Origin of the sequence: Stenotrophomonas sp. PA-6-5C, from assembly GCF_021605635.1 — a bacterium.
Taxonomy (GTDB): Bacteria; Pseudomonadota; Gammaproteobacteria; order Xanthomonadales; family Xanthomonadaceae; genus Stenotrophomonas; species Stenotrophomonas lactitubi.
Map to the genome: position 1 here is coordinate 1 of NZ_WKEE01000015.1, position 55,531 is coordinate 55,531.

The following is a 55,531-nucleotide window of genomic DNA, read 5'->3' on the forward strand; positions in this document are numbered from 1 at the left end:
GCCCAATCGATGAATCGCTTTGAGCGGCCACCCGCGAGGGGCTGCGCCGTTGGCTGGAAACCTACGCGTGTACCGGCCGATGCCCGCGCACCGCCATCACCAGACCGATGCCGGCCAGCAACGACACCGCCGAGGTGCCGCCGTAGCTGATCAGCGGCATCGGAATGCCCACCACCGGCAGCAAGCCGGAAATCATCCCGCCGTTGACCAGTACGTACACGAAGAACGCCAAGCCGAGGCTGCCGGCCAACAACCGCGCGTGCGTGTCGCGTGCCTGCACCGCGATCGACAGGCAGCGCCCGACCACGAACAGATACAAGGCAAACACCGTCACCACGCCGATCCAGCCGAACTCTTCGGCCAACACCGAGAACGCGAAATCGGTGGTGTACTCGGGCAGGAAATCCAACGTCGCCTGCGTGCCGTGGCCCCAGCCACGTCCCTGCATGCCACCGGAGCCGATGGCGATGCGCGATTGCAGGATGTTCCAACCGGTGCCCAAGGGATCGGCGGCCGGATCCAGGAAGGTCAGTACACGGTTCTTCTGGTACTGCCGCAGCAGCCCGAACCATGCCAGCGGCGCAGCCACCGACACCGCACTCAAGCCGGCCACCACCCAGCGCCACTGCAGGCCAGCCAACAGCAACGCAAACACGCCGCTGGCGGTCACCAGCGTGGCGGTACCGAGATTGGGCTGCATCAGGATCAGCACCGCTGGCACCCCGATCAGCACCGCTGCCGTCAACACCGTGCGCGGCGATGGCGGCAACGGCTGACGGTGCAGATACCAGGCCATCATCAACGGCAGGCTGAGCTTGAGCAGTTCCGAAGGTTGCAGATAGAACACGCCGAGGTTGAGCCAGCGCTGCCCGTATTTACCGGTACCGATCACATACACCGCCATCAACGGCAGCATCGACAACGCATAGATGGCAGGCGTCCACGCGCGCAGGCGCAGCAGCGAGACCCGCGACAACAGCCACATCGCCACCAGGCCACCGGCGAAGCGCATCGCCTGCCCATGCACCGGCCCGTTCACGCTGTGCAGCACCGCCAGGCCCGCGCCCATCAGGATCAACAACGCGACCAGCAACGGCAGGTCGATCGTGCGGACCGCCTCACGGCAGCCGCCAAGCATTCGTTTCCATTTCACCCGTGGCACGGTAGCAACCGGCGCTTTCGTGAAGCTGTCAGCGCTGTTTGTCGCTATCGACACCGCGCGTGGCGGATGCCTTTGGCCTGCGGATTTTCCGGGTTTCAAACAATTCTGATTGGAGCCGCAGGGCCCCCGTGCACATCATGTAGTGCCACCGACAACGGGTGGCACGGGACTCCAATCCCGAAGGACAGACAGTTGTTTACGCTTGCCGGCCGGCGTCGCCCTTTCCTTGTTGGGTGGCGTCGGCTGGCAATCCGTCCGTGCGTCTTTGGCGGGCGGTGCGTGGAGGGCCTCGTGCCCGCCGGAACTGTCTGTCCCCGGTATTGGAGCCACGCATCGTCCGCCACCCTCGCATGCACGCGGGGTGGCCCTTGCCTACCGCACAAGGATGCCGCCATGTCCGCTTCCACCTACCCATACCTGTTCGCGACCTTGGGCGAGGCCGCCCACCAGCTGCCGGACGACATCGCCCGCGCACTGGAAACCACGCTCACCGCCACGCAGGCCGCCAACAGTCCAGGCAGCCCTACCCTGCTGGACTGCCTGCAGCGCATCCGCCAGGTTGAAGCGGCAGATGGTCAGCCGTGGCCACACAAGGGGCGAACGCAGGCGCAGTGCATGGCGATGGCACGCATCGACCGCGCCAATGCCGGGCTGACCTTCCTGCTGGAACTGCTGCACGCCACCGAACGCGTGCGCGTGGACGGCGACGACACGCAGCAACTGGGCGATGACGCCCGCGAAGGTCTGCTGCTGGCCTGCCGAGGCCTGTCGGAATATGTGGATGTGCAGTTGCAGGCCGCGTAAAGCGCACGCGCCTGTAGAGCTGAGCCCACGCGCGCATGCCGGCCCTGAGCCGAGCATGGCTCGGCACTACAAAGAGCGAAGCGACCCGCTTCTGCTCTGCTTTTTTCTCTTTGCGTGGGTGGCCACCGCAGGAAACTGTCGAAGCCGGGCGGGGTGGGCTGCGCAGGGGCGTGAGCCGCATGGATGCGGCGACCGAGCTTACATGGACGTACTTGCAGCGCCCCCTGCGCAGTCCACCCCGCCCGGCCAACCACGGCTGTTGCTTTCAGCAACCACCCACGAGGGGCTGCGCCGATGGCTGGAAACTACCCATACCCGCCATGCACCGGATTGTGACGACGCACCGCCATCACCAACCCGAACCCGGCCAGCAGCGACACCGCCGACGTACCGCCGTAGCTGATCAACGGCATCGGCACGCCCACCACCGGCAGCAGGCCCGAGATCATCCCGCCGTTCACCAGCACATAGACGAAGAACGCCAGACCCGTGGCACCGGCCAGCAACCGCGAGTACGAATCGCGCGACTGGCTGGCGATCCACAGGCAGCGCCCGATCACCACCAGATACAGCACCAGCACCAGCGCCACGCCGATCCAGCCGAACTCCTCGCTCAGCACCGAGAACGCAAAGTCGGTGGTCTGCTCGGGAATGAAATTCAGGTGCGACTGCGAGCCTTCGCCCCAGCCCTTGCCATCGAATCCGCCTGAACCAATGGCGATCTTCGACTGGATGATGTTCCAGCCCGCACCCAGCGCGTCCATTTCCGGGTCCAGGAACATCATGATGCGGTCCTTCTGGTACGGCCGCAGCAACCAGAACCAGGCGACGGGTGCCACCGCGGCCACACCGCCCACGCCCAGCCCCACCCACCACCACGGCAGGCCGGCCAGCAGCAGCACGAACACACCACTGGCGGCGATCAGCACGCCGGTGCCGAAGTCCGGCTGCAGCATCACCAGCCCGGTCGGCACGCCGATGATCACCATCGCCACCAGCACCGTGTTGAAGCGCGGCGGCAGCGGCATCTTGTGCAGGTACCAGGCCACCATCATCGGCAGGCTGACCTTGAGCAGCTCGGCCGGCTGCAGGTAGAAGAACTTCAGGTCCAGCCACTGCCGGCCGTACTTGCCCGTGCCCAGCACGAACACCGCCAGCAACGGAATCATCGAGATGGCATAGATCAGCGGCGTCGCCGAGCGGATGCGCAGGATCGGCACCCGCGAGATGCCCCACATCGCCGCCAGGCCCACGGCAAAACGCACGCCCTGCGCCATCACCAGGCCATCGCCGCCAGCACTCTTCAACGTTGCCAGACCGATCACCATCAGCGCGCCCAGGGCCAGGCACAGCACCCAGTCGAGGCTGCTGAAGAACCGCTGCAGCATTTCGCCGGCCCACCGCAGGAACGCGCTCATCGGCTGGCCTCCGCCGCGACAGTCGGGCGAGGACCGGCAGGCATGGCCGCAGCAGACGGTGAACCCGGAACCGGGGCTGGCGTCGGTGGCGGTGCAGGCATGCCGATCAGCACCGGGTGCTCGCCCAGCTCGGCGGCAGCGGCGTCACCGGCCGGGCGCGCGTTCACGTCCTCGTTGTCGAAGGCGGTGATGCCGATGGCGGTGGTGCCGCGTTCGCTGTCCAGCGACTGCATGCCTTCAGGCATCTTGCCCAGCAGCCAGGCATCGAAGATCTTGCGCGCGATCGGTGCCGCTGCTGCGCCACCGTAACCGCCGCCTTCCACGGCGATGGCCAGCGCGATCACCGGCTGTTCGGCCGGCGCGAAGCCGACGAACAGCGCACGGTGGCGCAGGTGCATCGGCAGGCTTCTGGGATTGACCGCAGCCGTGCCCTTGCGGCTGACGACCTGCGCGGTACCGGTCTTGCCCGCCATCGTGTACGGCGCGCCGGCCGCCATGCGTGCGGCGCTGCCGCCGGGAAGCATGGTGGCCATCATGCCTTCGCGCACCGCCTGAAGATTGTTCGGGTTGGGGCTGACCGGCTTGCTCGGGCCGGGCTCCGCCGCCACCCAGTCGCTGTCGAAACCCGCACGCTGCTGCATCACCAGATGCGGCGTGCGCAGCTGGCCATTGGCCAGGCCGCTGACACCGCGGGCCAGCTGCAGCGGGGTGACCTTCCAGTCGCCCTGGCCGATGCTGATGTTCACCGTGTCGCCGGGATACCAGGCTTCCTTGCGGCTCTTCCGCTTGTAGGCCGGCGACGGCAGGATGCCGGAGATCTCGCCGGTCAGATCGATGCCGGTCGGCTGGCCGAAGCCGTAGTACTCCATGTAATGGTCGAACCGCTCGATGCCCAGGTCCAATGCCAGCCGGTAGTAATACGTATTGACCGACTGCGCGATGGACTTGCGCAGATCGGTCCAGCCGTGACCGCCACGGTGCGAGTCACCCCAGCCACGCGAGGTGCCGGGCAGGTAGAACATGCCGGTCGACAGCACCTTGTCCTCCGGGCGGCGAACGCCCGAATCGAGGCCGGCCAGGCCGATCAGCGGCTTCAGGGTCGAACCGGGAGCGACGCCGCCGAGTACCAGTCGATTGAACTGCGGGCGCGACGGGTTGTCGTTCAGCGCCTTGAAATCAGCATGCGAGATACCGTTGACGAACAGGTTCGGGTCGTAGGACGGCAGGCTGACCATTGCCAGCACTTCACCGGTTCGCGGGTCCATCGCCACGGCCGAGCCTTCCTGCTCACCGAAGGCGGCCACCATCGCCCGCTGCAGGTCGGCGTCGATCGACAGCCGCAGGTCGGCGCCGGATTGCGCGGCAACACGGCCGATGGTGCGGATCGCGCGGCCCTGCACGTTGGTCTCGACCTGCTCGTAGCCGACCTTGCCGCGCAGCTCCTGCTCGTAATAACGCTCCAGGCCGGACTTGCCGATGTGGGTCAGCGCGGCATTGCCTTCGCCGAGGATCTCCAGATCCTTGTCGTCCACGCGGCCGACGTAGCCGATGATGTGCGCGAACAGGTCGCCATAGGGATAGCGACGGGTCAGGTACGGTTCCAGCTCGACGCCGGGAAAGCGCCAGCGGTCCACGGCGAAGCGCGCCATTTCCTCATCGCTCATGCGCAGCTTCAGCGTGACCGGCAGGAACTTGCGGCGCGCCTTGCGCGACTTGTTGAACGCTTCCAGTTCTTCCGGGCTGATCTGGATGATCTTCGCCAGCCCTTCCAGGGTGGCATCCATGTCCTTGACCTTGTCCGGGGTCACATCCAGGCGGAACGCCGGCACGTTCTCGGCCAGCAGCCGGCCGTTGCGGTCATAGATCATGCCGCGCCCGGGCACCACCGGCCGCGGCTTGATGCGGTTGGCTTCGGAGCGGGTGGCGTAGATGTCGTGGTCCAGCACCTGCAGCTTGAAGTACCAGCCGCCCAGGCCCAGCAGGCAGACCAGCACGCCGAAGAAACCCAGCGCCGCGCGACGCCGGAACTGTTCGGCTTCGGCGTGCGGATTCTTGACCTGGCGGCGCGGCAGCATGGCTCAGCGCCCGCGCTTGCCGAAGCGCACCGCATCCAGCAGCACGAACACCAGCGGCCACAGGCCCATGCCGAGCAGCGGTGCCCACCAGTACGACCACGGCAGCGTCGGTTCGCCCACCAGGATGTGGACCAGCGCGCTGACGATGCGGTCGTTGAACAGCAGGCCGCCGATGGCCAGCATCTGCTGCGACATCGGGAAGAAGCGGATGCGCGCGCGGAAGCGCTGCAGGATGAAGGCCAGCATCACCAGCCGCAGCGCCTGTTCGCCCAGCACGCCGCCATACAGCAGGTCGGCGACGACGCCGCTGGCGAAGGCGATGCCGAGACCGACGCGCTCGGGCGCTTCGATCACCCAGTAGGCCAGCACCAGAGCCAGCCAATACGGACGCAGCGGCTGCAGCAGCGCCGGCAACGGCAGCAGGCCCAGCAGCAGGGCTACCACCACGCTGGCCGGCAGCACCCAGCGGTTGTCGCGAAGGCGGCTCATCGTTGCGCCTCCGGCTGCGGCTGAGTTTGCTGCGGTTGCCGGCCAGCGGCCGGCACTACCGTGGAGCTGGCTGGGGGAGAGCCCCCCTCTTGTTGAGGGGGGCGCGCCAAAGGCGCGGGGGTAAGGGAAGATGCGCGGGCCGGTTGCGCCGAAGGTGCAGTCGGCTCAAGGGGGCGCGCCGAAGGCGCCGGGTCAAGGGAGGATGCGGGGGCTGCCGACCTCGTCGCAGACGAGGACGGTTGCCGGCCAGCGGTCGGCACTACCGGGGTGGGCTGCGTCGTCGAAGGCGCCGTCGGCGCGGCGCCGGTCGGCAGCGCCGGGGCATCGGCCGGGCCACCGGGAGCGGCCTGTTCCATCTGCAGGCGCAGGTTCGGCGGAATACGGATCGCTGCGCCGGGGCGCAGCAGAAGCACGTCGCGGCCGCGATCAAGCTGCGCGGCCGGTTTCAGTTCGCCCACCAGGAAGGCATGGGTATCGTCCGGACGCAGCGCGGTGATGGTGCCGACCGGGAATCCCGCCGGGAAGCGGCCGCCAAGGCCGGAGGTGACGATCTCATCGCCCACTTCCACGCCGGCGCTGAGCGGAATGTCGCGCAGTTCCAGCTTGTCGCCGCGGCCGTAGACGATCAGGCGCACGCCATTGCGGGCCACGGTCACCGGCACCGCGTGGTCGGGATCGGTCAGCAACAGCACGGTGGAGCTGCCCGCGGTCACGCTGATCACCTGGCCCATCAGGCCGCCGGAATCGATCACCGCCTGGCCGACGTGCACGCCTTCGCGGCTGCCGGCGTCCAGCACCAGGCGCTGTTTGACCGGGTCCAGGTCGATATCCAGGATCGGCGCCAGCTGCACGTCCAGGCCACTGCGCTCGGCCACGTTCAGCAGTTCGCGCAGCTGCGCGTTGTCCAGCGCGGCGGTCTGCAGGCGGGTCAGGCGGGCGTTGGCCAGCAGCAGCTGGTTGCGCAGTTCGCGGTTCTCGGTCACCAGCTGGCCGTGGCTTGCGGCGGTATCCCGCACCTGCCCGCCGAGCTTGCCGGGCAGGCCGGCCAGGGCCCACACCGGCTGCACCAGGCTGTTGGCCTGCTCGCGCAGACGCGCCAGCCAGCCGGCCTGGTCGTCGAGGACGATCAAGGTGATTGCCAGTGCGAGATAGGCCAGCAGCCGCAGCGGGCTGGCGGCATCACCGGATCGGGAAGCGACGGGAGGTCCGGCGTAGGGCGGCACGGCAGCGATTCAACTGGCAGAAGGCGGAAGGGAAACACGCGGGCGCCCCGCCGGTGCCGACCCGCCGATGTGGCGGGCCGCACCCCGGAGGGGCGCTGCGGGCGCAGGCAGCCGGGACGGCTTATTCCGGCGCAAAGAACTCGTTGCCGTGCATGTCGACCAGTTCCAGCGCACGACCGCCACCGCGGGCCACGCAGGTCAGCGGGTCGTCAGCCACCTGCACGTGCAGACCGGTTTCCTCGGAAATCAGGCGGTCCATGTCGCGCAGCAGGGCGCCGCCACCGGTCAGCACGATGCCGCGCTCGGCGACGTCGGCGCACAGTTCCGGCGGGGTCTGTTCCAGTGCCAGCTTGACCGCACTGACAATGCCCGACAGCGGCTCGTGCAGCGCTTCAAGCACTTCGTTGGAGCTGATCTTGATCATCTTCGGCACGCCCTCGGCGAGGTTGCGGCCGGAGATTTCCATCTCGATCGCTTCCGCCTGCGGGTAGGCGCAGCCCAGTTCGACCTTGATGCGCTCGGCGGTGGCTTCACCGATCAGCATGCCGTGGTTGCGGCGCACGTAGTTGGTGATCGATTCGTCGAAGCGGTCACCGCCGATGCGCACCGAAGCGGAATAGACGATGCCGTTGAGCGAGATCACCGCCACTTCGGTGGTGCCGCCGCCGATGTCGATGACCATCGAGCCACGGGCCTCGGTGACCGGCATGCCGGCGCCGATCGCGGCCGCCATCGGCTCTTCGATCAGGAACACGTCACGGGCACCGGCCTCCTCGGCCGATTCCTTGATGGCGCGGCGCTCGACCTGGGTCGAGCCGGCCGGCACGCAGACCAGCACGCGCGGGCTCGGGCGCAGGAAGCGCGACTTGTGCACCTTCTTGATGAAGTGCTTGAGCATCGCCTCGGTGTAGGTGAAGTCGGCGATGACGCCGTCCTTCATCGGGCGGATGGTGGTGATGTGGCCCGGGGTACGGCCGAGCATCTGCTTGGCCTCGGCGCCAACGGCTGCCACCGACCGGGTACCACCAATGGCGCGATCCTGGCGCACTGCGACCACGGACGGTTCGTTCAGCACGATTCCCTGCCCACGCACATAGATGAGGGTGTTGGCCGTGCCCAGGTCGATGGACAGGTCATTGGAGAACATGCCGCGCAGTTTCTTGAACATCTGGGAGTTGATCCTGAGGGGTGTCGCGCCCAACGCGGGATGGCGAAAAAATGGGCAGAAATCGAGGTCGACAAGCCTAGCAACCTGCCTGCCGCCGAGCAAGGAGAAATCCAGCTGAACCCGCGCCTTCACAGGCTTTCGGCCTGATCGGGCATCACCCGGTTCTGGCCCTGAGCGGCACCAGCGGGTAACCTTTGCGCCGTCGGGCGCCCAAGGGCGCCGTTTGCTTGCCTGCCGAAGTGGGCCGGCCCATCCCAAAATTCACCGCATAGGCTTACATCGATGTCCGCTCTGATCTGTGGTTCTCTTGCCTTCGACACCATCATGGTGTTCCCGGACCAGTTCAAGAATCACATCCTGCCGGACAAGGTGCACATCCTGAACGTGTCGTTCCTGGTGCCGCGCATGCGCCGCGAGTTCGGCGGCTGCGCCGGCAACATCGCCTACAACCTGCACCTGCTGGGTGGCGATCCGATCCCGATGGGCACGGTGGGTTCGGACTTCGGCCCGTACCGCGAGCACTTCGATGCCCTGGGCATCGACCTCACCCGCGTGCGCGTGATCGATGAGCTGTTCACCCCGCAGGCGTTCATCACCACCGACCACGACAACAACCAGATCACCGCCTTCCACCCGGGCGCGATGATGCGTTCCTACGAAAACCACGTGCGCGACGTGCCGGGCGTCAGCCTCGGCCTGGTCGGCCCGGACGGCCGCGAAGGCATGATCCAGAACGCGCTGGAATTCCACGAAGACGGCGTGCCGTTCATCTTCGACCCGGGCCAGGCGATGCCGCTGTTCAACGGCCCGGAACTGCGCGAGTTCATCGAGCAGGCCGATTACGTGGTGGTCAACGACTATGAGTCGAACCTGCTGCAGGAACGCACCGGCTGGAACGAAAAAGAGATCGTCAGCCGGGTCAAGGCCTACATCACCACTCGCGGCCCGAAGGGCGCGGTGATCCACACCCCGGAAAAGAGCTACGACATCCCGCCGGCGCACGAGCGCCGCGTGGTCGATCCGACCGGCTGTGGCGACGCCTTCCGCGCCGGCCTGATCTACGGCATCCAGAAGGGCTTCGACTGGCTGACCATCGGCCGCATGGGCAACCTGATGGGCGCGCTGAAGGTCGAGCACCCGGGCACCCAGAACCAGCGCTTCACCTTCGATGAGTTCAACGAGCAGTTCAAGCAGCAGTTTGGTTACGCGCTGAGCGTGTAACCGAACTGCCCGTGCACCCGCTCGGTGAGTGTCGACCTTGGTCGACACGCTGCGCCCTGGTAGGTGTCGACCTTGGTCGACACTGCCGGCCAGCGGCCGGCACCGCTCTGGTAGCGCCGGGCCACGCCCGGCGGCTTTCCGACCAGACATCTTCAACTCCGCATGCAGCCCGCGCTGCGCGCTCGCCGGGCATGGCCCGGCGCTACCCCCAGCTCAGGGCTTGGCCTTCTCCGGCAAGCGGTACAGCTCTTTTTCGTAGGCCAGCGTGCCCCACATCGCGTAGGCATGTGCGCGCCGTGCCAGTTCCGGCCGCAGTACCTGCGGCTGCAGCTGGTCGCTGGCCGGGTCGTAGCGGAAGCCCTGCGCGGGCTTGTCCGGCTGCAGGATGGCCACATCGTTGCCCTCCATCCACGCCAGATTGCGGTCGTACTGCATCAGCGCGCGCCCCGGCTGCAGCCGCTGCAGGTCGGTCAGGTCCTGCCCCACCGTCGGGGTCGGATCGGCAATGCCCAGCAGTGACAGCAGCGTCGGCGGCAGATCGATCTGGCTGACGATGCGGGTATCGCGGCGCGCCTCGATGCCACCGCCGAGGATCAACCCGGGAATATGGAAATTGCCGATCGGCACCATGTTCTTGCCGAACACCCGCGAATCATGGTCAGCCACCACCAGGAACACGGTGTCCTCCCAGTACGGTGAGGCCATCGCCTTGCGGAAGAACTCGCCCAGCGCGTAGTCGGCGTATTTGGCGGCGTTGTCGCGGGTCTGTTTCGGCTGCTCGTACAGGTCGATGCGGCCGTCCGGGAACTCGAACGGATCGTGGTTGCTGGAGGTGAACACCAGGCCGAAGAACGGCTTGCCCTGTGCTTTCAGCTGCCGGAACTGCTGGTCGGCCTGGCCGAACAGGTCTTCATCCGACGCGCCCCAGGAACCGACAAATGCCGGCTTGCGGTAATCCTTGCGATCCACGATGCGGTTGAAGCCATTGGCGAGGAAAAACTCGCGCATGTTGTCGAAGTGGCTTTCGCCGCCGTAATAGAAGCCGGTGTCGTAGCCATGCCGCCCCAGCACATCGGCCAGGGTGAAAAAGCGCTGGCGGCTGGCGGGCAGCTTGACCACCGATTCGGCCGGCGTCGGCGGGAATCCGGTCAGTACCGCCTCGATGCCGCGTACCGAACGCGTGCCGGTCGCATACAGACGCTCGAACGCCCAGCCCTGTGTGCTCAGGCGGTCGTAATTGGGCGACAACGGCCGCCCGCCGAGACTGCCGATGAACTGCGCGCCCAGGCTTTCTTCCAGCACGATCACCAGATTGCGCGGCTTGCCCTGGTACTGCGGCGGACGCAGCGCCAGGCTCGGCAATGCGTCGGAGACATACGCCGATGCCGGCAGGCCGCTGCTGGCGCGCAGTTCGCTGACCACCTCGGCCAGCGGCAGGTCACCGTAGACGCGCGAGGTTTCGCTGCGGGTCGCCAGTTGCCGCGCGGCATAGCCGACGGTGTACAGCGAATTCAGCGGCAAGGCATTGATGGTCGGGTCGGTCGAGAACGCCACCAGTGCCGGATTCAAGGGCCGATGACCCAGGCTGGAACGCACGCCCAGCGCCGCCAGCAGCAGCACCAGGAACGCCAACGGCAGCCGCCACAGCCATCCCGCTTCGACTGCGACCATCGGGCTGTTGCCGACCCAGCGCCGTGACCCCCGAAGCAATGACCAGAACAACACGACCACCACGGCAACTTCGATCACCACGGCCAGCAGATGGCCGCGCAGCAGCGTCATCCCGACTTCTTCGGGATAGATCAGATATTCCAGGAACAGGCGATTGGGACGCAGGCCGTATTCGGCCATGAAGCTCGGCGTGGCCAGCTCCATGAACACCAGCAGCACGCTGGCCAGGATCAGCCACCACCGCAGCAGATGGCGCCAGGCGCAGCCCACGCGTCCTTCCAGCGGCAACAGCAGCGCCAGCACCGCCGGGATGCCGTACAGCAGGCACAGGGTCGACACATCCACCCGCAGCCCCTGCAGGAACACCGTGGCCCAGCCGTCAGCAGCACTGACCCGCGCGGCGTGCCACAGCGCCAACCCCAGTCGCGACAACGACAGGGCGACCAGGCCAAACAGGAAGAAGGCGGCAATCGGACACAGACGCCGGTACAGCGACACCCACACAGCTCGGAGCATGAAAGGAATCCAGAAACGGAGCAAAGGACACCCACGCCCCATCCTTGGCAGCGGGCCACACCGGACAACGTGTTACCCGACACAACCGCCAGCGCGGCAAGACCACCCGCCGGCACCTTCAACGCCTACTGCGGCTTCGATCAGGCCGCGGCAGTGAGCGGCGACGGTTCCCCAACCGCCTCCGCTTCACCCCCTGCCGGGCATTCGCAGAACGTCCAGCCGGCCTCGCACAATACACTGTGATGACAGTCGAGAGTTGACCGCCGTGGCGGGGCCCAGATTCCCGCCACAGCGCGTACAGGGCGCCGCGCTAGCCTCGCCAGCGCTCCAGCACCGCCGCGCAATCGGCCAGGTGCCAACAGGCCATGCCGGGCCACGGGTTGTCCGGGGCATTGACCAGCAGCGTGCGACTGCCGGCCGCGCGGCCGCATTCCAGATCGAAGCGGTAGTCGCCCACCATCACTACCTGCGACGGTTCCACCTGCCAGCGCCGCAGGAAGTACTGCAGCCCGGCAGGTGAGGGCTTCGGCTCGGCCTCGTCGCGACCGATGATGTCGTCTTCTGCAAATACGTCACCCAGTCCGATCGCCTGCAGGGTGACCTGCGCCAGGCTGCGCACGTTGCGGGTCAGGATGCCCAGACGGCAGCCGGTGCCCTGCAGCGCGCGCACCAGCGCCACCGCCCCCGTCGCCGGCTGGGAAGCCGCGGCCAACGCACGCTCGTGCGCCAGCAGCCAGGCATGCTTGGCGCTGGCTTCCGCAGCTGGCAACCCGGCCAGGTGGGTGAGGATGTCATCCTCCTGCGGAATCGCCAGTTCGCGCTTGATCCGCGCGAAATCATGCACCGCCACGGTCAGCGTGCCGTCCATGTCGAACACCCAGTGGCGGATCGTCGACAGCGCCGGCGCCGCCACCTGTGCATCCATGGTCAATGCCACCACGCCGGCATGCGGCTGGCATCCACGCCACCGGTCTCGAAAACGGCCGTGCGCGTGCCACCGGCCTTGACCGGAAATTCGATGCTGATCGACTTGCCCTTGGCTGCCAGCTTCCACAGCGCCTTCTGGTCGGTGATGAACATGGCGATCGCCTCGTCGGTCTTTGGCCGCCATGCCGCCATGGAGATCGGTTTGCCATCGTCCACCGTGACCTTCACCGTGCACTGCGGGCAGCGGAAATCGCCGGCCTGCAGCACCAGGTAGGCATGACGCTTCCATTCGGGATGATCGCGGAACACCAGCTGCACTGGCTTGGCGCCGCTGCCATCCACATCCACCCGTTCCTTGCTGAAGATCTGTGCCGACACCTGGTTGCCCTTGCTGCCGACCGGAATCTGGTTGTACTGCCACAGCCCCTGCATGCGGCGCAGGTCGCGCGCGGCGTCGCCCTTGGCCTTGACCTCGTCGAAGCCGGCGGCGATGCGCTCGGCGGCGGCGGTGTCCTTGTACTGATCCAGCAGCGAGGCGCCATGCAGGCGCGCGCGCTCCCAGTCCTGCGCGGCCACGGCCGTGTCGTACTGCTTGGCCACGTCTTCGGCCTTGGCTTCCTTCTGCGCCTGTACGGCGGCAGCGGCGGCCTCCTGCGCCTTGCGTTCTTCCTCGGGGTTGCTGCAGGCGGCCAGGGCCAGGGTGCAGGCGGTGAGCAGGATCAGTCGTTTCATGGCGGAGTCCTTTACGGGTGCATGCCGATTCTATCGGCAGCGAAAAGCGGATACAGCAACGGCGGGTTTCCCCGCCGTTGCCGATGAAGCAGTGCCTGGTTGCCGGCCAGCGGCCGACACTCCCGTTTACTTTGCTTCAGCCTTGGCCAGCATGTCCTGCACCGAGGCGGTGGTGATCGGGTGGTAGCCCGGCTTGGCCTTCTCGAACGCCCGCTTGGCCAGCTCCAGACCCTTCGGGGTCTTCACCAGTTCGGCGTAGATCGGCAGGATCAGCTTGCGACGACCGACACGCTCGATGAACGCAGCCGCCGCTTCATTGGCCTGCTCGTAACCGCTGCGGATGGTCAGCGGGTACCAGCGCATGGCGATCTCGCCATTCGGGGTGCCGGTGAAGTGGAAGGCCTTGTCCAGCGTGGCCAGCTTGTCCAGCGGCTGGGTGGCGCCCAGGCCGTCGATGAAGCGGACCCACTCCTGGGTGCTCCACTCGGCGATCACCTGGCTGCTCGGCACGGTGCCGGCGCTGGCAAAAGCGATACGCGCGGTATCCACGCTGCTGAAGTTGCGCGACTGCGCCTTGGCCGCGAACGACGGAATGCCCGGCTCGTCCAGCCACGCCTTCAGTTCGGCCTCGGTGACCGCCGACGGATTCTTCGGCAGCAGGTTCTTCTTCAGGTACTCGACGAACTGGTCGGTATTCGCGCTCTGGAAGGCGTGGTCATCGAACCAGCCGCGCAGGAACGGATCGAAGGTTTCGCGGCCGAAGCGCTGTTCCAGGAATTCCAGGAACCACGAACCCTTGACGTAGGCCACCTGGCTCAGGGCTTCGTCCGGGTCACGCTCGTTCAGCGGCGGCAGCGCCAGCGCCTGGTCGGCCGGGCTCATGTCCTTCACTTCGGCCAGCAGATCGGTCTGGTCGATCTGCTTTTCCATCTCGGCCATCTCCTTGCCGTACAGGGCTTCGGTGATGCGGCCCTGGACGTAGGTGGTGAAGCCTTCGTTGAGCCAGATGTCCTTCCAGCTGGCGTTGGTCACCAGGTTGCCCGACCAGCTGTGCGCCAGTTCATGGGCGACCAGCGAGACCAGCGACTTGTCGCCGACGATCACGGTCGGGGTGGCGAAGGTCAGGCGCGGGTTTTCCATGCCGCCGAACGGGAACGACGGCGGCAGCACCAGCATGTCGTAGCGGCCCCAGCGGTATTCGCCGTACAGCTTTTCGGCAGCACCGATCATCTTCTCGGTGTCTTCGAATTCCTTGGCCGCCTTGTTGACCATGGTCGGCTCGGCCCAGACGCCGGAACGGCCGGAGATCGGCTCGAACACCAGGTCGCCGGCCGCGATGGCCAGCAGGTAGGACGGAATCGGCTGCGGCATCTTGAAGGTGTAGTCACCGTCACGCGCGGCCTTGGGATCGTTGTCGGCGCTCATCAGCACCATCACGTCCGGGCGCGAGACCACGTGCGCGCTGTAGGTGAAGCGCACGCTCGGGGTGTCCTGCAGCGGCACCCAGGAACGGGCGTGGATCGCCTGCGACTGGCTGAACATGAAGGGCAGCTTCTTGCCCTCGGTCATCGACGGCGCCAGCCACTGCAGGCCCGACGCGGTCGGTGCGGTGTGGTAGGTCACCTCGACCTTGCCCGGCTGGTCCGGGGTTTCGATGGTCAGCTTGCTGCCGAACACCTTGTCCACCGGGGCCAGCACGAACTGCAGCGGGCTGCGCGCGCCGTCGGCGGCGATCGCTTCGACCTTGGCGATGCTCAGCTCGCGGGTGTCCAGCACCAGCTGCTTGGCATCCTTCTGCTTCCATTCCAGGGTGTAGGTGGCGGTGCCGCCGATCTGCTTCTGGTCGAAGTCCAGCTTCAGATCCAGCGCGATGTCCTTGACGACGACCTTGTCCGGCTCGGCGTACGAGCTTTCATCGTGGCTGCGGTTTTCGGCGTTCACGGGGGCGGCGGGAGCCTTCTGGGCAGTCGGGGCGGCGGCGGGGGCGGCCGCCTCCTGGGAGCAGCCGGCGGCCAGGGCCACGGCCAGCGGAAGGAGCATCAGCGGATTGCGCATGAATCGGGACCGTTACGGGGATCAAACCCCAATGGTACCTCCCTCCGGCCCTGCAGGCGTTGCGCGGTGCGGGGTAATGGCCAGCCCCGCGATGGCCCGGTAGATGCCAACCTTGGTTGGCACGGATTTGTCAGCGCCCGGTGCGGGCGTGTGCCAACCAAGGTTGGCATCTACCAGAACAGGTAGCGCCGGGCCATGCCCGGCGGCCCCCAACGCTTTACAGCTTGTAGCCGGAGTGGATCGAAACGATGCCGCCGGTCAGGTTCTTGTAGTGGCAGCGCTCGAAGCCCGCCTGACCCATCATCGCCTTCAGCTCTTCCTGCGGCGGATGCTTGCGGATGCTCTCGGCCAGGTACTGGTAGCTGTCCGAATCGTTGGCGAACAGCTTGCCCAGCTTCGGCAGGATCTTGAACGAGTGGAAGTCGTAGATCGGCTTGAACCAGTCCGCAGTGACTTCGGAGAACTCCAGCACGCGGGCCTGGCCACCCACCTTCAGCACGCGGTACATCTCGCGCAGGCCCGCGTCCTTGTCGGTCACGTTGCGCAGACCAAAGGCGATGGTCACCAGATCGAAGCTGTTGTCCGGGAACGGCAGGGCTTCGGCGTTGCACTGCACGTAGTCCAGGCCGAGCACCAGGCCGCGGTTGGTCAGGCGGTCACGGCCGACCGACAGCATGCCGGCGTTGATGTCGCCCAGCACCACTGAACCTTCGGCGCCAACCCGCTCCTTCAGCAGCGCGGCGATATCGCCGGTGCCACCGGCCAGGTCGAGCACGCGGTCACCCGGCTTCACCTGCGCGGTGGCTACGTAGTAGCGCTTCCATGCCCGGTGCACGCCCATGCTCATCAGGTCGTTCATCAGGTCGTAGTTGCGCGCGACCGACGTGAACACCTGACCGACCAGCTTCTGCTTGTCCTTGGCGTCAACGTCGCGGAACCCGAAATGGGTGGTACCGGATTTGTAGGGGGATTCGCTCATGCCCCGATTATCGCACCGCCGGGCCCCTGCGGGGAACGCTGGCCGTATCATGGCGCCCCACGACCTACCGGAGCCCCGCATGATCACCACGCCCGACTACCAGGCCCTGCTGCAGACCGCCATTGCCGAAGCCCGCCAGGGGCTGGCCGAAGGTGGCGTGCCGATCGGCGCGGCGCTGTACCACAACGACGGCCGCCTGCTCGGCTGCGGCCACAACCGCCGCGTGCAGGAAGGCGATCCGTCCGTGCATGGCGAGACCGATGCCTTCCGCAAGGCCGGCCGCCAGCGCCGCTACCAGGACACCATCATGGTCACGACCCTGGCTCCGTGCTGGTACTGCTCGGGCCTGGTGCGGCAGTTCAACATCGGCACGGTGGTGGTGGGCGAGTCGCGCACCTTCCAGGGCGGCATCGACTGGCTGCGCGAGAACGGCGTCAACGTGATCGACCTGGACAGCCAGGAATGCGTCGACCTGCTGGGCGGTTTCATTGCGCAACATCCGGAAATCTGGAACGAAGACATCGGCGAATGAGCATCCGGCACGGCTGATGAGCCCGCCTTGATGAACGCTTCAGTGCCGGCACAGCCTTGTGCCGGCAGCGTCTGCACGCTTCAACGTGAACTGCTGCGCAGTCAGCTGCGTGTAGTCAACACGCGCCACTAACATCCTGCTTCGCAGCCACGTCTAGGGTGGAATGCAACCGGGGCCCCCGCCCCGGCTTGGAGACGACCATGCAAGCGCATGCCGTACGTCCTCCCAGCGACCCGGCCCTGGCCGTGATCTGGGACCGACTGCAGCAGCAATACGCACTGCACAAGCGCAGTGCCCCGTTCTGGAGCGCCTACCAGGACATGCAGCAGGATCTGCTGCTCGACCATCCCCGCGACCTGGTGCACCTGTGCAATGCGATGGCCGCCATGGCCGAACGCCTGGGTGCGGTTGAACATGCACAACTGCTGCGCCATCGCCACGCTGGCTGCACATCGCGCTGACGCGGCATGCACCACCGTCCGGGCCAGACTGTAACGGGCCCCACTCCCTTTCACCTTCAACCGATTGGATCGTCATGCACGCTGAAGTTCCCGCCATTCCCCCGGTCATCAATGTCGATGCGGAGCTGGATTACTGGCGCCGCCAGCACGCCGATGGCGCACTCGCGCACACCTCGTTCGGCACCTATGTGCCGTGGATCAAGTTCGCCTGTGATTCGCTGATCACCCAACCACGCGCAAGCAATGCGCAGCGCGATGAGCTGTTCCAGACCCAGTACGCCCTGCAGATCATGCCGCGCATGACCGAAGCGCAGGCCCGCGAATTCGTCGAACGCTGCTGGCAGCACGTCTACCTGGCCAGCCCGGTGCGCAGCCAGGAAGCACCGCGCCTGCTCGCCTGAGCCCACGCTCGACTGCACGGCACCTGCACGGCCACGTGCCGATGATCGTCATCATTCCAGTGGAACGATGACGATGAGCGCAAGGAACCTGTTCAATACGATCGCCAAGAAGGCCGCGGCCGCCACCGGCTCGCCGTGGACCTTCCTGGCTGCGGTGTCGATCGTCGTGCTGTGGGGCATCAGCGGCCCGATATTCAAGTTCAACGATACCTGGCAGCTGGTGATCAACACCGGCACCACGATCATCACCTTCCTGATGGTGTTCCTGATCCAGCACACGCAGAACTCGGACACCGCGGCGATGCAGATCAAGCTGGATGAACTGATCCGCGCCACTGCCGAGGCCAACAACGAGCTGCTGGACCTGGAAGAGCTGGACGAAGAGCGTCTGGAAGAGATCCGCGCCGAGTACGAGAGGATGGCGCGCGAAGCCGGCGACGCGCTGACGCGGGTACGCGCCTGCCGCACCGAGCGGCGGGACGACGAAGCGGTGTGACGGTGACGCTTGGCCTGACTGACCCACGCCAATCTTGACCTGCTCCGGTAGGTGCCAACCTTGGTTGGCACGGATGCGTCAGCGCAGTCGGCTGGCCCTGTGCCAACCAAGGTTGGCACCTACCAGAGGCGCGGCAGGTTGGCACCTACCAGAGGCGCGGCTTACCCGCGCTCGTGCCAGCCGCCGCCCAGCACCTTGTACAGCGTGATGCGGTTGGACTGCTGCGCCAGCTGCGTCTGCAGCTGGGTCTGCTGCGCGTTGTAGGCGGTACGACGTGCATCCAGCAGGGTGACGAAGCTGTCCAGGCCGGCGTCATAGCGTGCCTGCGACAAGCGGTTGGCCTGCTCGGCCGCTTCCACCAGGCGCTGCTGCGAGGCGGCCTGCTCATCCAGGCTGACATTCAATGCCAGCGCATCGGCGGTTTCGCGGAAACCGCTCTGGATCGACTTTTCGTACTGCGCCAGCGCGATATCGCGATCGGCGTTGGCCACCGCCAGGTTCGCGCGCAGCTTGCCGCCCTGGAAGATCGGCAAGGTGATCTTCGGCAGGAAGCTCCACACCCGCGTGCCGCTGTCGAACAGGCCCGACAGTTCACCCGAACCACTGCCGATGCTGCCGGTCAGCGAGATGCTGGGGAAGAAGGCGGCGCGTGCGGCACCGATGTTGGCATTGGCGGCCAGCAGCTGATGTTCCGCCGCCATGATGTCCGGGCGCTGCAGCAGCACGTCGCTGGGCAGGCCGGCCGGCGGTGGTGCCAGCGCAAGTACCTGTGGCGCGATGCTGTCCGGCAGCAGCGCCGGATCCAACTGGCCACCGGCCAGCAGCGCCAGCGCGTTGCGGTCCTGGGCCAGCTGCCCACGCAGACGCGCGGCATCGGTGCGTGCGGTCTCGACCAGGGTGCGGGTCTGGGTCAGTTCCAGCGCCGAACTGCCACCACGCTCATGGCGTGCTTCGGCCAGGCGCAGCGAATCCTCATAGGTCTTCACCGTTGCTTCGGCGATCGCCAAGCGCTGCTGATCGGCGCCGTAGGTCAACCACGCGGTAGCGGTCTCGGCCACCAGGCTCAGCTGCGCGTTGCGGCGGTTGGCGGCTACGGCGAAGTACTGCTGCAGCGCCGCTTCGCTCAGGTTGCGCACGCGGCCGAACAGGTCCAGTTCGAACTCGGCCACGCCGACGCCCGCGCTGAACTGCTCGGTCACCGGTACGTCGCCACCGCGTCGGTCCATCTGCCCGGTCACGGCCACGCCCGGTACGCGGTCAGCGCGCTGCACGCGGTACTGGCCGCGCGCCTTCTCGACGTTGAGCACGGCCACGCGCAGGTCGCGGTTGTTGTCCAGCGCTTGGCCGATCACCTGCTGCAGGCGCTCATCGGTGAAGAAATCGCGCCAGCCGACCGCGGCCGCATCGGCCACTTCGCCCTGCGCGGCTTCCGCCGGCCACTGCGACGGAATGGCCGGGGCCACTGCGGTGTTCTTCGGCGCCAGGGTGCCGCACGCGCTGAGCGCCAGCGCGGTGGCGAGGGATACTGCAAGAGAAGAGAATTTCATAGCGACACCTTGGGGGTCACGGTGGTAGCGCCGTGCATGGCCCGGCGCTACCGGTTGTCATCACTCGGTGGCGTTGCGCTTCTTGAACACGCGCTGCACCACGACGAAGAACAGCGGTACGAAGAACACGCCGAGTACGGTGCCAACCACCATGCCGCCGAGCACGCCGGTGCCGATCGCCTGCTTGGCGCCGGAGCCGGCACCGCTGGAGATCGCCAGCGGCAACACGCCCATGCCGAAGGCCAGCGAGGTCATGATGATCGGGCGCAGACGGTCGCGCACGGCGTGCATCGTCGCTTCGATCAGCCCTGCGCCCTTCTCCAGATGCTCCTTGGCAAACTCGACGATCAGGATCGCGTTCTTGCTGGTCAGGCCCACCGTGGTCAGCATCGCCACCTGGAAATAGATGTCGCGCTCCATGCCACGGAAGGTATTGGCCAGCACCGCACCGAGGATGCCCAGCGGCGCCACCAGCAGCACCGAGGTCGGCACGCTCCAGCTTTCGTACAACGCGGCAAGGCACAGGAACACGATCATCAGCGACAGCGTGTACAGCAGCGGCGTCTGCGAGCCCGCCTGGCGTTCCTGGTAGGACATCGCCGTCCACTCGACGCCGAAGCCCGCCGGCAACTGCTTGGCCAGCTGTTCAATCTCGGCCATGGCATCACCGGACGCCACGCCCGGGGCCGGTTCGCCCTGGATTTCGGTGGCCGACACGCCGTTGTAGCGTTCCAGGCGCGGCGAACCGTAATCCCAATGCTTGCTGGCGAAGGCGCTGAACGGAACCATCTCGCCCTTGTCGTTCTTCACCGACCAGAGATCGAAGTCCTCCGGCACCATGCGGAACGGCTGGTCAGCCTGCACGAACACGCGCTTGACGCGGCCGCGATCGATGAAGTCATCGATGTACGAGCTGCCCCACGCGGTGGCCAGGGTGGTGTTGATCTGGTCGATCGACAGGCCCAGCGAGCTGGCCTTGGCCACATCGATATCGATGCGGAACTGCGGAGTGTCTTCCTGGCCGTTCGGACGCACGTTGGCCAGCTTCTTGCTGCCGGCCGCCAGGCCGAGCAGCTGGTTGCGGGCCGCCAGCAATGCCTCATGGCCCTGGCCGCTGTTGTCCTTCAGGAAGAAGGTGTAGCCCGAAGCCGTACCCAGCTCCGGAATGGCCGGCGGCGGGAAGGCAAAGATGAAGGCATCCTTGATCTGCCCCAGTGCAGCCATCGCACGTCCGGTGATCGGCATCACGCCATTGTCGGCGTCACGATCCTTCCAGTCCTTCAACTTGACGAAGGCCATGCCCGCGTTCTGGCCCATGCCGGCGAAGCTGAAGCCCTGCACCGAGAACACCGATTCGACGGCACCCTTCTCGTTTTCCATGAAGTGCTTTTCGAGCGCGGCGATCGATTCCAGCGTGCGCTCCTGGGTTGCACCCACCGGCGCCTGCACCAGCGCCATCAGCACGCCCTGGTCTTCATTGGGCAGGAACGAGCTGGGCAGGCGCACGAACAGCACGCCCATCAGCAGGAACAGCGCGGCCACGATGCCCATGAACCGCCACGGGCGATGCAGGATGCCGCGCACGCCGCGCTGGTAGCTTTCACTGGTACGGTCGAAGCCACGGTTGAAGCCGTTGAAGAAGCGACCGGCGAAACCGCGGTGGGCGACATGGTGCTCGCCCTTCTTCAGCGGCTTGAGCATGGTCGCGCACAGCGCCGGGGTCAGCACGATGGCCACCAGCACCGACAACGCCATCGCCGACACGATCGTCGCCGAGAACTGCCGGTAGATCACGCCGGTGGAGCCGCTCATGAAGGCCATCGGCACGAACACCGCCGACAGCACCAGGCCGATGCCCACCAGCGCACCGGTGATCTGGCTCATCGACTTGCGGGTGGCTTCCAGCGGCGACAGGCCCTCTTCGGACATGATGCGCTCGACGTTCTCCACCACCACGATGGCATCGTCCACCAGCAGGCCGATCGCCAGCACCATCGCGAACATGGTCAGCATGTTCACCGAGAAGCCCAGCACCGACAGCACACCGAAGGTACCCAGCAGCACCACCGGTACGGCGATGGTCGGGATCAGGGTGGCGCGGAAGTTCTGCAGGAACAGGTACATCACCACGAACACCAGCACGATCGCTTCGAGCAGGGTCTGCACCACGCCCTTGATCGACACGCGCACGAACGGGGTGGTGTCGTACGGGATCTCGGCCTTCAGGCCGGCCGGGAAGAAGCCTTCCAGTTCCTTCAGGGTTTCATCGACACCGGCAGCGGTATCCAGCGCGTTGGCGCCGGTGGCCAGGGTGACCGCCAGGCCGCTGGCCGGCTGACCGTTGTAGCGGGTGACGAAGTCGTACGACTCGGCACCCAGCTCGACGCGGGCAACATCGCCCAGACGCAGTTCGGCACCGTCCTGCGCGCCGCGCACGATGATGTTGCGGAACTGTTCCGGGGTCTGCAGGCGCGACTGCGCGTTGATGGTGGCGTTGAGCTGCTGGCCCTTCACCGACGGCGCACCACCCAGCTGGCCGATGGCCACCTGCGCGTTCTGTGCCTTCACCGCAGCGACCACTTCCGGCACCGACATGCCGTAGGTGTGCAGCTTGTTCGGGTCCAGCCAGATGCGCATGGCGTACTTGCCACCGAACACCTGGATGTTGCCCACGCCCGGCACGCGGCTGAGACGATCCACGACATTGGAACCGACGTAGTCGGCGATGTCGTTGGCATCCATGCTGCCGTCTTCGGACACGAACGCGATGACGTTCAGGAAGCCTGAACTGGACTTGGCCACGTTGATGCCCTGCCGCTGCACTTCCTGCGGCAGCAGTGGCATCGCCAGCTGCAGCTTGTTCTGCACCTGCACCTGGGCGATGTCGGGGTTGGTACCGCTCTCGAAGGTCAGGGTGATGGTGGCCTGGCCGTTGGACGAGCTGTTGGAGGAGAAGTAGATCAGGCCATCAAGGCCCTTCATGTTCTGCTCGATGATCTGCGTCACCGAGTCTTCGACCACCTTGGCCGAAGCACCCGGGTAGCTGGCGCTGATTTCCACCGCCGGCGGTGCGACGTTGGGGTACATCGAGATCGGCAGCTTGAACAGGGCCAGGCCGCCGGCGAGCATGATGATGATCGCGATGACCCACGCGAAGATGGGTCGATCGATGAAGAAACGTGCCATGGGGTTCTCCGCTTACTTCGCGCCTGCGGCCGTAGCTGCAGGTTGGGCGGCGGCCGGCTTGGCCGGGGCGACGCCCTGTTCGGTGGCATTCACGGGCATGCCCGGGCCGATTTTCTGCAGGCCTTCGACGATGACCTTGTCGCCGGCCTTCAGGCCGTCCTCGACCAGCCACTTGTCGCCGACGGTGCGGCTGACCTTGACCGGGCGCACTTCGACCTTGTTGTCCTTGCCGACCACCATCGCGCTGGTATCGCCCTTCGGATCGCGGGCGATGCCCTGCATCGGCACCAGCACCGCATCGCTGCGCACGCCGCCGCCGATCACCGCGCGCACGTACATGCCCGGCATCAGCAGGCCGTCGGGGTTGTCGACCTTGACCCGCAGCGCGAAGCTGCCGGTGGCCGGATCGACACTGACTTCGGAGAACTCCAGCGTGCCCTTGTGTTCGAAGGTGCTGCCGTCTTCCATCAGGATGCTGACCGGCGTCTGCTGGTTGTCCTGCAGGCGGCCGGCGGCCAGTTCGCGGCGCAGCTGCAGCAGCTCGGCCGACGACTGGGTGAGGTCGACGTAGATCGGGTCCAGCTGCTGCACGGTCGCCAGTGCAGTGGCCTGGCCGGCGCTGACCAGCGCGCCCTGGGTGACGCTGGACTTGCCGATGCGGCCGCTGATCGGCGCGGTGATGCGCGCATAACCGAGGGTCACGTTGGCGGCATCCAGTGATGCCTTGGCGGCGCCGACATCGGCCTCGGCCTGCTTCTGCGCGGCCACGGCGTTTTCCAGATCCTGCTGGCTGACCGCGTCGACCTTGGCCAGCTCGGTGATGCGCTTGGCGCTCAGCCGCGCCGCATTGGCGGTGGCTTCAGCGCGGGCCAGCTGTGCACGTGCACTGTTGGCCTGGGCGCGATAGCTGGCGTCCTCAATCTGGTACAGCGGCTCGCCGGCCTTGACCATCCCACCCTCGGTGAACAGCCGCTTGGCGACGATGCCGTTGACCTGCGGGCGCACTTCGGCCACCAGGAAGGCATTGGTGCGGCCCGGCAGCTCACGGGTCAGGCCGACGGTTTCGGACTTCAGCGTGACCACGCTGACCTGGCCCGGCCCCTGTTCGGGCGCCTGGGGTTGGCCGCCGCAGGCAGCGACGGTGGCAGCGATCGCCAGCGACAACGCGAAGGGTCGGATTCGGCTCAGCAACATGATGGGAATGGCTCTTGAAGGGAGGGATCTCAGCAGGTGCTGATACGACGGACCCTCCCCTTGCAGGAGCGGAGACCGCGCGGACAGCGCCCACCCGGGTGGAGTGGGAGCCAGGGCAGGCCTGCCACGCACACGACGGGAATGATGGGAGGGAAATATACATACATGCGTGTTTGTTTGTAAACCGGTACAATTCAGCCACGTTTCACGCTAACTCGTACCCACTCATGGCCCGCAAGACCAAAGAGGACACCCAGGCGACCCGGGAAGGCATCCTGGACGCCGCCGAAACCTGCTTCCACGAGCATGGCGTCGCCCGCACCACGCTGGAGATGATCGGCGCCCGCGCCGGCTATACCCGCGGCGCGGTGTACTGGCACTTCAAGAACAAGGGCGAAGTGCTGGCGGCGATGATCGAACGGGTACACCTGCCTTTCATGCAGGAACTGGAGCGCACCTCCAGCGACCAACGCGATACCCCGGTGCACGATCTGCGCGCGGTGATGATCCACTCGTTCATCGAGCTGTCCGAGGACGAGCGCCTGCGCAAGACCATGGACATCATGCTGCGCAGCGATGCCTCGGCTGATACCAGGGTACTGACCGAACTGCAGCAGGCCGGCTTCCGCGATGCCCTCGACCGGATGGAACGCGCCCTGCGCCGTGCCCAGGACCTCGGCCAGCTGCGCGACGGCGCCGACCCGAAGATCGCCGCGCGCATGCTGCACGCCACCGTGCTCGGCGTGCTGCACGGGGCGATGGTCGAACCGGACCTGATGGACCTCAAGCGCGATGGCATGCTGGCGCTGGACATGACCTTGGCCGCCTACGTGAAGGAAGGCGTGTTCGTACCGGGTTCGGTGCCGGAACCGCTGCCGGAAGCGTGAGCGCGTTGGACGCCGTCGCCATCGCGGCGTGATGTCGCGCGAGTGTCAGGGCGGCACGATGCGGCGGTTGCTCAACCGTCGCGCGCGCCCGGCCCCTTCTGATGAATCAACGCGATCAGTGCACGCAGTGCTGGCGGGACGTGGCGGTGCCCCGGGTAATAGAGCGAGAGTCCTGGAAATTCAGGACACCAATCGTACAGAAGGCGTTCAAGGCGCCCATCGGCCAGCCCTTCAACTGCGAGGTGTTCGGGAACGAAAGCGATACCGATGCCATCGATGGCTGCTTCAACCATCAGCGGTTGATCGCTCAGCGTGATCGGGCCATCAACATTGATCCGCTCACTGACGCCGCGCTTCTCGAACTCCCATCGATAGAGGGCTCCGCTCTCGAACCGGAACCGGATGCAATCGTGCTGATGCAGGTCCAGAGGCAGACGCGGACGCCCGCGCCGCTCCAGATAGGCCGGTGACGCCACAGCAGCAAAGCGCATCGGTGCGGTCACCGTCACTGCGACCATGTCCTTGGGCACCGCTTCGGTGAGCCGGATACCTGCGTCAAATCCCTCCGACACGATATCGCCCAATCTCCCGTCGCTGACGATATCCAGGTGCACCTGCGGATACATGTGCAGAAACCGGGCGAGCACGGGCTGCAGCACCAACCGGATCGCGCCGTCGCTGGCGTTGATCCTGACCGTCCCGCGAGGAACTCCGAGATCATCGTCAACGGCGAGGATCGCCTCCTCGATCGACGCCATCGCCGGTCGCAGCTTCCCGGCCAGGCGCTCACCCGCATCGGTCAGGGACACGCTTCGCGTGGTGCGATTGAACAGGCGCGCATTCAATCGCTGCTCCAGGGCCTTGATCGTATGGCTGATCGCAGAAGGCGTGATGTTCAGCTCGGCTGCCGCAGCCCGGAAGCTGCGTTGCCCCGCGACCGCCAGGAATGCGCTCAGCGCGGTCAGATCCACGCCGCCCGATTGCTGAAATTTCTTCATCATGGAATCAAAGACTGTCTCGATTGTCTTGATAGTAGCCCCGCTCTACGCTTCCAGCCACCACAACGTCCCCACGCCGCAGCGCGGCCAGACGTCCACCCCAGACAGGATTCAAGACGATGGACACGATGAAAGCTGTTGTGATGACTGGACCGGACAAGCCGTGGGAAGTCCACGACGTTCCTGTGCCCAGACCAGAGCCGGGCCAGGTGCTGGTCAAGGTTCATGCCTCGGGCATGTGCTACACCGATGTGTGGGCGACGCAGGGCTACGGGGGTGACATCTACCCTCAGACACCCGGACACGAGGTTGTCGGGGAAATCGTCGAGATCGGTGCCGGCGTGCACACGCGTCGCATCGGTGACCGCATAGGCACCACCTGGGTGCAATCGGCCTGTGGCCGCTGCCCCTATTGCCGCGAGAACCGCCCCCTGACCGGCCAGACCGCAATGAACTGCGTCTCGCCGCGCACAACCGGCTTTGCCGCACAGGGTGGCCATGCCCAGTACATCGCCGTCGCGGCGGAGGGTACGGTCCTGCTGCCCGACGGCCTTTCCTACGTGGATGCCGCGCCCATGATGTGCGCGGGCTATACGACGTGGAGTGGCCTGCGGGATGCCGCACCACAGCCGGGGGAGAAGATCGCGGTGCTCGGCATCGGCGGGCTGGGCCACGTTGCGCTGCAGCTGTCCAAAGCCTGCGGCTTTGAGACCATTGCAATTACCCACTCTGCGGACAAGCGCGCGTTGGCCATCCAGTTGGGTGCCGACCATGTGGTCGGTACGGGCAAGGAACTGAAAGAGATCGGCGGTGCCGACGTCCTGCTGGTGACAACGAATGATTTCAATTCGGCCGAAGAGGCCGTGAACGGACTGCGTATCGATGGCCGCATCGTCCTGTGCGGGCTGGATTTCAGCAAGCCGTTCTCGATCTCCTCCGAGGGCGTGCCATTCCACATGATGCGCCAGCGCATCATCGGCTCGACCCATGGCGGGCAGCACTACCTTGGCGAAGTGCTGGGCCTCGCAGCAAAAGGCAAAGTCAGGCCGCTGGTCGAAACATTCCGCCTGGACCAGGCTGGAGAAGCCTACGACCGCCTTGCCTCTGGAAAGATGCGGTTCCGCGGCGTATTCACCCCTTGGGCCATCGCATGACCAGGGTCAGCACGGGCTGCGCTTTCCAACACGATCCCTGAAGGGAGCCTCGATTGCCGGATGCCGGCCCTGGCGCCCGCAGGTTTCGCTCACGGCCCACGAAAAAGGCCGCCTCTCGGCGGCCTTTTCGCATTCCCGGTTACAGGATGTAGCGGCTCAGGTCCGGATCCTGCACCAGCTCCCCCAGGTGTGCATCGACATAGGCACTGTCGATGGCCAGGGTTTCACCATCGCGATCCGGTGCTTCGTAGCTGAGCGAATCCAGCAGGCGCTCCAGCACCGTGTGCAGACGGCGCGCACCGATGTTCTCCTGGCGCTCGTTCACCTGGAACGCGATCTCGGCCAGGCGGTCGATGGCATCGGTGGTGAAGCTGACCTTGACGCCTTCGGTGGCCAGCAGCGCTTCGTACTGCTTGGTCAGCGCAGCCTTCGGTTCGGTCAGGATGCGCACGAAATCCGCCTTGCTCAGCGCACCCAGCTCCACGCGGATCGGGAAGCGGCCCTGCAGCTCGGGGATCAGGTCACTGGGCTTGGCCAGGTGGAACGCGCCCGATGCGATGAACAGGATGTGGTCGGTCTTGATCGTGCCGTACTTGGTGGACACGTTGGAACCTTCCACCAGCGGCAGCAGATCGCGCTGCACGCCTTCGCGCGAGACATCACCGCCAGACGAGCCGGCATCACCCCGCTTGGCGACCTTGTCGATCTCGTCGATGAACACGATGCCGTGCTGCTCGCAGGCTTCGATCGCGGCGGTGCGGATATCGTCCTCGTTGACCAGCTTGCCGGCTTCTTCTTCCTGCAGCAGCGGGCGCGCGGCCTTGATGGTCAGCGTGCGCTTGTGCGCCTTGGCGCCACCGCCGAGGTTGGCGAACATCGACTTCAGCTGCTGGCCCATTTCCTCCATGCCCGGCGGGGTCATGATGTCCATGCTGACGTTGGCGGTCAGGTCGAGCTCGATCTCGCGATCGTCCAGCTCACCGTTGCGCAGCATCTTGCGGAACTTGATGCGGGTCTCGTTGTCCTGCGCCGACGGTTCGTTGCGCGCAGCCTCGGGGTCGAAGCCGATACCACCACTGCGGCGCGGCAGCAGCGCATCGAGGATGCGGTCTTCGGCGCGCTCTTCGGCCTGCGTGCGCACGCGCACCTTGGCCTGCTCGCGGTACAGCTTGACGGCGGTATCGGCCAGGTCGCGGATGATCTGCTCGACATCCTTGCCGACGTAGCCGACTTCGGTGAAGCGGGTCGCTTCGACCTTGACGAACGGCGCGTTGGCCAGCGTGGCCAGGCGGCGCGCGATCTCGGTCTTGCCGACGCCGGTCGGGCCGATCATCAGGATGTTCTTGGGCATGACCTCGTTGCGCAGCTCGGGCTGCAGCTGCATGCGGCGCCAGCGGTTGCGCAGGGCGATGGCGACCGCGCGCTTGGCGTCATGCTGGCCGACGATGTGCCGGTCCAGTTCCTGCACGATCTCGCGCGGGGTCATGGTGGCGGAGGAAACTTCGATCTTGTGCGGCATGGGTGTGCTCACGGATTCATTGTTGGTAGCGCCGGGCCATGCCCGGCGGATCGGGAATGCCTGTGACGGTTCCCCGTCACAGCTCCTCGACCACCACGTTGCGGTTGGTGTAGATGCAGATGTCGCCGGCGATGTTGATCGCTTCACTGGCGATGGTGCGTGCGTCCAGTTCGGTGTGCGCCATCAGCGCGCGTGCAGCGGACAGCGCATACGAACCACCGGAACCGATGGCGATGATGCCGTCCTCCGGCTCGATCACGTCGCCGGTGCCGCTGATGATCAGCGAGGTTTCCTTGTCGGCCACCGCCAGCAGGGCTTCAAGCTTGCCGAGGCGACGCTCGGTGCGCCAATCCTTGGCCAGTTCCACCGCAGCACGCTGCAGCTGGCCGTGCTTTTCCAGCTTGGCTTCGAACAGCTCGAACAGGGTGAAGGCGTCGGCGGCGGCACCGGCGAAGCCTGCCAGCACCTGGCCATCGCGGCCGAGGCGGCGGACCTTGCGTGCGTTGCCCTTCATCACCGTGTGGCCGAGGGTGACCTGGCCGTCGCCGGCAATGGCCACGTGCTCGCCGCGACGAACGCAGACGATGGTGGTGGCGTGGAAAACGGTGGGATTCTGACTGGGGTCCATGCGGCCTCCGATAGCTGTTCACGGGACATGGGGACAGCCGCCGAAGCGATCAAGCCCGTGCCGATAGCTGCCGTTCAGCGCTTGGCATGCGATGGCCGGTCCGGATTGGGCTCGATGCCCCATGCCACATACCAGACTTCACCCTGCGTCTCGATCGGGTGCTGGGTGCGGCCGGAGCCGTTGCCACAGGCCAGTGCGTCGGCGGCGCAGTAACGGTCGCAGCCCCAGCAGATGCGCTCGGGGTGCTTGGGACGCAGCGGAATGGGCTTTGCCATGGTCGGCATCTCTTCGTGGCCTGCGGCCACGATGCGCCGGCGACCACTGCACTGCCCTGATCCAGATCAAGCGGCGGCCGTTCCGGTAGCGCCGGACCATGCCCGGCGGCTGTGCGATCCATGTGTCGTGCATGCGACGCAGCCCGCGCTGCGCGCTCGCCGGGCATGGCCCGGCGCTACCCCCCCTTGTCGGCCGGGTCTTTGCGTCGTTTCGCGCGCGGATGCGCGGCATCGTAGACCTTGGCCAGGTGCTGGAAATCCAGGTGCGTGTAGATCTGCGTGGTGGCGATGTCGGCATGGCCAAGCAGTTCCTGCACACCGCGCAGGTCGCCGGAGGATTCCAGGATGTGGCTGGCGAAACTGTGCCGCAGCATGTGCGGGTGCACGTGCTTGAACAGGCCTTGGCGCTGCGCCAGCTGGCGGATGCGGATCTGCACCGCGCGCTGGCTGATCGGCCCGTTGCGCCCGGGAAAAACCGGTGTAGCGGCACCACCGCCGCTTTCGCTGCGCCAGGTCAACAGCGCCTCGCGTGCCGGCTTTCCGAAGGGGACGCGACGTTGCCGGTTGCCCTTGCCCATCACGTTGACCAGACCACTGGCGAAATCCAGATCGCGCCAGGTCAGCGCGCAGACTTCGCTCAAGCGCAGGCCGGAGGAATAGAACAGTTCCAGCAGCGCGCGGTCACGACGACCCAGCTCGCCTTCCGGTTCCAGTTCAACCAGCTGCACGGCTTCGTCGGCATCGAGTACCTGCGGCAGCCGTCGTGGCGCACGTGGAGCCTTCAGCGTCGCTGCCGGGCTGGCCTCGATACGGCCATGCTTGAGCAGCCAGGCATAGAAGCTGCGGCAGGCCGACAACCGGCGCTGCAGGCTCTTGGCCGACAGGCCACGGCGGTGTTCGTCGGCGACGAACTGGCGCACCGCGTCGGCATCCAGCGCCTCCACGGCCACGCCGCGGGGCTCGGCCCACACCGACAATGCGTCCAGGTCGCGGCGGTAGGCATCGAGCGTATGCGCCGACATCCGCCGCTCCACCTGCAGGTGCTGCAGGAACGCCTGCACCGCGCTCATCGTCGTCGTGTCCTGCTCAATCCGCGAAGCGCTTGAGCCCGGTCACCAGGGCCTCGCCCATCATCCGCAGGAACAGCGTGCCCATGCCGGGATAGAAGCGGTTCGGATCATGGCTGCCCACCGCGATCAGCCCAACGCCCGGCAACGGCAGCAGCGCGGTGGTCTGCACTTCCTCGCTGCGCGCGCCGTACAGCACCGCGTTCTTGTCGCTCTGCAGGCGGCCACAGATCGGCTCCCCATCCTTCAGGCAGTCGCGGAACGGGCCCAGCTGCGCATCATCGGCAGCCAGCACCTGCAGCCACTCGGCCTGCTCCAGCCCGGCCACCGGCGCATGCACCACCAGCCGCACCAGATCGCCGGCGAAGTCTTCCTGCAGCGACGCCGCCATCGCGCGCAGCGTATCGGCGGCATTGTCCTGCTTCATCAAGGCCAGGGTGAGCTGATGCGTGCGCACCGCCAGCCGCTCGTTGACCTGCGCGGTCGCGCCCAGGTCGGCCAACCGTCGCGCCAGCTCGCGGTTCTTCTCGCGCAGCACTTCCAGCTGGTAGCTGGCCAGCGATGCGGTCGGGCCGTCATCGCGTGGCACCACCAGGGTCAGCGCCAGGTCCGGGAACTGCTTGAGGAAGCCCGGATGACGCCGCAACCAGGCGGCGACTTCATGGGCACCGAGCTTGTCGACGGTCTCAGTCATGCGATCCACTCCCCTTCGAAGACGAATGCGGTCGGGCCCGCCATCACCACCGGCTGGCCATCGCCCGGCCACTGGATGCGCAGGTCGCCACCGGGCAGGCTGATGCGCGCATCGCGCTGCAGGCGGCCGCGATGCATCAGGGTCACCGCAGCCGCGCAGGCGCCACTGCCGCAGGCCAGGGTTTCACCCACGCCGCGCTCGAACACGCGCAGGCGCACATGTTCCGGGCCCATCACCTGGGCGAAGCCCACGTTCACCGACTTCGGGAACGAGGCATGCTGCTGCAGCAATCCGCCCACGCGCTCGACCGGTGCGGCGTCGACCAGGCCCACTTCGATCACCGCGTGTGGATTGCCCATCGACACCGCCGCGAAGCGCACGGTCTCACCCTGCAGTGGCAGCAGGTATTCCTCGCGCGGGTGGGCGAAGCCGATCAGCGGCACCTGCGCCGGTTCGAACAGCGGCACGCCCATCGCCACCGCGTACTGGCCATCGCCGAGGACATCCACGGCGTGGCTGGCCAGCGGGCTGTCGATCACGAAGTGATCGCCCTGCGCACTGCCCTCGCGCACCAGCCAGGCAGCGATGCAGCGCGCGCCGTTGCCGCACTGCTCGGAATTGGAACCATCGGCGTTCCAGATGCGGTACGAGGCGACGGAGCCTTCGGCACGCGGCGGCTCGATGGTCAGGATCTGGTCGCAGCCGACGCCGGTATGGCGGTCGGCCAGGCGCGCGGCCAGGTCCGGGGTGGGCGGCGGGGTGCCGTCGCGCAGGTCGATCACTACGAAATCGTTGCCCGCGCCGTGCATCTTGCTGAAGCGCAGGCCGTTGGAGCCGGCCTTACTCATTCCCGTCGTCCACCTTCTTGACCGGATCCGGAGTGACGGACGGACTGCCGTCACCGGTGCTCTGGGTGGCAGCGGGCGTGGTGTCGGCATCAGCGGCCGGTTCGACGGTTTCTTCCACCGGCACCGGCTTCTGCGGCAGCACCAGCGGGCCCTTGTTGCCGCACGCGGCGAGGAACAGCAGCGAGGCCGCTGCCAGCGGAATCAGGATGACATTGCGATGGGGGATGTTCATGCCCCGAGTATAGCCATTGGCGGCTGAGCGGTTGGTGCAGGGTGCCGCGCAACGCATCCGCCGGGCATGGCCCGGCGCTACCGCATCCCGGTACCGTGGTAGCGCCGGGCCATGCCCGGCGGCAGAGATCAATCGGCCGGTGGCAGCGGCCGGGTCCACAGCCAGATCGCCACCACGGTCATGCTGCCGATGGAGAACCACTTCACCCAGGCCACCGGCACGCACCACAGCATGATGCCGGCACACACCGCCATGGTGATCGTGGCCATCCACTTGCCGTAGCGGCTCACCGCACCATGTGCCTGCCAGTTGGCAATGGCCGGGCCGAAACGCGGGTGCTGCAGCAGCCAGCCGTGCAGGCGCTCGGAGCCGCGCGAGGCGGCCCAGGCCGAGATCAGGATGAATACGGTGGTGGGCAGCCCCGGCACGAAGATGCCGACGATGCCGGTACCCAGGCTGGCATAGGCCAGCAGCCACCACGCCCAACGGAACCGCACCGGCCGGCTGGGCGCTGGCAGGTCCTTGCTGGCGGGCGGTTCGGGCAGGCTCATCGCGCAAGGATACCCAGCGCAGGTGGCGGCGGCGATATCACCGCCGCCACGATGCGTCATTCCGTCGCAGCGCCGGCAGCGGGCGTTTCGATGCCCAGCTGCTGCAGCACGAACGCATACGACTCGGAAAGTTCGCGGTAACGCTGGAAGCGCCCGGACTTGCCGCCGTGGCCGGCTTCCATGTTGGTGCGGAACAGGATCGGGAAGTGGCCGGTGTTGTCATCACGCAGCTTGGCCACCCACTTTGCCGGCTCCCAGTACTGCACCTGCGAATCCCACAGGCCGGTACCCACGAACAGCGACGGATAGGCCTGCTTTTTCACGTTGTCGTAGGGCGAGTAGGACAGCATGTACTCGTAGTACGGCTTCTGCTCGGGGTTGCCCCACTCGTCGTACTCGTTGGTGGTCAGCGGGATGGTCGGGTCGAGCATGGTGGTGACCACGTCCACGAACGGCACCTGCGCCACCAGCACGCGGTAGTCCTGTGGCGCCTGGTTGGCGATGGCGCCCATCAGCAGGCCACCGGCACTGCCACCAGACGCGGCGACACGATCCTTCGCCGCCCAGCCCTGTGCCACCAGGCCACGGGTGACGTCGATGAAGTCGTTGAAGGTGTTCTGCTTGTGCAGCAGCTTGCCGTTCTCGTACCAGTCGCGGCCCATTTCCTGGCCACCGCGGATGTGGGCAATGGCATACACCACGCCACGGTCGAGCAGGCTCACCGCAGTCTGGTTGAAGTACGGGTCCATCGACATGCCGTAGCTGCCGTAGGCGTACTGGAACAGCGCGCCGGTGCCATCCTTCCTGTAGCCCTTGCGGTAGACCAGCGACACCGGCACCTTCACCCCGTCGCGCGCGGTGATCCAGACGCGATCAGTTTCGTACTTCGATGCGTCATAGCCGATCACCGGCTGCTGTTTCAGCTGGCGACGCTCGCCGTTGCTGGTGTTCAGTTCGTACACCGTGGTCGGCGTGGTCATCGAGGTGTAGACGTAGCGCAGCCACGTGGTGTCAGCCTCGGTGTTGTCGCCCAGGCCCATCGAATAGGCCGGTTCGTCAGCCTTCACGTAGTCGTTGCGACCGTCCTTGAACAGCAGGCGGATGCGCTCCAGGCCTTCGGAACGTTCGGCGATGGCGGTGTAGGTATCGAACAGTTCGAAGCCTTCGATGAACACTGCATCGTCATGGGCGATCCAGTCCTTCCACTGCGCGCGCGAGGTGGCATCGGTCGGTGCGGTCACCAGCTTGAAGTTCTTCGCACCATCGTTGGTGCGGATCACCCAGCGGCCGTCGTAGTGGTCGGCGTCGTACTCCACGTCGCGCTGGCGCGGGGCGAGCACGGTGAATGTGGTCGGGTCGCTGGCCGGCGCGTAGCGCTCTTCGGAGGACACGGTGCTGTGCACGCCGATGGTGATGAAGCGATCGTCGCGGGTGCGGCCGATGCCCATGTAGAAGCTGTCGTCCTTTTCTTCGTAGACAACGGTGTCGGCGCTGGCCGGGGTGCCCAGCACGTGCTTCTTCACCCGCACGGTCAGCAGGGTTTCCGGATCGTTCTCGACGTACAGCACGGTGCGGTTGTCGTCGGCCCAGACCAGGTCGCCGGAGGTGCCGGTGATCGTGTCCGGCAGCACCGCGCCGGTGCGCAGGTCCTTGAAGCGGATGACGTACTGGCGGCGGCCCACGTCATCATCGGCCCAGGCCAGCAGCTGGTTGTCCTGGCTGACCTCCATCGAGCCGACGCTGAAATAGCCCTTGCCGGCAGCCATCGTGTTGACGTTGAGCAGGACTTCCTCCGGCGCGTCCATGCTGGCCTTGCGGCGCGCATGGATGGGATAGTCCTGGCCGGTTTCGTAGCGGCTGTAGTACCAGTAGCCGCGCTCGCGCGCCGGCACACTGGCATCGTCCTGCTTGATGCGGCCGACGATCTCGCCGTACAGCGCATCCTCCAGCGGCTTCAGCGGTGCCAGCAGCTGGTCGGCGTAGGCGTTCTCGGCCTGCAGGTAGGCCAGCATGGCCTTGTCCTCGCGCTTGTCGTCGCGCAGCCAGTAATAGTCATCGTTGCGGGTCGCGCCGAACGGCGCCTTGACCACGTGCGGACGCTTCTCAACATCCGGCGGAACGGGCGGGGTGGCGGCGGTAGCGGTGCTGGTCATCAGGCTCGCAAGCAACAGGCAGAGAGTGGATTTCATGAAGTAAGGCTCCTTGATCGGCAATGCAATGGCGTCCTTGCGGCTGAGTCTGGGTTGCAGGGAGGCTGCGGGCAACCCTGCGGATCGTCATGGTGGCCATGCCTGCCGTTAGTGCCGGCCGCTGGCCGGCAACCTCGGGATAAACAGACCCATGCGGTTGCCGGCCAGCGACCGGCACTACCTGGACCGGCGGCGTACCATGTGGGCATGAGTACCCTGCCCCACACGCCGGGCTACAGCCGGCGCAGCCACGAAATCGCTCCCTTCCATGTGATGTCCCTGCTGGCCCGCGCTCAGGTGCTGGAACAGGCCGGTCACGATGTGATCCATCTGGAGATCGGCGAACCGGACTTCACCACCGCCGAGCCGGTCGTGCGGGCCGGCCAGGCGGCGCTGGCCGCCGGCCACACCCGCTACACCGCCGCGCGCGGCCTGCCGGCCCTGCGCCAGGCGATCAGCGGCTTCTATCGCAGCCACTACGGTCTGGACATCGACCCCGACCGCATCCTGGTCACGCCGGGCGGCTCCGGCGCACTGCTGCTGGCCAGCAGCCTGCTGGTCGACCCGGGCCGCCACTGGCTGCTTGCCGATCCCGGCTATCCGTGCAACCGCCACTTCCTGCGACTGGTGGAAGGCGGTGCGCAACTGGTGCCGGTGGGCCCCGAAACGGCCTACCAGCTGACCCCTTCGCTGGTGCAGCAGCACTGGAACGCCGACAGCGTCGGCGCGCTGGTGGCATCACCGGCCAATCCCACCGGCACCGTGCTGTCAGCCGATGAACTGGCGGCACTGTCGACGTCGCTGCATGCGCGCGGCGGCCACCTGGTGGTCGACGAGATCTATCACGGCCTGACCTACGGCCTGGATGCAGCCAGCGTGCTGCAGGTCGATGACAGCGCGTTCGTGCTGAACAGCTTCTCCAAGTACTTCGGCATGACCGGCTGGCGACTGGGTTGGCTGGTGGCGCCGCCGGCGGCGGTACGCGACCTGGAGAAACTGGCGCAGAACCTGTATATCAGCGCCTCGAGCATCGCCCAGCATGCAGCCCTTGCCTGTTTCAGCGAAGAGGCGATGGCGATCTTCGAGCAGCGCCGCCAGGCCTTCCAGCAGCGCCGCGACTTCCTGCTGCCGGCCCTGCGCGAACTGGGCTTCCGCATCGAAGTGGAGCCGCAGGGTGCGTTCTACCTGTACGCCGACGTCAGTGCGTTCACCGATGACGCGCAGGCGTTCTGTGCGCATTTCCTGGAGACCGAGCACGTGGCATTCACCCCGGGCCTGGATTTCGGTTTCCATCGATCGAACCAGCACGTGCGCCTGGCCTATACCCAGGAAGTGCCGCGGTTGCAGGAAGCGGTGGAGCGGATTGCGCGCGGGTTGAAACATTTCCGGTAGCGCCGGGCCGTGCCCGGCGAGCGCGCAGCGCGGCAAGGGAGCCGCCGGGCATGGCCCGGCGCTACCGTTCAACGAATGCCCAACGAAAAACGCCGCCCTGGGGCGGCGTTTTCCGTTCTGCTTATTTACCGCCCAACCGCTCCCACAGGAAGCTGTAGGCCAGTGCGGACATGTGCGCAGCCTGCGCGTTGTTGGCCGCACCGCCATGACCGCCTTCGATGTTCTCGTAGTAGGTCACGTCCTTGCCGGCATCGATCATCTTCGCGGCCATCTTGCGGGCGTGGCCCGGATGTACGCGGTCATCGCGGGTGGAGGTGGTGAACAGCACCGGCGGGTAGCTCTTCTTCGCGTCGAACAGGTGGTACGGCGAGAAGGTCTTGATGAACTCCCAGTCGCTGGTGTCCGGGTTGCCGTACTCGGCCATCCACGACGCGCCGGCCAGCAGGTGGCTGTAGCGCTTCATGTCCAGCAGCGGAACCTGCACCACCACCGCACCGAACAGCTCCGGGTACTGGGTCAGCATGTTGCCGGTGAGCAGGCCACCGTTGCTGCCGCCCTGCACGCCGAGGTGCTTGGCCGAGGTGATCTTGCGGGTGACCAGATCCTGAGCAACGGCAGCCATGTCTTCATAGGCCTTGTGACGGTTCTGCTTCAGCGCCGCCTGGTGCCAGCGCGGGCCGTACTCGCCACCACCGCGGATGTTGGCGACCACGTACACGCCGCCCTTCTCCAGCCAGGCGCGGCCCATGCCACCGGAATACGACGGGGTCAGCGAGATCTCGAAGCCACCGTAGCCGTACAGCAGGGTCGGGTTGGACCCATCAAGCTTCATCGCCTTGTCGTGCACCACGAAGTACGGCACGCGGGTGCCGTCCTTGCTGGTGGCGAAGTGCTGTTCAATGACCTTGCCGTCGGCATCGAAGAACGCCGGCATGGTCTTGAGCACTTCCGGCGCCTTGCCGATGTCGGCGATGGCCAGGGTGGTCGGGGTCAGGTAGTCGGTGGCGGTCAGCCACACTGCATCGCTGTCATTGCTGTCGACCGCACTGACGCCCAGGGTGCCGAAGGACGGCGCGCCGACGAAGTCGCTCTTCTGCCAGCCCTTGGCGGTCGGGGTCAGCACCGACAGGCGGTTCTTGACGTCGTCCAGCACGTTCAGCACCAGGTGGTTCCTGGTCCACGAGGCGCTGGCCAGCGAGGTGGTCGCGGTCGGGGTGAACAACACCTCGAAGTCGCGCTTGCCGGCCAGGAAATCATCCAGCCTGGTCACCAGCAGTGCGCCGGAGGCGTAGGTCTTGCCACCCACGGTCCACGGATCGCGCAGTTCCAGGGTCAGCCACTGCTTGTGCAGGCCCTTCTCGGCCGAGTTCGGCGCATCGATCCTGGTCAGCTTGCCGTCGTCGCCGCGCAGGTAGATCTCGTTGTTGTAGAAGGCCAGCGTGCGGCTGACCAGATTGCGCTCGAAGCCCGGGGTGTCATCGTGCATCGCCGCGATGTACATGTCTTCCGGCTTGCCTTCATAGACCAGGCTGGCCGTGGACATCGGCGTGCCACGCTTCCACAGCTTGGCCACGCGCGGGTAACCGGAGGTGGTCATCGAACCGCTGCCGAAATCGGTGTAGACGAACACGGTGTCGCGGTCGATCCAGCTCAGGCCGCCCTTCGATTCGGGGCGGAAGAAGCCGTCCTTGATCCAGCTCTTGCTGGCCAGGTCGAACTCGCGGGTGACATCGGCGTCGGCACCGCCGCGCGACAGCGCGATCAGGCAGCGGCTGTAGTCCGGACGCAGGCAGTCGGCGCCGTGCCAGACCCAGTTTTCGTTCTCGGCCTTGTTCAGCGCATCCAGGTCGAGCACGGTCTCCCAGGTCGGCGAGGCCTTGCGGTACTCGGCCAGGGTGGTGCGACGCCACAGGCCGCGCTCGTGCTGCTTGTCCTTCCAGAAGTTGTAGTAGTAATCACCGATCTTCTGCACGCCGGGAATCTTGGCGTCCGAGTCGAGCACCTCGCGGATGCTGGTCTCCATCTGCTTGAAGGCCGGGGTCTGCGCCAGGCGCGCCTCGGACTTGGCGTTCTGTTCCTTGACCCAGGACAACGGCTTGTCGCCGGTGACGTCCTCCAGCCAGGCGTAACGGTCGGTGTCTTCAGCGGCCACGGCGGTACCCACCGAGGCAGCGGTCATCATGCCGGCCAGCAGGCAGGCGGAAGCGAATCGTGACATTGCAGCTCCAGGCAGTCATTAGCCGTGGAACGCTAGCATGGATCACCGGGGCCGCCCCCGTGTCGAAGGTCAGGCCGTGGCGGTGTGCGCCTTGCGCGTACGTGGCTGGGAGCGACGCCGGGCCTGCCCAGTGTCGCGCCGCAACCAGCGCAGCGCTGCCCGCGTGGGCAACGGGCAGCGCAGCAGGGCCCACCAGGCAGCCAACGGCATGCCGACCAGCCACAGCGGCAACCAACCCAGCCAGACACTGCTGCCGCGCGCGGCCGGCCACACCAGGACCACGGCCAGCCCGGCCAAGGCGAGCTGCGGCACCACCCGCAGCAGGCGTGGATCGCTGCGTTCGCTGACGCGTTCAGCTGGAAGGCGGTGGCGGGGACGTGTGCGCATGCGGATTCTCCGGTGGTCGATGCAGGCCAGCTTGGCTGCGGGGCTTCTCACCGGCTGCGACACCATTGACGGATGGCGTGCACACAGTGACCATGCGCGGGCAAGCCCACTGGAGCCCGCTCCCGCATGACCTCGATCCGCCCGCTCTGCGCTGTGTTGCTGGCCCTGTCCCTGGGCGGTCCGGCAGTGGCTGCCAATTCCCCACCGTCGTCCCGCAACAGCGCCGCGGAAGCCTCTGCAGACGGGACGATCGACCTGCAGCGCTTCATGGGCACCTGGTACGTGATCGGCCGTGTGCCGAACTTCATCGAACGCGGCCACGTCACCAGCGTCAACCAGTACGAGCTGCGCGAGGACCACAAGGTTGCCATCACCTATCGCTACCGCGATGGCTTCGGCGAGCCGCTGCAGGAAATCCGCGCGCGTGCCAGTGTCGATCCGGACAGTGGCAACCACGGCTGGCGCACCTGGTTCTACCGGGTCGTGCCGACCCATTCGCGGGTGCTGGAAGTGGCGCCGGACTATTCCTGGGCGCTGATCGGCTACCCGGGCCGCGAGATGGCCTGGATCTTCTCGCGTACGCCTGACATGGACAAGGCGCTGTACAAGGACCTGGCCGAACGCCTGCGCGACGAGTACGGGGTGAACACCGACAAGCTCAAGCGCGTGCCGCAGCACGCCGATCAGGTCGGCAAGCTGGGCTACGAAGTACCGAACGTGCGTTGATCGCACGGTGGTGGGGCCGGCCGCTGGCCGGCAACTGCACGGTGCTTCCCGCGTTCATGAGATTGCCGGCCAGTGGCCGGCACTACCTGAACGATGCTGGGCGCCGCCCGGCATTCTGTTATTTGCGGCTGTAATGCGCGACCAGGCGGTCGCCCAGCATCTGCAGCAGCTGCACCAGGATCAGCAGCACCACCACGGTGACCAGGGCCACGTCGGTGCGGTTGCGCTGGTAGCCTTCGCGCAGTGCCAGGTCGCCGAGGCCACCCGAACCGATCGCACCGCCCATGGCGGTGAAGCCGACCAGGGCGACGGTGGTGACCGTGGCTGCAGCGATCAGGCCCGGCCGGGCCTCAGGCAGCAGCACCCGGGTAACCAGCTGCCAGGTGGTGGCGCCCATCGACTGCGCGGCCTCGACCACGCCACGGTCCACTTCGCGCAGCGCAGTCTCGACCAGGCGCGCGTAGAACGGCGCCGCGCCGATCACCAACGCCGGCAGCGTGCCGAGCACGCCGATCGACTGGCCCATCAACCACAGCGACACTGGAATCAGCACCACCATCAGGATGATGAAGGGCACCGAACGCAGCAGGTTCACCACCAGCGCGAGCACGCCATAGGCCAGCGGCCGGCGCTTCATCTGCGGCGCGCCGAACACATACAGCAGCACGCCCATCGGCAGGCCGATGGCCAGGGTCAGCGGCAGCGAGCCGGCCATCATCAGCAGCGTCTCGATGGTGGCCTTGCCGATATCCACCCATTTGTCGGCGTCCAGGTGGCGGAAGAAGCCGCCGGCGGTGGCGATGATCATCGACGCAGTTCCTCAACGTGCACGCCGGCGGCCACGAACGCGGCCTGCGCGGCGGACTGGTCACCGCCCACCAGGGCGACGATCAGCTGGCCATACGGGGTGTCCTTGATCCGGTCGATACGGCCGGACAGGATGTTGTAGTCGACCCCGGTCTGCCGCGCGACACTGCCGAGCAGGGGTTCGTAGGTGTCAGCGCCGAGGAAGGTCAGGCGCACGACACGGCCACCGACCGCGTCGAAATCGCGGTGCAGCGTGCCTTCGTCCACGTGCTCCGATTCGCTGACGAAACGGCGGGTGGTCGGGTGCTGCGGATGCAGGAACACCTTGGTCACCGGGCCGGTCTCGACCAGCTGGCCGGCGTCAAGCACGGCCACGCGGTCGCAGACGCGACGGATCACGTCCATCTCGTGGGTGATCAGGACGATGGTCAGGCCCAGTTCGCGGTTGATCTTCGACAGCAGCGCCAGCACCGAGGCGGTGGTCTGCGGATCGAGCGCGCTGGTGGCCTCATCGCACAGCAGGATCTGCGGGCGGGTGGCCAGTGCCCGGGCGATGCCCACACGCTGCTTCTGCCCGCCCGACAGCTGCGCCGGATACTTGTCCGCATGCGCCTGCAGGCCGACGGTCTGCAGCAGTTCGGCGACGCGCGCTTCGATCTCGGCCTTCGGTGTTCCGGCCAGTTCCAGCGGGAAGGCGACGTTGCCGGCCACCGTGCGCGAGGACAGCAGGTTGAAGTGCTGGAAGATCATGCCGATCCGGCGGCGCAGCGCGCGCAGGCCCTGCGGCTCCAGTGCCGTGACATCTTCACCGGCGATCAGCAGACGGCCACCGCTGGGCTCTTCCAGGCGGTTGATCATGCGGATCAGCGTCGATTTGCCCGCACCGGAATGGCCGATGATGCCGAACACCTCACCGGCCTCGATGGTCAGGTCCAGCGGCTGCAGCGCGCTGACCGCGCGGCCGGCAACGGCATAGGATTTGTGCAGGCGCTGGAACTCGATCACGGGATCAGCTCACCGGGAGGGCGATGGAAGGGGGCGTGCAGCCTACCAGCGCCGGCGCTCGCGCGCCCGCGCCATGGGCCAGAATGTTATTCCTTTTGGTTCTAAGGCGCCCGCACCGGCGCATTGGCCGGGGTCAGAGACCCTGCAGGGCAGGGATCTGACCCATTCCCCGGCCACACCGGTTCAGGGATGGTCCAACGGTTTCGGCGGCTCCTGCCGGTTCACCCGTTCGCGGTGCAGCAGGTACAGGCCCGAGGCGACAATGATCGCCGCGCCCGCCCAGGTGTAGCCGTCCGGCAGCTGCCCCCAGAAGGCCAGGTCCCAGCCGATCACCCAGACCAGGCCGCTGTACTCCAGCGGCGCGATCATCGAGGCCTCGCCCAGCTGGAAGGCCTTGGTCAGCGCGATCTGGCCCAGCGCTCCGGCCAGGCCCATGCCGGCGATCAACGGCGCATGCGCCATCTGCAGCGGCACCCAGCCGGGGATCGCCAGCAGCCCGGCGCCGATGGCCATGATGACCAGGAACCAGACCACCATCGACTGCGAGGTATCGGTGCGGGTCAGCAGGCTGACGGTGATCGCGGCGATGGCATAGGCGGTGGCAGCGGCCAGCACCATCAGGCCCGGCACCGAGATGAAACCGCCCACGCCCGGCCGCAGCACCACCAGCACGCCGACCAGGCCGATGCCGATGGCGACCCAGCGCCGCGGCCCGACCCGCTCGCCCAGCAGCGGCACCGACAAGGCGGCAATCAGCAGCGGCGCGACGAAATAGATGGTGTAGGCGGTGGACAGCGGCAGGTCGCGCAGGGCGAACACGAAGCAGCCGATCATCGCCATGCCCAGCCCGCCGCGCAGCAGGTGCAGGCCCCAGCGGCGCGGAATGAGCGAGCGTGGCCCGGCACTGGCCAGTACCCAGACCAGCACGAAGGGCAGCGACGCCACACCCCGCAGGAAGGTCACCTCCAGCGAGGGATAGCTGGCCGAAAGCTGCTTCATGCCGGCGTCCATCAGCGAGAAACAGGCGACAGCAGCGACCATCCAGGCCACGGCGCGCGAAGGGGAGCGTTGCAGGTTCATGGCCCATTATCACCGACCGCGCCGGATTGTAGAGCCGAGCCCATGCTCGGCTGCTCTTCACAACGCAGCCGAGCATGGGCTCGGCTCTACAGAAAAGCGACAGCCACGGCATGGGCCCGGCTACAGAACGCGGGCACCCAGGCCCACGCGATAGAATGAGCGCCACTGATTTCTGCGGAGTAACGCCCATGCCTTCCTTCGACGTTGTGTCCGAAGTCGACACCCACGAACTGACCAATGCGCTCGACCAGGCCAACCGCGAGCTTGCCACCCGCTTCGACTTCAAGGGCGTGGACGCCAGGTTCGAGCGCGAGGGTGAAGTGATCACCCAGTCCGCGCCGAGCGAGTTCCAGCTCAAGCAGATGAACGACATCCTGCGCGCACGCCTGGCCGCCCGCAGCATCGACGTGCTCAGCCTGGAATATGGCGACGTGGAAACCAACCTTGCCCAGGCCCGGCAGAAGATCACCGTCAAGCAGGGCATCGAGCAGAAGATTGCCAAGAAAATCGCCGCGGCACTGAAGGAAGCCAAGCTGAAGGTGGAAACCCAGATCAACGGCGACAAGCTGCGGGTGATGGGCAAGAAGCGCGACGACCTGCAGGACGCCATCGCCGTGCTGAAGGCCGGCAAGTTCGAGCTGCCGCTGCAGTTCAACAACTTCCGCGATTGATCGACGCCTGGGTGTAGCGCCGGCTCCGATCGCCGGCCTCACTCGCGCAGCAGTCTGTACAGCGTTGTCCGCGAGATTCCGAGCTGGCGTGCAGCGAGGCTGAGGTTGCCGTCGGCAGCACGTGCGGCGCGTCGCGCTGCATCGCGCTGCTGGTCACGCAGTGGCGCCGCCTGCACGGGCGCCGCGGCGGTAGTCGGCGAACGCGCCCCTGCAGCGCGCGGTGCCTGAAGATGCTGCAGATGGACCGCACTGCCCTCGCCCAGCCGCACCCGATGCGCAGGACCAGGCTGCAGCAGTCGGCGTCGCTGTGCGGCGCTGGCACCGGCAAACAACGTGTCCAGCGAAAGCAACGGCAACGGCCCGCGCCGTGGCAGTCCGAGCAGACGCCGGGCGACGCGGTTGGCGGCAAGCAACTGGCCGTCTTCCTGCACCGCCAACAGGCCCTGCAGCGGTGATGCCAGCCAGCGCGGATCATGCTGCACCGCCAGCAGGTGCACATCGCTGAGCGTGTGCATCAAGCGGTTCTCGATGGCCAGCGCCGCCTGCCGGAAATAGCCCTGCAGCAATGCCGGATCGCGCTCCCCCAACCCGGTGATGTCGATCGCACCGCAGACCTGCCCCTGCAGGCTCACTCAGGCAGAACACGGGGGCGAACCGCTGCAGATAGTGTTCGTTGCCGCGTACCAGGGCGGGCAGGTCGTCGGCCAGGCTGACCGCAGGCGCGGTGGTGCCGATCTCGGCCTCGCCCAGCCGCCGTCCCACCTGGATCGGCCGCAGCAGCGGCGCATCTTCCAGGCCATGGGCGCGATGCACGATCACCATGCCCTCGCGGTTGGCGCAGAACATCGTCCATCCCCGCGCACCGAACGCGGACCACAACTGCTCCAGCTCGGGCTGCACGCAACGTGCCAGGCGACGATCGTCGCGGGATTCCAGGTGGTGGCCGTTGCCCTGCAATGGCGGGTAGTACGGCTCCTGGTCGGGGCGCACACCGGCCGCATGCGAACGCTGCCAGGACTGCTGCAACGGCAAGGGCAGCATCGCCAGCGACTGCACGTCGCCCTCGGCAAAGGCGGCACGCGCCGCCACCAATTGCTGTTGCCCGACTGTCGTGGCCATCATGCACGCAGAGTACACCCGCGCACGCCACGCCAGCGTTACGTCCCGACAACGGAGCGTTTCCGTTTCCGTCAGGCGTTCATCCACGCTTGGCGTGGATCTACTTCCACGACGCGCCATGCCGAGAAAGTGCGTTTCCGTCTCCGTCACGGATTCATGTGTCGACCAAGGTCGACACCTACCAACAGCAGCGGGAACCTGTCGAAGGCAGGGTGGGTCCGGTTGCGGGGGTGTCTGCGGCATGGATGCCGCGGCCAAGCCTACAGGGACGTATTTACGGCGTCCCCCGCAACCGGACCCACCCCGCCATCCCACGGAATGCCCGCTTTTGACGTTGCTGTTGCCGTTGCTTCGGCAGGTGCAGGGCGCAGCCCTGCAAACCCTCACCTCACGCCGCGATCCGCAGAATCGGCTTCAGGGTGATGCCCCGCGTACTGTCCTCGGCCGCCTGGTTGATCTGCTCCAGCGGATAGAACTTCACCAGCCTGTCGAACGGGAAGCGCCCCTGCTGGTACAGCGTCACCAGCTGCGGAATGAACACCTGCGGCACGCTGTCGCCCTCGACGATGCCGCGGATGCTGCGACCACCCAGCAGCAGGTTGTTCACATCGAAGCTGGCGGTCGTGCCCAATTTTGGTGCACCAACCACGCCCATCATGCCCAGCCCGGCCAAGGCTTCGATGCCGGCCGACAGCACTTCCGGACGACCAGTGGATTCCAGCGCGAAATCGGCGCCGCCACCGGTGATCGCACGCACGGCCTCGATCACATCGGTCTCGCGGCTGTTGACCACGTGGGTGGCACCCAGCTCCATGGCCAGCTGCAACCGCGAGGGCACCACGTCGATGGCGATGATGGTGGTGGCACCGGCGACCTTGGCCGCCATCACCGCGCTCAGGCCGACCGCACCGGCGCCATAGCTGGCGAAGCTGCTGCCCGATCGCACCTGCAGCGAGTTGAGCACTGCCCCCGCACCAGTCTGGATGCCGCAGCCCAGCGGGCCGAGCAGCTCCAGCGGCGCATCGTCAGGCACCTTGATCGCGTTGATCTCGCGCGCCAACGCAAACGTGGCAAACGACGACTGTGCGAAGAAGTGATCGTGCAGCGGCTGGCCCTGTGCATCGGTGATTGCGGTATGGCCGTGGCCATCATCTCCACCGAAGTTCAGCGCGAAGAAATCGCGGCAGTACGCGCCATGTCCACCACGGCAAGGATTGCAGTGGCCGCACTGGCCATAGGTCAGCACCACGTGGTCGCCGGCCTTCAGTTCACGCACGTTGGGGCCGACTGCCTCGACGATGCCCGCGCCCTCATGGCCCAGCACCGCCGGCAGCGGCACCGGATAGTACTGGTCACGCACGATCAGGTCGGTATGGCACAGGCCGGTCGCCACGATCTTCACCAGTACCTCATCGTCCTGCGGGCCACGCAGACGCGCCTGCTCGATGACAAAAGGCTGTTCCTTGCCGCGTACCACGGCGGCGGTGATGTCACGCGATCCACTGTTGCTGCTCATCGTTGTGTTCTCCTCGATCAGATGGGATAGGCCGGGGCTTCGCCCTTGACCGTCATCCATTGCCACTGGGTGAATTCCTCCACGTTGGCCGGGCCGCCGATGCTGGTGCCGTTACCGGACGCCCCTACCCCGCCGAAGGGATTGATGACCTCATCGTTCACGGTCTGGTCGTTGATGTGCAGCAGGCCGGTACGCAGGCGCTCGCCCAGCTTCAGCGCGCGGCCGACATTGCTGGAGACGATCGCCATCGACAGGCCGTACTCGCTGTCATTGGCCAGGCGCACGGCTTCGTCGTCGTCATCGAACGGCACCACCACCGCTACCGGTGCGAAGATCTCTTCGTTGAACGCCGGATTGTCCGCACTGACGTTGCCGAGCACGGTCGGTGCGAAGAACAAGTCCTGGTAGGTGCCGCCGGTTTCGAGGGACGCACCGGCCTTCACTGCGTCGTCGACCACGCGCGCCGCATGGTCGCGTTGCGCGGCATTGATCAGTGGCCCCAGCGCCACGTCCTCGCGTGCCGGGTCGCCCACCTTCAGCGACTTCGCCTTGGCCACCAGCTTCTGCAGGAACGCCTGATGGATGCTTCGCTGTACCAGCACACGGCCGGTGGCCATGCAGATCTGACCCTGGTGCAGGTACACGCCCCAGGCGGTGTTGGCCACGGCCAGGTCGAGATCGGCATCGTCGAGGATGATCAGCGCGTTCTTGCCACCCAGCTCCAGTGATACTTTTTTCAGGTGCTTGCCGGCGGCTTCGCCGACCTTGCGTCCCGCCGCCGTCGAGCCGGTGAACGGGATCATCGCCACATGCGGATCACTGGTCAGCGCGGCACCAGCGGCGCCGTCGCCGGGCAACATGTGCAGCACACCCTGCGGAAGACCGGCCTGCTCGAACAGGCGTGCGATCACCGCACCACCGCACACCGCCGTGCGCGGGTCCGGCTTGAGCACCACGGCATTGCCGAGAGCGATGGCCGGGGCCACTGCGCGCATCGCCAGGTACAGCGGGAAATTGAACGGTGAGATCACCCCAACCACGCCGAGGGGACGACGCCGCGCCAGATTCAGCCTGCCGGGCTCGGACGGCAGGATCTCACCTACGCTGCGCGACGGCAGCGCCGAGGCCTCATGCAGCGCCTTGATGGTCACCTTGGCCTCGAACCCGGCCTTCAGGCGGGTGGAGCCGCTTTCGCGGACCAGCCAGTCGACCAGCGTGTCGACGTTTTCCTCGGCCAGGCGTGCAGCCTTGCGCAGCACCTCGGCGCGCTGTTCGTAAGGCGCCGCCGCCCATGCCTGTTGTGCCTGCGCCGCAGCGGCTGCAGAACGCGCGACCTGCGCCGCGTCGGCCAGGCCGATCTCACCAAGCGACTGCCCGGTGGCGGGCTCGATCACCGGCTGGCGCTGCGCGGCAGCGCTCCATCGACCATCGAAGAAGGCGCCTGACCAGAGTGCGTCCGGCAGCCATGGGGAAGATGCAGTCATGTGAAGTCCTCCTGTGTCGTGCCGCCATTGCACGCCTGGCCCGCTGCGTCGGCAATCGGCCATTGGCGTGATATCGGCAAGGGATTGAATCGATGGGAATTTCCAGCATCGCCGTTGTCCAGTTCCTGCACAGTGAACGGCCCCCCCGCACCGGCACGCCTACAATGGCCACCCACGCCAGCCGATGCGCCCGCCATGACCGACACCCCCCTGCCCACCGATGACCCGATCGCCGCCACCCGCCTGTGGCTGGAGCGCATCGTCATCGGCCTGAACCTGTGCCCGTTCGCCAAGGCGGTGTACGTGAAAGACCAGGTCCGCATCGTGCTGAGCGACGCGACCACACCGGAAGCGCTGGTGGAAGAACTGGCCGAAGAACTGGTGCTGCTGCGCGACACGCCGGCCGAGCAGATCGATACCACCTTGATCGTGCACCCGCAGGTGCTGACCGACTTCCTCGACTACAACGACTTCCTCGACAACGCCGATGCGGCGATCGAGGCGCTGGACCTGCAGGGCATCCTGCAGGTGGCCAGCTTCCACCCGGACTACCAGTTCGATGGCGTTGCCGCCGATGACGCCAGCAACTACACCAACCGCGCGCCCTTCCCCACCCTGCACCTGCTGCGCGAAGACAGCGTGGAACGCGCGGTGGATGTCTACCCGGACCCTGATGTGATCGTCGAGCGCAACATCCAGACCCTGGACCGGATCGGTGTTGAGGGCTGGCACCGTCGCCTGCGCGGTGAAGACCTGTCATGAGCGCAGTGCCGCCGATTGCCACCTGGCCGGTTGCGCCGCTGCACGGCAGGCTCGTGCTGGTCACCGGCGGTGCCAATGGCATCGGCCGCGGCATCGCCCAGGCGGTGCTCGGGGCCGGCGGCCGCGTGCTGATCGGCGATCTGGATGTGGAGGCGGGCCAGGCCTGCCTCGCCGAATGGCAGCGCGGCGATGATGCCGCGTTCCAGCGGCTGGACATCACCGACGAAAGCAGCGTGCGCGACTTCATCGCGGTGGCCCTGCAACGCTTCGGCCGCATTGACGGCCTGGTCAACAATGCCGGTATCGCCGGGCCGCACGGCACCCTGCTGCAGGACATGGACTGGGAAGAATGGCAGCGCCGCCTGTCGTCGCTGCATGGTGCGTTCCTGTGCAGCAAGCATGCACTGCCGGCGCTGTCGGCCGATGCAGGCGCGATCATCAACATCGCCTCGACGCGCGCCTGGCAGTCGGAGCCGCACAGCGAAGCCTACGCAGCGGCCAAGGGCGGGCTGGTGGCCTTCACCCATGCACTGGCAATCAGTGCCGGACCGGCGGTGCGGGTGAACAGCATCAGCCCCGGCTGGATCAGCACCGATGCCTGGCAGGCACCGTCGCGCCGGCACGTGCCGCAGTATTCAGCCACTGACCATGCCCAGCATCCGGTGGGCCGGGTGGGGCAACCGGAAGATGTCGGCGCGCTGGCGGTGTACCTGCTGTCCTCGTTGTCCGGTTTCAGCACCGGTCAGGATTTCATCGTCGACGGCGGCATGACCCGGAAGATGATCTACGCCGAGTGAACCCAGGCCACGACACCCGGTAGATGCCAACCTTGGTTGGCATGGTTCCCGTGCCAACCAAGGTTGGCACCTACCGAAGCATCTCAGGATTTCATTGTCGACGGCGGCATGACCCGGAAGATGATCTACGCCGAGTGAACCCAGGCCACGACACCCGGTAGATGCCAACCTTGGTTGGCATGATTCCCGTGCCAACCAAGGTTGGCACCTACCAAGGCATCACGCATCGATTTCCAGTAGATCCACGCCATGCGTGGATGACGGTAGCGTACTTACGCCATGCCGGAATGCCGCAGCAGCGCATCGATCTGCGGCGCACGGCCGCGGAACGCCTTGAAGTTCTCGGCGGCCGGACGACTGCCGCCGCGTGACAACACCTCGTCGCGGAAACGCGCGCCGGTTGCAGCCAGCGCCTGCGGCGCTTCCTCGAACGCGGCGTAGGCATCGGCGCTCAGCACTTCGGCCCACTTGTAGCTGTAGTAACCGGCAGCATAACCACCGGCGAAGATGTGGCTGAACTGATGCGGGAAGCGATTCCAGCTCGGCGGATGGTTCACCGCCACCTCCGCACGCACGCGCTCAAGCAGTGCCAGCACGCTGTCCTGCGCTGCTTCGAACTGACTGTGCAGCAGCATGTCGAACAGGCCGAATTCGAGCTGGCGCACGGTCGCCATGCCGCTGTGGAAATTGCGTGCGGCCAGCATGCGCTCGTACAGCGCGCGCGGCAGCGGCTCGCCGCTGTCCACATGCGCGGTCATGCCCTGCAGGTGGTCCCATTCCCAGCAGAAGTTCTCCATGAACTGGCTCGGCAGCTCCACCGCATCCCATTCCACGCCGTTGATGCCGGCCACGCCCAGTTCGCCGATGCGCGTCAGCAGCTGATGCAGGCCATGGCCCATTTCATGGAACAGCGTGGTCACTTCATTGTGGCTGAAGGTCGCCGGCTTGCCGTCGGCACCACGGCCGAAGTTGCACACCAGGTACACCAGCGGCGTCTGCACGCTGCCATCGGCATGCTCGCGGCGGTTGCGGCAGTCATCCATCCACGCGCCGCCACGCTTGCCTTCGCGGGCGTACAGGTCCAGGTAGAACTGGCCCACCAGATTGCCCTGCGCGTCCACCAGGCGGAAGAAGCGCACGTCCTCGTGCCAAACCGGCGCGCTGTCTTCCTGCACGCGCAGGCCGTACAGCTGTTCGATCACCGAGAACAGGCCGCCCAGCACCTTGGGTTCGGTGAAGTACTGCTTCACTTCCTGCTCGGAATAGCTGTAACGCGCCTGCTTCAGCCGGTCGGCGGCGAACGCCAGATCCCAGGCCTGCAGGCTGTCGATACCGAGATGCTCGCGGGCGAACTGCTCCAGCTCGGCACGGTCCTTGGCCGCGAACGGCTTGGCGCGTGCGGCGAGGTCGCGCAGGAAGCCCAGCACTTCGGCGGGGTCCTTGGCCATCTTGGTGGCTACCGAATAGTCGGCGTAGGAATCAAAGCCCAGCAACGCGGCCAACTCGGCACGCAGTGCAAGGATGCGATCGATGTTGCCGCCGTTGTCCAGCGCATCGTCGCCGAACTCGGACGCGCGTTGCGCGCTGGCACGGTACAGGATCTCGCGCAGGTCGCGGTCCTCGCCCCAGGTCTGCACCGGCAGGTAGCACGGCATCTGCAGGGTCAGCTTCCAGCCCGTCTTGCCGTCCTTCTCCGCAGCAGCGCGTGCCGCAGCCTTCACGTCGTCCGGCACGCCAGCCAGGCGCGCCGGGTCTTCGACGATCAGCGACCACGCATCGGTGGCATCGAGCACGTTCTGCGAGAACTTCGCCGACAGCGCCGACAGTTCTTCCTTGATGGCGGCGAAACGCTGCTGCGCGTCCGCATCCAGTTCGGCACCGCCCAGGCGGAAATCACGCAGGGTGTTTTCCAGTACCTTGCGGCGCGCCTCGTCGAAACCGGCCGCCTCGGTGCTGGCCGCCAGGGCCTGGTACTGGCGGTACAACGCCAGGTTCTGGCCCAGCGCACTGGCGAATCGGGTCACCCGCGGCAGGTTGCTGTTGTACGCCTCGCGCAGCTCGGGGGTGTTGACCACGCCCTGCAGGTGGCCGACCAGGCCCCAGGCGCGCCACAGGCGTTCGGTGGCATCGTCCAGCGGGGTAACGAAGGCCTGCCAGCTGACCGGCTGCACCTGCTCGGCAGCGCTGACCGCCGCCTCCGCCTGCGCCAGCAGCACGTCCAGCGCCGGCGCCACATGCTCGGGGCGGATCGCCTCGAAGCGCGGCAGGCCGGAAAAATCGAGCAGGGGGTTGGCAACGGTCACGGCAGGTCTCCAGGGTACGGGCCCGGCAGCGCGGGCAGCCAGATCGATATGGCGCTTGCCGGGCTGGCAGACAAGGGGCGGCGGGCCATTGTTCACGTCGGCCTTACGGCCGTCGGCTGAAGCTTGCGGCGCGGGGGAGACCGCAGCGGAACGTGTCGAGGAGGCCCCACATGGAAGGTCTGGCTCCAGCTCCATCCGCAGTACGTTCACCATCGCTGGCGCTGTCGGCCAGCGCCACCGAACTGGCCTGGATCGCCGCACTGTGCGATGCGGGCGACGATGCGCCGCGCCACCTGCAGCAGCTGCAGGCACTGCAACACCAGGGCGGCAGGTTCAGCGACGAGCAGGAGTGGTATCCGTTCGAGGTGATCGAACGCGGCGCCAGCCAGGTGCAGTCAGGGCACGAGCGCGAGTTCGTCATCTGCGTGCTGCTGTGGCTACAGGCCCTGGCCCAGGGCCGGGCCAGCAGCCTGGACCCGCGCCTGCACCTGGACGACCGCGCCGTGGAGATCGAGGCCCTGCCCGATGCCCTGCGCGATGCGGTGCTGGATGCCTTCATGGCCGCGGGGTATTGAGCGCGATCCAATGCGCCGCTGCGCTCGCCGGGCATGGCCCGGCGCTACCGACCTGTCCTGGTAGCGCCGGGCCATGCCCGGCGGATGCCTGACGGGCTTACAGCGCTTCCAGACTGCACCACGGCAACCCAGGCAGGCCCTGCCCGGCCGCTGCCGCCGCCACCTGCGCATCGGCGGTTTCCACATCGATTCCCTGCCGCACATACCAAGCCGGGTCGTAATAGCTGTGCGCATAGCGATCGCCGCTGTCGCACAGGATGCTGACGATGCTGCCCTTGCGACCCGCCTCGCGCATCCACTGCGCGGCCTGCAGCACGCCGATGAAATTGGTACCGGTGGAGCCACCGACGCGGCGCCCCAGCTGGCGGCTGACGTGGCGCATCGCGGCCAGGCTCAAGGCGTCGGGCACCTTCACCATGGCGTCGACACTGGTCGGGATGAAGCTCGACTCCACCCGCGGCCGGCCGATGCCTTCCACCCGCGAGCCGCCGCTGCAGGTCATGCCGCGCCACTCGTTGCCGCCGGCCAGGGCAGCCTGGTAGCCGTCGAAGAACACCGAGACTTCCGGGTCCGCACACAGGATGCGGGTGTCGTGCCGGCGATAGCTGACGTAGCGCCCGAGCGTTGCGGCGGTACCGCCGGTGCCGGGGCTGCACACGATCCAGTCCGGAATCGGGCTGGGCTCCTCGGCCATCTGCTTGAAGATGGATTCGGCGATGTTGTTGTTGGCACGCCAGTCGGTGGCGCGCTCGGCATAGGTGAACTGGTCCATGAAGTGGCCGCCGGTTTCGCGGGCCAGCTTTTCCGAATCACAGTTGAGGTCGCAGGCGCGCTCGACCAGATGGCAGCGGCCGCCGTGGAACTCGATCGCCGCGATCTTCTCCGGCGACGTCGTGGCCGGCATCACCGCGATGAACGGCAGGCCCAGCAGCCGGGCGAAGTAGGCCTCGGACACGGCGGTGGAGCCGCTGGAGGCCTCGATCACCGGCCGCCCTTCGCGCAGCCAGCCGTTGGCCAGCGCGTACAGGAACAGCGAGCGCGCCAGCCGATGCTTGAGGCTGCCGGTGGGATGGCTCGATTCATCCTTCAGGTACACCTCGATGCCATCGAATCCGGGCAAGGCCAGCGGGATCAGGTGGGTATCGGCGGAACGGTTGAAATCGGCTTCGATCTTGCGGATGGCGGCGGCCACCCATTCACGCTGCGACATGGCGGGCAATGGTCATCAGGACGGAACGGTGCGATCCGGCCATTGTACGTCGCGGTGCCGTCAGCTGCCGCCCCGTAGAATGGCACCCATCCGGCCGGCAACGGCCTTGTCTGAAGGACCTCCCCCATGACCATTCCCGCCCTGCGCGATGTCCCCGGCGTCGCCGCCCAGGCCCCGGCCGAAACCACCGGTTTCGTCTTCAACCACACCATGCTGCGGGTCAAGGACGCTGCCGCCTCGCTGGACTTCTACACCCGCGTGCTCGGCTACCAGCTGATCGACAAGCGCGACTTCGTCGAAGCCCAGTTCAGCCTGTACTTCCTGGCCTACGTTCCGGCCGGCGCCACGGTGCCGGAAGATGACGACGCCCGCCGCCTGTGGATGGCCGGCCTGCCGGGCGTGCTGGAACTGACCCATAACCATGGCACCGAAACCCAGGACGGCGCGGTCTACCACGACGGCAACAGCGACCCGCGCGGCTTCGGCCACATCTGCGTGTCGGTGCCGGACATCGAAGCGGCCTGCCAGCGCTTTGAAGACCTGGGCGTGACCTTCCAGAAGCGCCTGACCGACGGCCGCATGAAGAACCTCGCCTTCATCAAGGACCCGGACGGCTACTGGGTCGAGATCATCTCCAACGCCTGACCCAGAAAGGGGCACAATTCCGGTAGCGCCGGGCCATGCCCGGCGGCCTTGAGCAGGCCGCGCTGCGCGCTCGCCGGGTACGGCCCGGCGCTACCGACTCCGCCCCCTTTTTTGCGAGGTTCGTATGGAAACGATGGAACTGCACCGTGGCCGCCTGATCGACCACATCCAGCTGGTCGTGCGCGATCTGGCCGCCAGCCGCCGCTTCTACCAGGCGGTGTTCGACACGATCGGCATCCCGGTGGCCGGTGAAGGCGATGACTACTTCTGGGCCGACGAACTGTTCATTTCCAGTGCCAGCAGCGAGGCCGCCGCCGGCCAGTTGACCGGTCGCCACCATCTGGCGTTCCAGGCCCGCGATACCGCCACCGTCGATGCCTTCCACAGCGCTGCGCTGGCGGCGGGTGGCAAGGACAACGGCGCGCCCGGCGAGCGCCCTTACCATCCCGGCTACTACGGCGCCTTCGTGCTCGATCCGGATGGCAACAACATCGAGGTGGTCTACCACGGCCCGGCGAACTACAGCGCCGATTCGGTCAAGGTCAGCTTCTGATTCCTGCGCTACGCGCTCGCCGGGCATGGCCCGGCGCTACCAACGAAGAAGCCGGGCAATGCCCGGCTTCGTCTCATCGCACTGCGCAGGCCTCAGTGGGCCGCCATGTAGATGTCCTGCAGCACGGCCTTTTCCAGCTCCAGCTCACCCAGCAGGTTCTTCACGATGTCACCCAGGCTGAGGATGCCGACCAGCTGGTTGCCATCGGTGACCATCAGGTGGCGACGACGCGAGTAGGTCATCAGCGACATGGCCTGCTTCAACGTGGCGTCCGGCGCGATGCCTTCCAGGCCGGTGGACGGCAGGCTGGAAATCACCCGGCGACCGGCCTGCGGGCCATCATCGGCCAGGCTGCGGACGATGTCCTTTTCGGAAATGATGCCGACCGGGGCATCATCCTTCATCACTACCAGTGCGGCGATTTTATTCGCGCTCATCTTGTGCGCGGCGGCACCGATCGTGTCTTCCGTGTCGATGGTGATGACAGCTTCTTTCTTGGATTGCAGGAGCTCGCGGACGTTCATTCTTGTTTCCTGGTGCAGGTCACTCAAGTCAAAAAAGTGTGCTCTGCCGATTCGCCCCCTCCCCGGGAACAGACCCTTCAGCGCACGTCTGGCGCACTTTGCCGGATCTGGCATTTCGCCAGCAGGCGGGCTAGGTGCTGCAACGCGAACGAGGCGGATTCAACGGCTCAACCCGGATCTCGGTCAACTTGATTCTACGACTGCGTCCATCGGTCACTAGCGGCATCGATGGGACAGTACGTCGTAGGAACCTTCGACACTTCCGAGAATCGCACCCGGGCTGAAACCGGCGCTGAATGCAGGCGGTATCGCACCTTAAAGATTGTCTGCCTTCTGCCGACGGTGGACAGAACAGCCGGCGGCTGTCCCACTTGCGGTCAACACCAGCACAAACGAAAGGGGACCACGTGGGCCCCCTTCGCTTGCAGCATCCAACGAATCCAGTCGGCCTTACTCCA

53 protein-coding genes (1 of these 53 cut by a window edge) are annotated in these 55,531 nt (G+C 66.5%); 16 read left to right on the top strand and 37 right to left on the bottom strand.

From position 1 onward, the window contains the following. Nucleotides 1–61: 61 nt before the first annotated feature. Nucleotides 62–1,138: a rod shape-determining protein RodA gene (gene rodA, locus GIW57_RS08590; RefSeq protein ID WP_202908246.1), complete on the bottom strand. Its 1,077-nt coding sequence runs from the start codon at nt 1,136–1,138 to the stop codon at nt 62–64. A gap of 417 nt (nt 1,139–1,555) precedes the next feature. Between rodA (GIW57_RS08590) and GIW57_RS08595 the strand changes: the two genes are divergently transcribed. Further along, a complete protein-coding gene (locus GIW57_RS08595) occupies nt 1,556–1,966 on the top strand; it encodes a hypothetical protein (protein WP_100462464.1) in 411 nt (136 codons plus the stop codon). A gap of 305 nt (nt 1,967–2,271) precedes the next feature. Here the strand turns inward: GIW57_RS08595 and rodA (GIW57_RS08600) are convergent, their stop codons facing one another. From rodA (GIW57_RS08600) to GIW57_RS08620, 5 genes are all read right to left on the bottom strand, one after another. Further along, nucleotides 2,272–3,384: a rod shape-determining protein RodA gene (rodA, locus tag GIW57_RS08600; RefSeq protein ID WP_100462460.1), complete on the bottom strand. Its 1,113-nt coding sequence runs from the start codon at nt 3,382–3,384 to the stop codon at nt 2,272–2,274. After that, on the bottom strand, nt 3,381–5,459 hold the full coding sequence (gene mrdA, locus GIW57_RS08605) for a penicillin-binding protein 2 (RefSeq protein ID WP_236510029.1): 2,079 nt from the start codon (nt 5,457–5,459) through the stop codon (nt 3,381–3,383). The genes rodA (GIW57_RS08600) and mrdA overlap by 4 nt, the downstream gene beginning before the upstream one ends. 3 nt (nt 5,460–5,462) lie before the next feature. Further along, a complete protein-coding gene (gene mreD, locus GIW57_RS08610; RefSeq protein WP_089236951.1) occupies nt 5,463–5,948 on the bottom strand; it encodes a rod shape-determining protein MreD in 486 nt (161 codons plus the stop codon). Further along, complete coding sequence (gene mreC, locus GIW57_RS08615; RefSeq protein WP_236510031.1) at nt 5,945–7,171, bottom strand: rod shape-determining protein MreC; 1,227 nt, start codon at nt 7,169–7,171, stop codon at nt 5,945–5,947. The genes mreD and mreC overlap by 4 nt, the downstream gene beginning before the upstream one ends. A 121-nt stretch (nt 7,172–7,292) precedes the next feature. Further along, nucleotides 7,293–8,339 (bottom strand): rod shape-determining protein, encoded by a 1,047-nt coding sequence (locus GIW57_RS08620; protein ID WP_025877255.1) that lies wholly within the window; start codon nt 8,337–8,339, stop codon nt 7,293–7,295. Nucleotides 8,340–8,621: 282 nt separating this feature from the next. Here GIW57_RS08620 and GIW57_RS08625 point away from each other — a divergent pair, with 282 nt between their 5' ends. Further along, nucleotides 8,622–9,560, top strand: a complete 939-nt coding sequence (locus tag GIW57_RS08625) for a carbohydrate kinase family protein (protein ID WP_049463859.1) — start codon at nt 8,622–8,624, stop codon at nt 9,558–9,560. A 213-nt stretch (nt 9,561–9,773) separates the two neighbouring features. On the opposite strand, the gene GIW57_RS08630 is transcribed toward GIW57_RS08625, so the two are convergent. The 5 genes from GIW57_RS08630 to ubiE all read right to left on the bottom strand — a co-directional run bounded on the left by GIW57_RS08630 (nt 9,774) and on the right by ubiE (nt 16,440). Continuing rightward, nucleotides 9,774–11,747: an LTA synthase family protein gene (locus tag GIW57_RS08630; protein WP_236510034.1), complete on the bottom strand. Its 1,974-nt coding sequence runs from the start codon at nt 11,745–11,747 to the stop codon at nt 9,774–9,776. A 310-nt stretch (nt 11,748–12,057) separates the two neighbouring features. Further along, on the bottom strand, nt 12,058–12,672 hold the full coding sequence (locus GIW57_RS08635) for an HAD family hydrolase (RefSeq protein ID WP_100462438.1): 615 nt from the start codon (nt 12,670–12,672) through the stop codon (nt 12,058–12,060). A gap of 2 nt (nt 12,673–12,674) precedes the next feature. Next, nucleotides 12,675–13,406 (bottom strand): hypothetical protein, encoded by a 732-nt coding sequence (locus GIW57_RS08640; RefSeq protein WP_100462435.1) that lies wholly within the window; start codon nt 13,404–13,406, stop codon nt 12,675–12,677. Between the two features lie 126 nt (nt 13,407–13,532). Continuing rightward, nucleotides 13,533–15,461, bottom strand: a complete 1,929-nt coding sequence (locus tag GIW57_RS08645; protein WP_236510037.1) for a M1 family metallopeptidase — start codon at nt 15,459–15,461, stop codon at nt 13,533–13,535. A 217-nt stretch (nt 15,462–15,678) separates the two neighbouring features. Then, entirely contained in the window at nt 15,679–16,440 is a 762-nt protein-coding gene (gene ubiE, locus GIW57_RS08650; RefSeq protein WP_032976541.1) for a bifunctional demethylmenaquinone methyltransferase/2-methoxy-6-polyprenyl-1,4-benzoquinol methylase UbiE, read from the bottom strand. A 79-nt stretch (nt 16,441–16,519) separates the two neighbouring features. Between ubiE and GIW57_RS08655 the strand changes: the two genes are divergently transcribed. The 4 genes from GIW57_RS08655 (at nt 16,520) to GIW57_RS08670 (ending at nt 18,330) form a co-directional block, all read left to right on the top strand. Then, nucleotides 16,520–16,972, top strand: coding sequence for a nucleoside deaminase (locus GIW57_RS08655; RefSeq protein WP_005411083.1), 453 nt, complete (start codon nt 16,520–16,522; stop codon nt 16,970–16,972). 200 nt (nt 16,973–17,172) lie between these two features. Then, complete coding sequence (locus GIW57_RS08660) at nt 17,173–17,433, top strand: hypothetical protein (RefSeq protein ID WP_100462428.1); 261 nt, start codon at nt 17,173–17,175, stop codon at nt 17,431–17,433. Nucleotides 17,434–17,507: 74 nt separating this feature from the next. After that, nucleotides 17,508–17,834 carry a hypothetical protein gene (locus tag GIW57_RS08665; RefSeq protein ID WP_236510040.1) on the top strand — a complete coding sequence of 109 codons (327 nt, stop codon included), beginning with the start codon at nt 17,508–17,510 and terminating at the stop codon, nt 17,832–17,834. A gap of 73 nt (nt 17,835–17,907) precedes the next feature. Next, nucleotides 17,908–18,330: a low affinity iron permease family protein gene (locus GIW57_RS08670; RefSeq protein ID WP_025877275.1), complete on the top strand. Its 423-nt coding sequence runs from the start codon at nt 17,908–17,910 to the stop codon at nt 18,328–18,330. A gap of 161 nt (nt 18,331–18,491) precedes the next feature. On the opposite strand, the gene smeF is transcribed toward GIW57_RS08670, so the two are convergent. From smeF to smeD, 3 genes are read right to left on the bottom strand one after another with little or no spacing between them, the layout of a single operon-like run. Further along, on the bottom strand, nt 18,492–19,877 hold the full coding sequence (gene smeF, locus GIW57_RS08675) for a multidrug efflux RND transporter outer membrane subunit SmeF (protein WP_100553589.1): 1,386 nt from the start codon (nt 19,875–19,877) through the stop codon (nt 18,492–18,494). Between the two features lie 60 nt (nt 19,878–19,937). Beyond that, the gene (smeE, locus tag GIW57_RS08680; protein WP_049463852.1) at nt 19,938–23,063 is read right to left on the bottom strand and encodes a multidrug efflux RND transporter permease subunit SmeE; all 3,126 of its coding nucleotides are present in this window, start codon (nt 23,061–23,063) and stop codon (nt 19,938–19,940) included. 12 nt (nt 23,064–23,075) lie between these two features. Beyond that, nucleotides 23,076–24,257 (bottom strand): multidrug efflux RND transporter periplasmic adaptor subunit SmeD, encoded by a 1,182-nt coding sequence (smeD, locus tag GIW57_RS08685; RefSeq protein ID WP_236510043.1) that lies wholly within the window; start codon nt 24,255–24,257, stop codon nt 23,076–23,078. 227 nt (nt 24,258–24,484) lie between these two features. Between smeD and GIW57_RS08690 the strand changes: the two genes are divergently transcribed. After that, entirely contained in the window at nt 24,485–25,144 is a 660-nt protein-coding gene (locus GIW57_RS08690; RefSeq protein ID WP_236510046.1) for a TetR family transcriptional regulator, read from the top strand. 71 nt (nt 25,145–25,215) lie between these two features. Here GIW57_RS08690 and GIW57_RS08695 read toward each other — a convergent pair whose 3' ends face one another. Continuing rightward, nucleotides 25,216–26,145, bottom strand: coding sequence for a LysR family transcriptional regulator (locus GIW57_RS08695; protein WP_329605747.1), 930 nt, complete (start codon nt 26,143–26,145; stop codon nt 25,216–25,218). A 116-nt stretch (nt 26,146–26,261) separates the two neighbouring features. Here GIW57_RS08695 and GIW57_RS08700 point away from each other — a divergent pair, with 116 nt between their 5' ends. After that, entirely contained in the window at nt 26,262–27,296 is a 1,035-nt protein-coding gene (locus GIW57_RS08700) for an alcohol dehydrogenase catalytic domain-containing protein (RefSeq protein ID WP_236510052.1), read from the top strand. 139 nt (nt 27,297–27,435) lie between these two features. Here GIW57_RS08700 and hslU read toward each other — a convergent pair whose 3' ends face one another. The 9 genes from hslU to GIW57_RS08745 all read right to left on the bottom strand — a co-directional run bounded on the left by hslU (nt 27,436) and on the right by GIW57_RS08745 (nt 35,299). Beyond that, nucleotides 27,436–28,815: an ATP-dependent protease ATPase subunit HslU gene (gene hslU, locus GIW57_RS08705; protein ID WP_089236974.1), complete on the bottom strand. Its 1,380-nt coding sequence runs from the start codon at nt 28,813–28,815 to the stop codon at nt 27,436–27,438. A gap of 76 nt (nt 28,816–28,891) precedes the next feature. Continuing rightward, nucleotides 28,892–29,443 carry an ATP-dependent protease subunit HslV gene (gene hslV / locus GIW57_RS08710; protein WP_025877284.1) on the bottom strand — a complete coding sequence of 184 codons (552 nt, stop codon included), beginning with the start codon at nt 29,441–29,443 and terminating at the stop codon, nt 28,892–28,894. Between the two features lie 74 nt (nt 29,444–29,517). After that, on the bottom strand, nt 29,518–29,718 hold the full coding sequence (locus tag GIW57_RS08715; RefSeq protein ID WP_236510055.1) for a DUF3079 domain-containing protein: 201 nt from the start codon (nt 29,716–29,718) through the stop codon (nt 29,518–29,520). Nucleotides 29,719–29,894: 176 nt separating this feature from the next. Continuing rightward, a complete protein-coding gene (gene xerC / locus GIW57_RS08720; RefSeq protein WP_100462418.1) occupies nt 29,895–30,788 on the bottom strand; it encodes a tyrosine recombinase XerC in 894 nt (297 codons plus the stop codon). Between the two features lie 16 nt (nt 30,789–30,804). Continuing rightward, complete coding sequence (locus tag GIW57_RS08725; protein WP_100462415.1) at nt 30,805–31,479, bottom strand: DUF484 family protein; 675 nt, start codon at nt 31,477–31,479, stop codon at nt 30,805–30,807. Further along, a complete protein-coding gene (gene dapF / locus GIW57_RS08730) occupies nt 31,476–32,327 on the bottom strand; it encodes a diaminopimelate epimerase (RefSeq protein WP_100462413.1) in 852 nt (283 codons plus the stop codon). Before dapF ends, GIW57_RS08725 begins: the two co-directional genes overlap by 4 nt. Continuing rightward, complete coding sequence (locus GIW57_RS08735; RefSeq protein WP_089238116.1) at nt 32,320–32,559, bottom strand: lipoprotein; 240 nt, start codon at nt 32,557–32,559, stop codon at nt 32,320–32,322. Before GIW57_RS08735 ends, dapF begins: the two co-directional genes overlap by 8 nt. A gap of 128 nt (nt 32,560–32,687) precedes the next feature. Next, nucleotides 32,688–33,110, bottom strand: a complete 423-nt coding sequence (locus tag GIW57_RS08740; protein WP_236510057.1) for a YbaN family protein — start codon at nt 33,108–33,110, stop codon at nt 32,688–32,690. 56 nt (nt 33,111–33,166) lie between these two features. Beyond that, the gene (locus GIW57_RS08745; RefSeq protein ID WP_100462409.1) at nt 33,167–35,299 is read right to left on the bottom strand and encodes a S9 family peptidase; all 2,133 of its coding nucleotides are present in this window, start codon (nt 35,297–35,299) and stop codon (nt 33,167–33,169) included. A 207-nt stretch (nt 35,300–35,506) separates the two neighbouring features. On the opposite strand from GIW57_RS08745, the gene GIW57_RS08750 reads away from it, so the two are divergent. After that, nucleotides 35,507–36,691 carry a pyridoxal phosphate-dependent aminotransferase gene (locus GIW57_RS08750; protein ID WP_236510059.1) on the top strand — a complete coding sequence of 395 codons (1,185 nt, stop codon included), beginning with the start codon at nt 35,507–35,509 and terminating at the stop codon, nt 36,689–36,691. A gap of 121 nt (nt 36,692–36,812) precedes the next feature. On the opposite strand, the gene GIW57_RS08755 is transcribed toward GIW57_RS08750, so the two are convergent. Together GIW57_RS08755 and GIW57_RS08760 are read right to left on the bottom strand one after the other, a co-directional pair. Next, nucleotides 36,813–38,909 carry a prolyl oligopeptidase family serine peptidase gene (locus GIW57_RS08755; RefSeq protein ID WP_236510062.1) on the bottom strand — a complete coding sequence of 699 codons (2,097 nt, stop codon included), beginning with the start codon at nt 38,907–38,909 and terminating at the stop codon, nt 36,813–36,815. A gap of 69 nt (nt 38,910–38,978) precedes the next feature. Further along, nucleotides 38,979–39,296 (bottom strand): hypothetical protein, encoded by a 318-nt coding sequence (locus GIW57_RS08760; RefSeq protein ID WP_100462404.1) that lies wholly within the window; start codon nt 39,294–39,296, stop codon nt 38,979–38,981. A gap of 126 nt (nt 39,297–39,422) precedes the next feature. Between GIW57_RS08760 and GIW57_RS08765 the strand changes: the two genes are divergently transcribed. Further along, nucleotides 39,423–40,022: a lipocalin family protein gene (locus tag GIW57_RS08765; RefSeq protein WP_100462402.1), complete on the top strand. Its 600-nt coding sequence runs from the start codon at nt 39,423–39,425 to the stop codon at nt 40,020–40,022. Nucleotides 40,023–40,140: 118 nt separating this feature from the next. Here the strand turns inward: GIW57_RS08765 and GIW57_RS08770 are convergent, their stop codons facing one another. From GIW57_RS08770 to GIW57_RS08780, 3 genes are all read right to left on the bottom strand, one after another. Beyond that, complete coding sequence (locus GIW57_RS08770) at nt 40,141–40,830, bottom strand: methionine ABC transporter permease (protein WP_099820602.1); 690 nt, start codon at nt 40,828–40,830, stop codon at nt 40,141–40,143. Next, nucleotides 40,827–41,834, bottom strand: a complete 1,008-nt coding sequence (locus tag GIW57_RS08775; RefSeq protein ID WP_100462400.1) for a methionine ABC transporter ATP-binding protein — start codon at nt 41,832–41,834, stop codon at nt 40,827–40,829. The genes GIW57_RS08770 and GIW57_RS08775 overlap by 4 nt, the downstream gene beginning before the upstream one ends. A gap of 183 nt (nt 41,835–42,017) precedes the next feature. Further along, nucleotides 42,018–42,914, bottom strand: a complete 897-nt coding sequence (locus GIW57_RS08780) for a DMT family transporter (protein WP_089236991.1) — start codon at nt 42,912–42,914, stop codon at nt 42,018–42,020. Between the two features lie 188 nt (nt 42,915–43,102). Between GIW57_RS08780 and GIW57_RS08785 the strand changes: the two genes are divergently transcribed. Next, nucleotides 43,103–43,585: a YajQ family cyclic di-GMP-binding protein gene (locus GIW57_RS08785; RefSeq protein ID WP_089236993.1), complete on the top strand. Its 483-nt coding sequence runs from the start codon at nt 43,103–43,105 to the stop codon at nt 43,583–43,585. 38 nt (nt 43,586–43,623) lie between these two features. On the opposite strand, the gene GIW57_RS08790 is transcribed toward GIW57_RS08785, so the two are convergent. From GIW57_RS08790 to GIW57_RS08805, 4 genes are all read right to left on the bottom strand, one after another. After that, nucleotides 43,624–44,100, bottom strand: coding sequence for a helix-turn-helix domain-containing protein (locus tag GIW57_RS08790; protein ID WP_236510064.1), 477 nt, complete (start codon nt 44,098–44,100; stop codon nt 43,624–43,626). After that, entirely contained in the window at nt 44,057–44,707 is a 651-nt protein-coding gene (locus GIW57_RS08795) for a hypothetical protein (protein WP_236510067.1), read from the bottom strand. Before GIW57_RS08795 ends, GIW57_RS08790 begins: the two co-directional genes overlap by 44 nt. Nucleotides 44,708–45,092: 385 nt before the next feature. Further along, nucleotides 45,093–46,220: an NAD(P)-dependent alcohol dehydrogenase gene (locus GIW57_RS08800; RefSeq protein WP_108266658.1), complete on the bottom strand. Its 1,128-nt coding sequence runs from the start codon at nt 46,218–46,220 to the stop codon at nt 45,093–45,095. A 17-nt stretch (nt 46,221–46,237) separates the two neighbouring features. Continuing rightward, the gene (locus tag GIW57_RS08805) at nt 46,238–47,704 is read right to left on the bottom strand and encodes a benzaldehyde dehydrogenase (RefSeq protein ID WP_236510070.1); all 1,467 of its coding nucleotides are present in this window, start codon (nt 47,702–47,704) and stop codon (nt 46,238–46,240) included. A gap of 195 nt (nt 47,705–47,899) precedes the next feature. On the opposite strand from GIW57_RS08805, the gene GIW57_RS08810 reads away from it, so the two are divergent. Both GIW57_RS08810 and GIW57_RS08815 read left to right on the top strand, forming a co-directional pair. Further along, nucleotides 47,900–48,466: a DUF1415 domain-containing protein gene (locus GIW57_RS08810; RefSeq protein ID WP_236510072.1), complete on the top strand. Its 567-nt coding sequence runs from the start codon at nt 47,900–47,902 to the stop codon at nt 48,464–48,466. Beyond that, nucleotides 48,463–49,263 (top strand): SDR family oxidoreductase, encoded by an 801-nt coding sequence (locus GIW57_RS08815; RefSeq protein ID WP_236510075.1) that lies wholly within the window; start codon nt 48,463–48,465, stop codon nt 49,261–49,263. Before GIW57_RS08810 ends, GIW57_RS08815 begins: the two co-directional genes overlap by 4 nt. A gap of 272 nt (nt 49,264–49,535) precedes the next feature. Here GIW57_RS08815 and GIW57_RS08820 read toward each other — a convergent pair whose 3' ends face one another. After that, nucleotides 49,536–51,566 carry a M3 family metallopeptidase gene (locus tag GIW57_RS08820; RefSeq protein WP_236510078.1) on the bottom strand — a complete coding sequence of 677 codons (2,031 nt, stop codon included), beginning with the start codon at nt 51,564–51,566 and terminating at the stop codon, nt 49,536–49,538. A gap of 170 nt (nt 51,567–51,736) precedes the next feature. On the opposite strand from GIW57_RS08820, the gene GIW57_RS08825 reads away from it, so the two are divergent. Continuing rightward, nucleotides 51,737–52,141, top strand: a complete 405-nt coding sequence (locus GIW57_RS08825) for a hypothetical protein (protein WP_236510081.1) — start codon at nt 51,737–51,739, stop codon at nt 52,139–52,141. Nucleotides 52,142–52,238: 97 nt separating this feature from the next. Here the strand turns inward: GIW57_RS08825 and GIW57_RS08830 are convergent, their stop codons facing one another. Further along, nucleotides 52,239–53,351 (bottom strand): PLP-dependent cysteine synthase family protein, encoded by a 1,113-nt coding sequence (locus GIW57_RS08830; protein WP_236510083.1) that lies wholly within the window; start codon nt 53,349–53,351, stop codon nt 52,239–52,241. A gap of 126 nt (nt 53,352–53,477) precedes the next feature. On the opposite strand from GIW57_RS08830, the gene gloA reads away from it, so the two are divergent. Further along, nucleotides 53,478–53,996, top strand: coding sequence for a lactoylglutathione lyase (gloA, locus tag GIW57_RS08835; protein WP_236510086.1), 519 nt, complete (start codon nt 53,478–53,480; stop codon nt 53,994–53,996). Nucleotides 53,997–54,120: 124 nt separating this feature from the next. Then, the gene (locus GIW57_RS08840) at nt 54,121–54,549 is read left to right on the top strand and encodes a VOC family protein (RefSeq protein ID WP_025877330.1); all 429 of its coding nucleotides are present in this window, start codon (nt 54,121–54,123) and stop codon (nt 54,547–54,549) included. Nucleotides 54,550–54,641: 92 nt separating this feature from the next. Here the strand turns inward: GIW57_RS08840 and GIW57_RS08845 are convergent, their stop codons facing one another. Both GIW57_RS08845 and glmS read right to left on the bottom strand, forming a co-directional pair. Continuing rightward, nucleotides 54,642–55,073 (bottom strand): CBS domain-containing protein, encoded by a 432-nt coding sequence (locus GIW57_RS08845; RefSeq protein ID WP_049467102.1) that lies wholly within the window; start codon nt 55,071–55,073, stop codon nt 54,642–54,644. Between the two features lie 450 nt (nt 55,074–55,523). Beyond that, nucleotides 55,524–55,531, bottom strand: partial view of a glutamine--fructose-6-phosphate transaminase (isomerizing) gene (glmS, locus tag GIW57_RS08850; protein ID WP_099820586.1) — the end only. Its footprint extends 1,831 nt past the window's final position; 8 of the gene's 1,839 nt are visible here — the last part of the coding sequence; the start codon falls outside the window, past its right edge — the gene reads right to left on this strand; it ends in the stop codon at nt 55,524–55,526.

Excerpts from the sequence above, each read along its gene's own strand:
- rodA (WP_202908246.1), bottom strand. The coding sequence starts at position 1,138 with ATGCTTGGCGGCTGCCGTGAGGCGGTCCGCACGATCGACCTGCCGTTG.
- GIW57_RS08595 (WP_100462464.1), top strand. The coding sequence starts at position 1,556 with ATGTCCGCTTCCACCTACCCATACCTGTTCGCGACCTTGGGCGAGGCC.
- rodA (WP_100462460.1), bottom strand. The coding sequence starts at position 3,384 with ATGAGCGCGTTCCTGCGGTGGGCCGGCGAAATGCTGCAGCGGTTCTTC.
- mrdA (WP_236510029.1), bottom strand. The coding sequence starts at position 5,459 with ATGCTGCCGCGCCGCCAGGTCAAGAATCCGCACGCCGAAGCCGAACAG.
- mreD (WP_089236951.1), bottom strand. The coding sequence starts at position 5,948 with ATGAGCCGCCTTCGCGACAACCGCTGGGTGCTGCCGGCCAGCGTGGTG.
- GIW57_RS08620 (WP_025877255.1), bottom strand. The coding sequence starts at position 8,339 with ATGTTCAAGAAACTGCGCGGCATGTTCTCCAATGACCTGTCCATCGAC.
- GIW57_RS08625 (WP_049463859.1), top strand. The coding sequence starts at position 8,622 with ATGTCCGCTCTGATCTGTGGTTCTCTTGCCTTCGACACCATCATGGTG.
- GIW57_RS08630 (WP_236510034.1), bottom strand. The coding sequence starts at position 11,747 with ATGCTCCGAGCTGTGTGGGTGTCGCTGTACCGGCGTCTGTGTCCGATT.
- GIW57_RS08635 (WP_100462438.1), bottom strand. The coding sequence starts at position 12,672 with ATGGATGCACAGGTGGCGGCGCCGGCGCTGTCGACGATCCGCCACTGG.
- GIW57_RS08640 (WP_100462435.1), bottom strand. The coding sequence starts at position 13,406 with ATGAAACGACTGATCCTGCTCACCGCCTGCACCCTGGCCCTGGCCGCC.
- GIW57_RS08645 (WP_236510037.1), bottom strand. The coding sequence starts at position 15,461 with ATGCGCAATCCGCTGATGCTCCTTCCGCTGGCCGTGGCCCTGGCCGCC.
- ubiE (WP_032976541.1), bottom strand. The coding sequence starts at position 16,440 with ATGAGCGAATCCCCCTACAAATCCGGTACCACCCATTTCGGGTTCCGC.
- GIW57_RS08655 (WP_005411083.1), top strand. The coding sequence starts at position 16,520 with ATGATCACCACGCCCGACTACCAGGCCCTGCTGCAGACCGCCATTGCC.
- GIW57_RS08660 (WP_100462428.1), top strand. The coding sequence starts at position 17,173 with ATGCAAGCGCATGCCGTACGTCCTCCCAGCGACCCGGCCCTGGCCGTG.
- GIW57_RS08665 (WP_236510040.1), top strand. The coding sequence starts at position 17,508 with ATGCACGCTGAAGTTCCCGCCATTCCCCCGGTCATCAATGTCGATGCG.
- GIW57_RS08670 (WP_025877275.1), top strand. The coding sequence starts at position 17,908 with ATGAGCGCAAGGAACCTGTTCAATACGATCGCCAAGAAGGCCGCGGCC.
- smeF (WP_100553589.1), bottom strand. The coding sequence starts at position 19,877 with ATGAAATTCTCTTCTCTTGCAGTATCCCTCGCCACCGCGCTGGCGCTC.
- smeE (WP_049463852.1), bottom strand. The coding sequence starts at position 23,063 with ATGGCACGTTTCTTCATCGATCGACCCATCTTCGCGTGGGTCATCGCG.
- smeD (WP_236510043.1), bottom strand. The coding sequence starts at position 24,257 with ATGTTGCTGAGCCGAATCCGACCCTTCGCGTTGTCGCTGGCGATCGCT.
- GIW57_RS08690 (WP_236510046.1), top strand. The coding sequence starts at position 24,485 with ATGGCCCGCAAGACCAAAGAGGACACCCAGGCGACCCGGGAAGGCATC.
- GIW57_RS08695 (WP_329605747.1), bottom strand. The coding sequence starts at position 26,145 with ATGATGAAGAAATTTCAGCAATCGGGCGGCGTGGATCTGACCGCGCTG.
- GIW57_RS08700 (WP_236510052.1), top strand. The coding sequence starts at position 26,262 with ATGGACACGATGAAAGCTGTTGTGATGACTGGACCGGACAAGCCGTGG.
- hslU (WP_089236974.1), bottom strand. The coding sequence starts at position 28,815 with ATGCCGCACAAGATCGAAGTTTCCTCCGCCACCATGACCCCGCGCGAG.
- hslV (WP_025877284.1), bottom strand. The coding sequence starts at position 29,443 with ATGGACCCCAGTCAGAATCCCACCGTTTTCCACGCCACCACCATCGTC.
- GIW57_RS08715 (WP_236510055.1), bottom strand. The coding sequence starts at position 29,718 with ATGGCAAAGCCCATTCCGCTGCGTCCCAAGCACCCCGAGCGCATCTGC.
- xerC (WP_100462418.1), bottom strand. The coding sequence starts at position 30,788 with ATGAGCGCGGTGCAGGCGTTCCTGCAGCACCTGCAGGTGGAGCGGCGG.
- GIW57_RS08725 (WP_100462415.1), bottom strand. The coding sequence starts at position 31,479 with ATGACTGAGACCGTCGACAAGCTCGGTGCCCATGAAGTCGCCGCCTGG.
- dapF (WP_100462413.1), bottom strand. The coding sequence starts at position 32,327 with ATGAGTAAGGCCGGCTCCAACGGCCTGCGCTTCAGCAAGATGCACGGC.
- GIW57_RS08735 (WP_089238116.1), bottom strand. The coding sequence starts at position 32,559 with ATGAACATCCCCCATCGCAATGTCATCCTGATTCCGCTGGCAGCGGCC.
- GIW57_RS08740 (WP_236510057.1), bottom strand. The coding sequence starts at position 33,110 with ATGAGCCTGCCCGAACCGCCCGCCAGCAAGGACCTGCCAGCGCCCAGC.
- GIW57_RS08745 (WP_100462409.1), bottom strand. The coding sequence starts at position 35,299 with ATGAAATCCACTCTCTGCCTGTTGCTTGCGAGCCTGATGACCAGCACC.
- GIW57_RS08750 (WP_236510059.1), top strand. The coding sequence starts at position 35,507 with ATGAGTACCCTGCCCCACACGCCGGGCTACAGCCGGCGCAGCCACGAA.
- GIW57_RS08755 (WP_236510062.1), bottom strand. The coding sequence starts at position 38,909 with ATGTCACGATTCGCTTCCGCCTGCCTGCTGGCCGGCATGATGACCGCT.
- GIW57_RS08760 (WP_100462404.1), bottom strand. The coding sequence starts at position 39,296 with ATGCGCACACGTCCCCGCCACCGCCTTCCAGCTGAACGCGTCAGCGAA.
- GIW57_RS08765 (WP_100462402.1), top strand. The coding sequence starts at position 39,423 with ATGACCTCGATCCGCCCGCTCTGCGCTGTGTTGCTGGCCCTGTCCCTG.
- GIW57_RS08770 (WP_099820602.1), bottom strand. The coding sequence starts at position 40,830 with ATGATCATCGCCACCGCCGGCGGCTTCTTCCGCCACCTGGACGCCGAC.
- GIW57_RS08780 (WP_089236991.1), bottom strand. The coding sequence starts at position 42,914 with ATGAACCTGCAACGCTCCCCTTCGCGCGCCGTGGCCTGGATGGTCGCT.
- GIW57_RS08785 (WP_089236993.1), top strand. The coding sequence starts at position 43,103 with ATGCCTTCCTTCGACGTTGTGTCCGAAGTCGACACCCACGAACTGACC.
- GIW57_RS08790 (WP_236510064.1), bottom strand. The coding sequence starts at position 44,100 with ATGCACACGCTCAGCGATGTGCACCTGCTGGCGGTGCAGCATGATCCG.
- GIW57_RS08795 (WP_236510067.1), bottom strand. The coding sequence starts at position 44,707 with ATGATGGCCACGACAGTCGGGCAACAGCAATTGGTGGCGGCGCGTGCC.
- GIW57_RS08800 (WP_108266658.1), bottom strand. The coding sequence starts at position 46,220 with ATGAGCAGCAACAGTGGATCGCGTGACATCACCGCCGCCGTGGTACGC.
- GIW57_RS08805 (WP_236510070.1), bottom strand. The coding sequence starts at position 47,704 with ATGACTGCATCTTCCCCATGGCTGCCGGACGCACTCTGGTCAGGCGCC.
- GIW57_RS08810 (WP_236510072.1), top strand. The coding sequence starts at position 47,900 with ATGACCGACACCCCCCTGCCCACCGATGACCCGATCGCCGCCACCCGC.
- GIW57_RS08815 (WP_236510075.1), top strand. The coding sequence starts at position 48,463 with ATGAGCGCAGTGCCGCCGATTGCCACCTGGCCGGTTGCGCCGCTGCAC.
- GIW57_RS08825 (WP_236510081.1), top strand. The coding sequence starts at position 51,737 with ATGGAAGGTCTGGCTCCAGCTCCATCCGCAGTACGTTCACCATCGCTG.
- GIW57_RS08830 (WP_236510083.1), bottom strand. The coding sequence starts at position 53,351 with ATGTCGCAGCGTGAATGGGTGGCCGCCGCCATCCGCAAGATCGAAGCC.
- gloA (WP_236510086.1), top strand. The coding sequence starts at position 53,478 with ATGACCATTCCCGCCCTGCGCGATGTCCCCGGCGTCGCCGCCCAGGCC.
- GIW57_RS08840 (WP_025877330.1), top strand. The coding sequence starts at position 54,121 with ATGGAAACGATGGAACTGCACCGTGGCCGCCTGATCGACCACATCCAG.
- GIW57_RS08845 (WP_049467102.1), bottom strand. The coding sequence starts at position 55,073 with ATGAACGTCCGCGAGCTCCTGCAATCCAAGAAAGAAGCTGTCATCACC.